Genomic DNA, 57,498 nt, shown 5'->3' on the forward strand with positions numbered 1-57,498 from the left:
CACGCCGCGGCGCTCCAGCGCCTGGAACCAGCGGGCTTTCTGGTCGCTGGCGGAGAGCCGCGGCAGGCTGAGCAGCAAGATGGCATCGTCCGGCGGCTGCTCGGCGAAGTGCAGCAGGGCCTCGGCGCCGGGCCTGTCGGGCTTGCCGGCCAGCCGCACATCGAGAATCCGCGGTTCGCCAAACAGGGCGTAGGCATCGCAGGCGGCGCGAAACTGTCCCCACTCGAAGCCGGCCTCGGCGGAAAACACCTCGCGCCCGAGGAACCCCCTGAGCCTGCCAGCCCGGCGCACGGCATCCGCCGCCTCCATCAGCTGCAGGGGCTCGTCGCCGCTGAGCACGTAGGCCGGCCCCAGTTCCCGCCTGAGCTGGCCGTCGAGCTGATCCGGGTAGACCTTCACGCGGGCTGGGGCGGCGCCTCACGCAGCCCGAAGACGACCTGCCGCAGCAGGGTCTGGGCGGCTTCCTTTTCCATTTCCTCACGCATCTGGCGTTCCTCCAGCCCCTGCCCCAGGGGCGAACCCTGGGTGTTGAAGTACTCGCGGCGGACCTCGATCTCCTTCTCGGGGATGAGGACATCGCCCTTGGCGTTCTGTACCTCGAAGATCACCAGGAGGCGCAGGTCGAACATGTTGGCCCGGCCCGCGGCACTGAGCGTGATGGGCCGGCGGATGTGCCGCACGCGGACCAGGTTGACGATGGCCCGCGCGTCGCCGGGCTTGGCCGCCATGGTGCCGCCCGCCGCGGCCAGGGATTGCGCGAAATTGGCATAGACGGGATTGGAACGGTTGATTCCGGTCAGGAAGAAGGTCTTTTCCTGGGGCGTCCCGGGCAGATCGCCGCGCAGATGGAAACCGCAGCCGGCCAGCAGCAGCGCGGCCGCCAGTGTCAGGACCCTGCCCCTGCCATGCAGCCGCATGTTCAAACCACGATATTGACCAGCTTGCGCGGCACCACGATCACCTTTTTTGCCAGCTGGCCATCCATGAAGCGCTGCACGTTCGCATCCGCCAGCGCGGTCTCCCGGATGGCGGCCTGGTCGGCGGCGACCGGCACGGTGATCTTGCCGCGCAGCTTGCCGTTGACCTGCACCACCATCTCGATGGCGTCCTGTACCCGCGCGGTCTCGTCGACAGAGGGCCAGGCGGCGGTGGCCACCAGCCCCTCGTGACCGAGCGCCCGCCACAGCCGCTCGCAGATGTGCGGCACGATCGGGGACAGCATCAGGGTCACCAGCTCGAAGGCCTCCTGCCGCACGGCCCGGCCCTGGGCGCTGGCATCGTCGAACTTCGCCAGGGCGTTGAGCAGTTCCATGTTGGCGGCGATGGCCGTGTTGAAGGTGAAGCGCCGGCCCATGTCGTCGGTCACCTTGCGCAGGGTCTCGTGAACCTGCCGACGAATCGACTTCTGCGCGTCATTCAGCGCCGCCGTATCGAGCGCGGGTGCGGGTCCGTCATTCACATGGTTCGCTACCTGCTTCCACAGCCGTTTGAGAAAGCGGAAGCCGCCCTCCACACCGGAATCCGACCATTCCAGGGACTGCTCGGGCGGCGCGGCGAACATGGTGAACAGGCGCACGGTATCGGCGCCGTAGCGGCTGACCAGGTGCTCCGGGTCGACGCCGTTATTCTTGGACTTGGACATCTTTTCAATGCCGCCGACCTTGACCGGCTGGTTGTCTGCCTTGAGTGTCGCGCCGGTGATGCGGCCCTTGCCGTCGGTGCTGACATCCACCTCCGTTGGGCCGACGTAGACCTTCTTGCCGTGCTCCTCGCGGTAGAAGGTAGGGGCGACGACCATGCCCTGGGTCAGCAGCTTCGCGAAGGGTTCGTCGCACCGGACCAGACCGACGTCGCGCAGCAGCTTGTGATAGAAGCGCGCATAGAGGAGATGCAGGATGGCGTGCTCGATGCCGCCGATGTACTGGTCGACCGGCAGCCAGTAGTGGGCGCGCTCGTCCAGCATCGCCTGGTCGTTGTCGGCGCCGGTGTAGCGAGCGAAGTACCAGGACGATTCCATGAAGGTATCGAAGGTATCGGTTTCGCGCCGCGCTGACTTGCCGCAGCACGGGCAATCCACGTGGACAAAGCTGTCGAGCCTGGCCAGCGGCGAGCCGATGCCGGTGATGTCGACGTCCTTGGGCAACATGACCGGTAGTTGCTCGTCCGGAACAGGGACCGTGCCGCAGTCATCACAATAGATGACCGGCACCGGGCAGCCCCAGTAGCGCTGGCGCGAGACGCCCCAGTCGCGCAGGCGGAAGTGGGTCTGCTTTTCGCCCAGTCCCTGGGCCGCCAGATCGGCGGCGATGGCGTCCACGGCTTCGGCGTGGCCAAGCCCGTCGTACTTGCCGGAATTGACACAGACAACAAGTTCCTTGTCTGCATACCAGTCCCGCCAAGAGTCGGAAGTAAATTGCTTGGCATTCAATTTTTGTAGGTTGATCTCCATCAATTCTTTGTCGATGGCAGTGACATCTAGATTGCTTGCTAGTGCTTGTTCGATAGCTACAACTTCGTCACGTTCAATAACTTGCTTAATCGGCAGGCCATATTGGTGGGCGAAGTGGAAATCCCGTTCGTCGTGCGCCGGCACCGCCATCACCGCGCCCTCGCCATAGCTCATCAGGACGTAGTTGCCCACCCACACGGGGATGGCCTTGCCGGTCAGCGGATGGGTCACCGTGATGCCGGTGTTCATGCCCTTCTTTTCCAGGGTGGCCAGATCGGCCTCGGCGGTGCCGCTCTGTTCGCATTCGCGGATGAAGGCCTGTAGCGCCGGGTTGTCGCGGGCGGCACGGGTGGCCAGCGGGTGTTCCGGGGCCACGGCACAGAAGGTGACACCCATGATGGTGTCGGCGCGCGTGGTGTAAACCCAGAGCCGGCCTTCCTGGCCGTCCAGCGTGTAGGGGAAGGCGAAGCGCACCCCATGGCTTTTGCCGATCCAGTTGGCTTGCATCGTGCGGACTTGCTCCGGCCAGCCCTCCAGGTGATCCAGCTCGGCCAGCAATTCGTCGGCATAGGCCGTGATCTTCATGAACCATTGCGCGATGTCCTTGCGCACCACTGGCGTGTCGCACCGCCAGCAGCAGCCCTCGATGACCTGCTCGTTGGCCAGCACCGTATTGTCATGCGGGCACCAATTGACCGGCGAGGTCTTCTTGTAGACCAGGCCTTTTTCCAGCAGGCGCAGGAAGAACCACTGTTCCCAGCGGTAGTACTCGGGCGAGCAGGTGGCGACCTCGCGCTGCCAGTCATAGCCGAAGCCCAGTTCCTTGAGCTGGCGCTTCATGTAGGCGATGTTGTCGTAGGTCCATTCCGCCGGGTGCACGCCCTTGCTCATGGCCGCGTTCTCCGCCGGCAGGCCGAAGGCGTCCCAACCCATGGGCTGCAGGACATTCTTGCCTTGCATGCGCTGGTAGCGCGACATGACGTCGCCGATGGTGTAGTTGCGCACATGGCCCATGTGCAGCCGGCCGCTCGGATAGGGGAACATCGACAGGCAGTAGAATTTTTCCCGGGCCGGATCCTCGACGGCCCGGAACACGCCCGCCGCCTCCCACTGGCGCTGGATGTCGGGCTCGATGGCGGCAGGCTGGTAGAGATCGTCCATACGCAGTGGCGGCATTGTGCAGTCAGACTAAACGGGCAAGGATACTCGAGGCGGCCCGGCACCGGCAATTTCCCGGCGGGCCGGCCACCGGACAGCATCACCCCGGGTACCGGGACCCCGCCAACCTGCGGTGGCCGATCGCGTATAATCCACAGATATTTTCCGCCAATTCAGCCGCCATGAGCACCGATTCGAAACCCTGGGCCGGCCGCTTCACCGAAGCGACCGATGCGTTCGTCGAAGCCTTCACCGCTTCGGTCTCGTTCGACAAACGCCTCGCCCGGCACGATATCGAGGGCTCCAAGGCGCATGCGCGGATGCTGGCCGCCATTGGCGTGCTGACGGACGACGAATGCAGCCTCATCAGCCAGGGTCTGGACGCCATTGCCGCCGAGATCGAACGCGGCGCCTTCGAGTGGTCGGTGCAGCTCGAGGACGTCCACATGAACATCGAGGCCCGCCTGACCCAGCGCATCGGCGAGGTGGGCAAGAAGCTGCATACCGGGCGCTCGCGCAACGACCAGGTCGCCACCGACATCCGCCTGTACCTGCGCGACGAAGTCGACACGATCGGACACCTGATCCGGCGCCTGCAGGATGCGCTGCTGGACCTGGCGGAAGCCGAGGCCGACACCATCATGCCCGGCTTCACCCATCTCCAGGTGGCGCAGCCGGTCAGCTTCGGCCATCACCTGCTGGCCTGGTTCGAGATGCTGGAGAGGGACCACGAGCGTCTCGGCGATTGCCGCAAGCGCATCAATGTCATGCCCCTGGGCGCGGCGGCGCTGGCCGGCACCACCTTCCCGCTGGATCGCGCGCTGACCGCGCGGCTGCTCGGCTTCGACCGTCCCGCCGCCAACTCCCTGGACGCCGTCAGCGACCGCGATTTCGCCATCGAATTCACAGCCTGCGCCAGCCTGATCATGATGCACCTGTCGCGTTTCGCGGAGGAGCTGATTCTCTGGACCTCGGCGCAGTTCGGTTTCGTCGACCTGCCCGACGCCTTCTGCACCGGTTCCTCGATCATGCCGCAGAAGAAGAATCCCGATGTGCCCGAACTGGTACGCGGCAAGTCGGGGCGCGTGTTCGGCCACCTGGTCGGCCTGCTGACGCTGATGAAGGGCCAGCCGCTGGCCTACAACAAGGACAACCAGGAGGACAAGGAACCGCTGTTCGACACCGTGGACACGGTGCGCGACTGCCTGCGCGCCTTCGCCGACATGGTGCCCCACCTGCAACCGCGGCGCGAGGCAATGCGCCGCGCCGCCTTGCAGGGCTATGCCACCGCCACGGATCTGGCCGACTACCTGGTGCGGAAGGGCATGCCCTTCCGCGATGCCCACGAGGTTGTCGGCAAGGCCGTGCGACTGGGCGTCGACACCGGGCGCGACCTGTCCGAGCTGGGCCTGGAGGAACTGCGCCGGCTGTCGCCGGACATCGGGGCGGATGTATTTGCCGTGCTGACCCTGGAGGGTTCGCTGCAGGCGCGCAACCACCTGGGCGGCACCGCGCCAGATCAGGTCCGGCGCGCCATCGCCGCGGCCCGCGCCCGCCGGCAACAGGCCTGAGTGCCGTGATCACCGACGACCGTGTCACCACCCTGGTCGACCTGCTGCGTCACGGCGAATCCGTCGGTGGCGCCCGCTACCGGGGCCAGACCGACGATCCCCTGAGCCACGCCGGCTGGCAGGAAATGCTCCGCGCGGTTGGCCGTGAGCGGCCCTGGAATGTCATCGTCAGCTCGCCGCTCAGCCGTTGCCTGGCCTTCGCCGAGGCCATGAGCGAGGAAGCCGGCATCCCGCTGGAAACCGACGACCGCCTCAAGGAGATCGGCTTCGGCGCCTGGCAGGGAAAAACCAGCGAGGAAATCACCCGCTATGATCCCGGCGTGGTGCAGCGCTTCTATCGCGATCCCACGACCTACCGGCCGGACGGGGCCGAGGGGCTGGCCGAATTCCGCAACCGGGTCGCCGGCGCCTGCCGCGACATCCTCAACCGGCACGCCGGCAAGCATTTGCTGATCGTCTGCCACGCCGGCATCATTCGCATGGTCATGGCCCAGGTGCTCGGCATTCCGCTGGCCAACCTGTTCCGCATCAAGGTCGGCACCGCCTGTGTCACGCGCGTGGAATACGCCGAGCAGGGCGAGGAGTTCCTCGGTCAACTGATCTTTCATGCCGGATCGCTGAAATCCTGAGCCCGCCATCGCACCGTCGCCGAGACTTGCGAGCCATCCCACCCCTGCGGCCAGCTAGGCCGGGGCGCCCAACCACCAACCTGCAGGCTTTCCCTTGAATACCGCGCCCACCCAGAACATGCCCCGGCCCGCGGGAGCCGGTCGCGTGCCCGATCGTTTCCTGTCCCTTGCCGCGTTGCTGTTCGGCGCCTGGATGACCTTTCATCATCTGGGCGATTTTCCGCTGCTGTCGCCGGACGAGGGCCGCAATGCCGAGGTGGCGCGGGAAATGCTGGAGAGCGGCAGCTGGCTGGTACCGACCTACGACGGCGCCACCTACCTCGACAAGCCGGCCTTCTTCTTCCGGACCGTCGCCCTGTCCCTCGGCGCCTTCGGCACCACGGAATTCGCCGCCCGCCTGCCGTCGGCGCTGTTTGCCTTCGGTCTGCTGGTGATGCTGTGGGGCTTCTGCCGGCAGGTCTACGACCGGCTGACGGCGGCCATCGCCGTGGTCGTCGTCGCCAGTACGCCGCTGTTCATGGCCTTCGCGCGCATCGTCATCTTCGACATGACGCTGGCCTTTTGCGTCTGCGCCGCCATCCTCTCGGCGTTCCTAGCGGAAACCCGGGAAGACCCCGCCGGCCGGCGGCGCTGGTACCTGACGGCAACGGCGATGGCCGGGCTGGGCACCCTGGTCAAGGGGCCGGTCGGATTCCTGGTGCCACTGCTGGTGATGACCGCCTACCACGGGACATCCGGCAACTGGCGCGCCATCCGCCGCTTCTTCGCGCCGGTCCATGTCGGCCTGTTCCTGGCGGTGGTGCTGCCCTGGTTTGCCGGTCTCTCCCTGGCATGCCCGGACTTCCCGTATTACGGGATCATGAAGGAGTCGATCGCCCGCTTCACCACCACGGAATTCCGGCGGACCCAGCCGTTCTACTACTATGGCCTGATCATCGCCGGCGGCTTCTTCGCCTGGAGCATGCTGCTGCCGGCATCCCTGCCCATGGCCTGGCGCGAACGGCGGCAGCTCGACGCCGCGGACCGCCTGTTCGTCATCTGGGCCCTGGTTGTCGTGGTGTTCTTCTCGCTGTCACAGTCCAAGCTGCCGGGTTACATCCTTACCGGTGTCATTGCCCTGGGTGTCCTGGTCGCCCGCGTGCTCGGCGAGGCCCTGACAGGCAACGAAGCGGCGCGGCGCCTGGTACGCAATGCCTGCGCCGGACTGGCGCTGGCTGCCCTGCTGCTGAGCGCGCCGGCGCTGCTGCTGGCATACGCCCCGACCTCATGGCCAGCGACGCTGACCCCCAAGCCGGAGTTCCTGCAACACTTCGGCGATCTGCTGCCTGGCCTTGCCATTTCGCTGATCACCGTCGCCCTGCTGGCAGGGGTCGCCTGGGCACGGGACCATGTCCGCCTGGCGATGCTGGCCTTCCTGGCCACCCCGCTCTGGCTGATCACCCTGCAATTCGACTGGATCCCGCGCCATGCCGGCATCAAGTCGGCCCGCGAAATTGCCGCCAACCTGCCACGACAGCTGCCGGCCGACACCGAATTTGCCTGCCTGGGCTGCATGCCGCACGGCCTGCCCTTCTATCTCGGCAAGCCGATCACCGTATTCACCGAGGATGGCCACGAGCTGACCAGCAATTACGTGCTGTTCTCGCTGGCCTCCGGCAAACCCTGGCCGGAGCGCCTGATACCCAGCCGGCAGCTGGCGGCATATCTCGCCTCGCGCGCCCATCCCGTCTATCTCCTGACGCGCGCGCACCGCCGCAACGAACTGGAAACCCTGGCCAGGCCACACGGGGCGCGGCTGGAGCATTACCGCAACGACTACATCGGCACCCTGCTGCCGGCAACGGAGCGCTGACATGTGCGGCATCTGCGGACAGGCAAGCCTGGCGGAAGCGGAACTCGGCGGGACGGCGGTCGGCACGATGCTGGACCGGCTGGTCCATCGCGGCCCGGACGGGCACTGGATCAAGCACGACACGAGCGCGACATTCGGCATGGCGCGGTTGACGATCCGCGGTCTGACCAGCGGCGAACAGCCCATGGTCGACCCCGCCACCGGCGTCATGGTGGTCTGCAACGGCGAGATCGACAACCACGGGGAACTGCGCGCCTGGCTGGCCGGGCGCGGCCGGCCGGTGCCGGAGGATACCGATGTCGCCGTCCTGCCGGGTCTCTACCTGGAACTCGGCGCGGCGTTCGTCGACCGCCTGGTCGGTGCCTTCGCCCTGGCCGTGTGGGATCCGCGCGAGCGCAGGCTCCTGCTGGCGCGCGACCGGGCGGGCGAGCGGCCCCTGTTCTATGCCGTGGATGGCGACACCGTGACCTTCGCCTCGCAGCTGGCGGCCATGGCGGCAAGACAGGCTGAGCCACCTGCCCTGGATGCCCCGGCCCTGCACCGCTACCTGCAACTTGGCTATTTCGCGGCCCCCGACAGCCCGCTGGCCGGTGTCATCAAGGTAGGCCCAGCCGAGTGCGTGACCCTGACCGCCCACGGCATTGAAACCCGCCGTTACTGGCGCTGGCCCAAGCCGAGTCCCCCTCGCCCGGATGCCTCGATCGAGGCCTTTGACGGCCTGTTCCGGCAGGCGGTACGGCGACAGAGCGAGGTGGACGTACCGGTCGGACTGTTCCTCAGCGGCGGCGTCGATTCCTCGCTGATCGCCGCCGTCACCCGCAGCCTGCATCCGGACAAGCCCCTCACCGCCTATGGGCTGCGCTTCGGGGAGGATTCCTTCGACGAGGGCCAATACGCCGAGCGCGTCGCCGGCGATCTCGGCATCGCCTACATCCCGGTCTGGGTGACGCCAGCTGAGCTGCCGCGGCTCCTGCGGGCGGTGATCCACACCAGCGGCGAGCCGCTGGCCGACCCGGCCTGGGTGCCCACCGCCCTGCTATCCGAGCGCGCCGCGCAGGACATCCGCCTGGCGCTCTCGGGCGAGGGCGCCGACGAGCTGTTCGGCGGCTACCCGACCTATTTCGGCGCCGGCCTGGCCGAGCGCTACGCTCGCCTGCCGGGTGCCCTGCGCGCCGCCCTGCGGACGCTGGTCGAGCGCTGGCCACCGAGCGACAGGAAGGTCACCCTGTCCTTCCTGCTCAAGCGCTTCGTCCAGGGTGACAACCTGGAGGGTATCGCCCGGCATGTGCTGTGGAACGCCAGCCTTGCGCCCGCCACCCTGGCGCGCCTCGGCATCGTGCCGGGACTCCGGGTCTGGGAACCGCCGGCGGATACAAGCCTGCTGGACCGCATCCAGCACTACGATCTGGAGCGCTCGCTGGCGGAGGGGCTGCTGACCAAGGCCGACCGGGCCAGCATGCACTCGGCGCTGGAACTGCGCGCACCGTTCCTCGACCCGGCGGTGATGGAATTCGCTGCCACCCTGCCGGCCCGCGAGCGCGTGCGCGGCATCCAGACCAAGGTCTTCCTGAAGCGCTACGCCACCCGCTACCTGCCGGAGGACATCGTCTACCGCAAGAAACGCGGCCTGTCGGTGCCCTTGAGCCGCTGGCTGCGCGAGGAACCCCTGCTGCCCTGGGTGGAGGCCGCCTTGTCGCGGCCGGCGCTGGATCGCCTGGGGCTGGACCGCCAGGCCATCGCCGCGCTGCTGCAGGAACACCTGCGGCGCCAGGCCGATCACGGCCGGGCCCTGTGGGCGCTGGTGGTGCTGAGCGAATGGCTGGATTGGCTGGACACGGCGGCACCCGCCCGCCGGCCCTGAAGCGTCAGGGGGCCCGGCTGGCCAGGTGGCGCTCGAAGGCCCGCAAGCGGTCGACGGTGCCGATGTCCATCCAGAAACCCGGGTAAAGCTGTCCCGACACCCGGCCCTCGCGCATGGCCGCGCGCAGCAGGGGCGCCAGCGGGAAACGCCCCGGCGCGCAGTCCCGGAACAGGGCCGGTCGATAGACGCCGATGCCGCCGAAGGTGTGGCAGCTCCCGGCCGTCTCCAGGGTACGCTCGCCATCCAGCCCGAAATCGCCCGCCGGATGGTGGGGCGGGTTCGGCACCAGCACCAGGTGCGCCAGCTCGATGGGGCGCGAGACCAGGGTCCCGAAGGGAAAATCGGTGGCAATGTCGCCGTTCACCACCAGAAAGGGTTCCTCGCCCAGCAGCGGCAGGGCCCTGTGAATGCCGCCACCGGTTTCCAGCGCTTGATGCTCGGGCGAGTAGACGATGGCGGCGCCCAGACGCGAACCGTCGCCCAGCGCGGCCTCGACCTGCTCGCCGAGGTGCGCGGTGTTCACCACCAGTTCGCGAATGCCGCCCGCGACCAGGCCCCGGATCAGGTGCTCGATCAGGGACAGGCCACCCGCCTGCAACAGCGGCTTGGGGGTGCGGTCGGTCAGCGGGCGCATGCGCTCGCCACGCCCGGCCGCCAGGATCATGGCCTTCATGGGCGCTTCCCTGCGCTCAGGCGCGGCCACACGCGCTGGTCGAGAAACCCGGCGAAGGCCGTCAGCTCGGGATAGGCACGCGCCACCTCGGCCACATAGCCCAAGGTTCGCGGAATGTCGGCGAGATAGCCGGGCTTGCCATCGCGCAGCTTGAGGCGGACGAAGATGCCGGCAGCCTTAAGATGCCGCTGCATGCCCATGAGATCGAACCAGCGGCCGAACCGGCCAGCCTCGCCCGCGTCGAGCAATCCCGCCGCCAGCAGACGATCGCGATAGCCGTCCACCCAGGCCTGCACCCGGGCGGGTGGCCAGACCACGTAACAGTCCCGCAGCAGCGAGACCAGGTCATAGGTCAGGGGGCCGATCACCGCGTCCTGGAAATCCAGTACGCCGGGGTTGCCGGTTCCGGTCACCATGAGATTGCGCGAGTGATAGTCGCGGTGCACGCACACCCGCGGCTGCTCCAGCGCCGATTGCACCAGCAGGTCCAGGGTGTCGGCTAGCAGGGCCTCCTCCGCCGGCGTCAGGGCGAGCGCCAGCCAGCGTTCCAGCAGCCATTCGCGGAACAGCCCCAGTTCGCGTCGCAGCAGGGCCTCGTCGTAGGCCGGCAAGCCGGCCGTGGCCACCGCCACGTTGCGCTGCAAGGCCAGCAGGGTCTCCAGCGCGTCGCCATACAGTGCTTCGGCACTTTCGTCATCCAGCGCCCGCAGGTAGTCGCGATCGCCGAAGTCGCCCAGCAACACGAAACCGCGCTCGGCATCGACCGCATGCACCGCAGGAGTCTGCACCCCGGCCTCGCGCAGCAGGCCGGCGATGGCCACGAACGGCCGGACATTCTCCTGCGGCGGCGGCGCATCCATGACGATGCGGGTTCCGTCTTCCAGCCGGATCCGGAAATAGCGGCGAAAACTGGCGTCGGCGGAGGCCGGCGCGATGTCCAGCGGCTGGCAGCCAAGGTCATGGCGCAGCCAGTCAAGCAGCTGACGGTAGCGGAAATCCGGATCTTGCATCGGGCGCGGGGGCATGACAGATAAAAAACTTACCGAAACCCAGCCATTGGGTAAAATGCGGCATTCAAACGGGTTATTTGACCATAAAGTCCACGTCACGACGACTCGTGCCTTGCGTACCCCGACGCCCACTTTTCCCGATACCCGACTTGCTGCGGAACTCGCCTCCCTTTGACTGTCCCGATGCGCCCCCGGCCGGAGAGACGATGCGCGCCCGGCGGTGCGGGCCGCTGCTCGGCCTCGTCGTGGCCAGCGCCAGCGCGTTGACGCCGCCGCTGGCGGCAGGCGCCAGCAGCGACTGGGACTGCCAGCGCAAGAGCGGCAACGGCGCCTGGAACTGCGGTTCGGCCACCCCCTTGCCGCACAGGCCGACGCCGGAGAACCAGGACAGCGGCATCGAACTGGGCGAGGAGCCCGCATCCCCCGCCGCCGACAACGGTGCCGCGCGCCCCGGCAGCGACCCCGAGGACAGGCCCGAGCTGCTGAATAGCCGCGCGCCCTTCGACACCCCCGAGGCCAGGGGCGAGCCGGCCAAGGCCAAGGTGGCAGGCTGGAGCTGTGTGCCCAGCCTGGATGAAGGCCCCGACCGCGGCTGGTCCTGCTCGCTGAGCGGTCGCGACCCGCGCGGCCTGGCCCATGTCGTCAGCGAGGCAGGCGAGGCGACCGAAAACTGGGCCCAGTCGAGCAGCATCACGCGCGAGGACGAGGACCGTTTCGAGAACATGATGAGCAAGCTGCCGGCCAACCCCTGGCAGCGCAGCTGCGCGCCCAAGGTGGGCAAGCGGCGGCCCCCGCCCATGGCCGAGTTCCTGCTGAGCCCCGAGGAAAAACTGGCGCGCGAGAAGGCGCCGGTCGACATCCACTCCGACTACTTCGAGCTGATCGACGGCGAGGTTTCGAATTTCAACGGCTCGGCGGAGATGGTCAAGGCCGACCAGCGCCTGTGGGCCGACTACATCACCCGCAACCTGAAGAACAACGCCGTCAACGTGCATGGCAACGTCACCTATCAGGAAAAGGGGATGATCCTTTCCAGCGACTCGGGCTTCATGGACGGCGAATCCGATCGCGGCGTGTTCCGCAACTCCCAGTTCATCCTGCCGGCGGTTCCCGGACGCGGCACCTCGCGGCTGACCCACATCGACAGCAACACCCTGTCGCGCTACGAGACCGCCAGCTACACGACCTGCCCGACCGGCAACCAGGACTGGGTCCTGCACGCCGACAAGCTCAAGATCAACAAGGAGACCGGCACCGGCACGGCGCAGAGCGCCTGGTTCGAATTCATGGACGTGCCGTTCCTGTACGCGCCCTACATGGATTTCCCGATCGACAACCGGCGCGTCTCCGGCCTGCTGAGCCCCAGCATCGGCGGCAACTCCGCCAGCGGCGCCATCGTCAGGGTGCCCTACTATCTGAACATCGCGCCGAATTTCGACGACACGATACAGCCCTCGTACTTCTCGAAGCGGGGCTTCATGTTGCGCAACGAGTTCCGCTACCTGACCGAGTACTCCCGCGGTCGCCTGGTGGGCGACATCCTGCCCTACGACCAGCTGGCGGAGAGCACCAAGGGCACCGGTCAGGAAATCCCGACCACGCGCGGCCAGGTCGGCTGGACCAACGACGCGAAGATTTCCGAGAACATTTCCAGCCGCATCCAGGCCAACTGGGTTTCCGACCCCTACTACCTGAACCAGCTGGGCTCGCCGCTGGCCATCGTCGACTACCGCAACATCCCCAGTTCCGCGACGCTGAACTACAACAGCCCGATCGGGCCGGTAAACGCCATCGCCAACTACTTCCAGACCATCGATCCGAGCATCCCCAAGGATCAGTATCCCTATTTCTACCTGCCCAAGGTCAGCCACTTTTTCGGCCACAACATCCTGGACTCGGGCCTGCAGTTCAGCAACGAGAGCCAGATGGCCTACATCCAGGCCGACAGCAACGAGATGACCATGGGTCAGCGCTTCCTGATCCGGCCCAAGCTGAGCTACCCGATCGAGACCAGCGCCGCCTTCTTCCGGCCCAGCGCCACCCTGGCGTTCAACCAGTACACGCTGCAGAGCCCACAATTCTGGTCGGGCCTGCAGCAGAGCCTGGGCGTCAACACGACCGCCGGGACCAGCGAAAACTTCACCGTGCCCATCCTGTCGATGGACAGCGGCACCTATTTCGACCGGGAATTTTCCCTGGGCGACCGGGCCATGCAGCAAACCATCGAGCCGCGGCTGTTCTATGTCTACATTCCCACGGTCAACCAGCAGAACATCCCGCTGTTCGATACCACCAGCTACGACTTCACCTACTACCAGCTCTTCCGCGAGAACCGCTTCGCCGGCTATGACCGCATCGGTGACGCCAACGAGCTGACGGCAGCGGTGACCTCGCGGCTGATCGACCAGACCACCGGCATCGAACGCTTGCGGGCGACCCTGGGCAACCAGTTCTACTTCCAGCGCCGCGAGGTCACGCCCGTGGGGCTTCCGCCGGATACTTATGCCCAGACCTTCTCGAACATCGTCGGCGACGTATACGGCGGCATCACGGAGAACTGGTCGGTCTACACCGCCGGACAGTACAACCCGTCGCTCAACTCCATCGAGCGCGGACAGGTCGGCCTGCAATACAACAACCGCCAGAACCAGCTGCTGAACGTCGCCTACCGCTACCGCCGCAACCAGTACACCGATACCTGCCTGCCGAACGACCTGGGCCAGAACTACTACACCAACAACTTCGGCTGCCTCAACCTCACCGATGTCTCCATGCGTCTGCCCATTCTCGCCGGCTGGTACGCCATCGGCCGCTGGCAGTATTCGATACTCGACGATGTGACGACCGAGAGCTTCTTCGGCTTCGAGCGGGAGACCTGCTGCTGGCGTTTCACCCTGCTGGGACGCCGCTACCTGAACACCATCGAATCCGACGGCACGGCGCAATCCAACAATGCCGTGTTCATGCAGCTGGAACTGAAGGGACTCACCACGCTGGGCGACGAGGTCGACAAGTTCCTCGAACGCAGCGTCAGCGGTTACCGATTCAGCGATTACTGATACCGACACCCATGGTCAAACCGTTCATGTCCCGCCTGTCCCGTTCCGCGCTGCTGCTCGCCGGCCTGACCGGGCTGGCGTCTCTGCCCGTGCCGCCCGCCGCCGCCGATGGCGTGGACCGCATCGTTGCCGTGGTCGAGGACGATGTGATCCTGGAGAGCGAACTGCAGAAGAAGATCGCCGCCATCCGCCAGGGACTGGCCCAGAGCGACACCCCCATGCCCTCCGGGATCACCCTGGCGCGCCAGGTGCTGGACCGGATGATCCTGGAGAAGATCCAGATCAGTCTGGCGGAAAAATCCGGCCTGCGGGTGGATGACGAAACCTTGCGCCAGGCGGTGCAGCAGATCGCCCAGAAAAACAACCTGACGCCCGAGGAACTGCGCGGCTCGCTGCGCGCCGAAGGCATCGAATACCCCGATTTCCTCGAACAGATCCGTGGCGAGCTGGCACAGCAGCGTCTGCGCAGCAATCAGGTCAACAGCCAGATCAAGATCAGCGACCGCGAGATCCAGAACTGGATGGAGGCCCGCGGCAAGTCCGGCGCCGACCCCAACGCCGAATTCCTGCTCGGCCACATCCTCATCGCCACCCCCCAGGCGGCACAGCCAGCCGCGGTGCAGGCTGCCCGCGAGAAGGCCGAGAAGCTGGTCGCCGATCTCAGGCAGGGCCTGGATTTCCGCCAGGCCTCGCTGAGTTCCTCCGATGCATCCGAAGCACTCAAGGGCGGCGAGCTCGGCTGGCGCAAGCTGAGCGAGATGCCGACCCTGTTTGCCGACCTCGTGCCGAAAATGAAGAAGGGCGACATCCAGGGCCCGATCCGCAGCCCGAGCGGCTTCCACCTCATCAAGCTGCTGGAAATGCGCGGCGGCGACGTGCAGCGTGTCACCAAGACGCATGTCCGCCATATCCTCATCAAGCCCAACGAACTCATCACCAACGAAGACGCCAGGAAAAAGCTGGAGACCATCAAGACCCGCATCGAGGCCGGCGACGATTTCGGCGATCTTGCGCGGGGCAACTCCGATGACAAGGGCTCTGCCGTCAAGGGCGGCGACCTTGGCTTCGTCGCGCCCGGCGCGCTGGTGCCGGAATTCGAGCAGGCGATGAATGCCCTCGGACCGAACCAGTTCAGCGATCCGGTGCAGAGCCAGTTCGGCTGGCACCTGATCCAGGTGCTGGAACGGCAGGAGTCCGACGATACGGAGGAACTGCTGAGAAAGCAGGCACAGGACGAGATCTTCAAGCGCAAGCTGGCGGAAGAGACGGAACTGTGGCTGCGCCGCATCCGGGACGAGGCCTATGTCGAGTACCGGATACCCGAACTGGCCCCGGACGGCACGCCGCCGCCACCGCCGGCGAAGCCGGAACCGTGAGGCCGCGCCTCGCCCTGACCCCAGGCGAACCGGCCGGCATCGGCCCGGATCTCTGCCTGGCGCTCGCCGAACGAAGCCTGCCTGCCGATCTGGTGGTGGTCGGCGATCCCGCGCTGCTGGCGCAGCGCGCCCGCCAGCTCGGCCAGCGGATCGAACTCGTCATCTGGCAGCCCGGCCACCCGTGCACCGCGACGCCGGGACGCCTGTGGGTCTGGCCGGTGGCCGACTGCCCCGATCCCGGGGCCGGCAGGCTGAACCGGGACAACGCGGATTATCTGCTGACGACGCTCAAGGCCGCCGTCCGCGCCTGTCTCGACGGCGTCTGCGACGCGCTGGTGACCGGTCCGGTCAACAAGGCCAGTCTCAACGAGGCCGGCTACCCCTTTACCGGCCATACCGAATTCATTGCCGCGCTGACCGGCGGCGATCCGGTGATGCTGCTGGCCGCTCCCGGGCTGAGGGTGGCGCTGGCCACCACGCACCTGCCGCTTGCGGAGGTCAGCCGCGCCATTACCGGCCCGGGACTGGAGCGCATCCTGCGCATCCTCGACCGCGACCTGCGCAACCGCTTCGGGCTTGCCGAACCGCATATCCTGGTCGCCGGCCTCAACCCGCATGCCGGCGAAGGCGGGCACCTGGGGCGAGAGGAAATCGACGTGATCGAACCGGTCGTTGCCTCGCTCCGGCGACAGGGTCTGCGACTGACCGGCCCCCTGCCCGCCGACACCCTGTTCCTGCCGCCGGTACTGGCCCAGGCCGATGCCGTGCTCGCCATGTACCATGACCAGGGCCTGCCGGTGCTCAAGCACCTGGGTTTCGGTCGCGCCGTCAACATCACCTTGGGATTGCCGATTCTCCGCACCTCGGTCGACCATGGCACGGCCCTGGCCCTGGCCGGAAGCGGCAAGGCCGATCCCGGCAGCCTGCTGGCCGCCATCGAGACCGCCGCCGACCTGGTCCGGACGGGCCGATCGCGCGGCGCCCCGTCCCCTTCCACGCAAACCGCATGAACCATATTCCCCGCAAGCGTTTCGGCCAGAATTTCCTGCGCGACGATACCGTGGTGCATCGCATCGTCATGGCGGTCAACCCGCGCCCCGGGGATCATCTGGTGGAAATCGGCCCGGGCGAGGGTGTGATGACGGCGGCCCTGCTCGGCCGCTCGGCGCGGCTGGACGCCATCGAGATCGACCGCGATCTGGTCGCCCGGCTGAGTCAGCGCTTCGCCGAACGGCCCGGATTCCGGCTGCACGCAGCGGATGCGCTGAAATTCGACATTGCCGGGCTGAGCGAAGGCGGGAAACTCCGCATCGTCGGCAACCTGCCCTACAACATCTCGACACCGCTGCTGTTCCACCTGCTGGCCGCCGCGGACCGGATCGAGGACATGCACTTCATGCTGCAACGGGAAGTCGTGGATCGGCTGTGCGCCGGGCCGGGCGAACCCGATTACGGCCGGCTGAGCCTGATGGCCCAATACCGCTGCCGGGCGGAAAAGCTGTTCGAGGTGCCGCCGGAGAGTTTCCAGCCGCCACCCCGGGTGATGTCGGCCGTGGTGCGCCTGACGCCCCACGCCGAACCGCCGCTTACGGCAGACGCCGTGACCTTGGGCCAAGTGGTCGCGGCCGCCTTCGCCCAGCGGCGCAAGACGCTGCGCAACGCCTTGCGGCATCTGCTCGACGAAGCCGACCTGCTGGCCGCCGGTATCGATCCCGGTGCCCGGGCCGAAACGCTCGACCTGGCCGCCTTCGCCGGACTGGCCCGCCGCCTGAGCCAGCGGCAGAACCCATAGCAAGGACCTGACGATAAACGGGCGGGACAGGACGGGCCTCCAGCCGCCGCGGTCCAGCAGCCTGCGGGCAGGCAACCGGCCATGACCGGATCGCGGCGCGCCTTTCCCGTCAGGTAATGACGGTGGGCACCGCCATGCCGGAGCGCTGCCGGACCTCGCCGAGCTGCTCGGCCAGCTCGATCAGGTCCTGGAGGGCATCCTGGGGATCGAGATCATGCCGGGAGGAATCGCGCTCGTAGCGTTCCAGATAGATGCGCAGGGTCGCTCCCTCGGTCCCGGTGCCGGAGAGGCGGAAGACGATGCGGGAACCATTGTCGAAGACGATGCGGATGCCCTGGTTCGGGCTGACGCTGCCATCCACCGGATCGGTGTAGCTGAAATCGTCGGCCAGGCATACCGTGTTGGCACCGAAGCTGCGGCCAATCAAGCCCGCCAGCTGCCCGCGCAAATGCGCCATGATGCCGTCGCCGATGGCGGCTGGCATGCCCTCGTAATCGTGCCGCGAGTAATAGTCCCGGCCGAATGCGCGCCAGTGCTCGCGCACGATGTCGGCCACCGACTGCTGGCGCACCGTCAGCAGATTCAGCCAGGCCAGCACGGCCCACAGGCCGTCCTTTTCACGGACATGATCGGAACCGGTGCCGAAGCTCTCCTCGCCACACAGGGTGATCCTGCCGGCGTCCAGAAGGTTGCCGAAGAATTTCCAGCCGGTCGGGGTCTCGTAGCAATCGATGCCCATTGCCTTGGCGACGCGGTCGACCGCCTGGCTGGTGGGCATCGAGCGGGCCACGCCCTTGAGGCCATCCCGGTACCCGGGCAACAGGTGCAGGTTGGCCGCCAGCACGGCCAGGCTGTCGCTGGGCGTGACGAAGAAACGATCGCCCATGATCATGTTGCGGTCGCCATCGCCATCCGAGGCCGCGCCCAGGGTCGGCGCGCCGGGGGCGTACATGCGTTCCGCCAGGGCATGCGCATGGACCAGGTTGGGATCGGGATGCCCGCCACCGAAATCCTCCAGCGGAGTGGCGTTCATGACCGAATCCGGCGCGGCGCCGAGCCGGTCGACCAGGATGCGCCGGGCATAGGGTCCGGTGATCGCATGCATGGCATCGAAACAGATCGAGATCGTGCCGGACTTCAGCGCTGAGGTCATGGCCGCGAAATCGAACAGGCTTTCCATCAATTCGGCATAGTCGGCAACCGGGTCGACGATGGTGACGACCATGTCGCCCACCCGCCGGTCGCCCGGGGTGTCAAGGTCGACATCGTCCGTGTCGGCGATCCGGTATTCGGTGATCGCCTTGGTGCGGGCATAGACCGCGTTGGTGAAGTTCTCCGGCGCGGGCCCCCCGTTGGCGGCGTTGAACTTGATACCGAAATCCTCGTCCGGTCCACCGGGATTGTGGCTGGCGGACAGGACAAAGCCGCCCTGCGCGCCCTGCTTGCGAATCAGGCAGGAGGCAGCCGGCGTCGACAGCAGGGCGCCCTGCCCGACCAGCAGCCGGCCGACGCCATTGGCCGCCGCCATCTTGATGATGGTCTGCGCGGCGCGGCGGTTGTGAAAGCGGCCGTCGCCCCCCAGCACCAGGGTCATGCCCCGGGCATCGCCGATCACGTCCAGAACCGACTGGACGAAGTTTTCCAGGTAATGCTCCTGCAGCACGACTCTGACTTTCTTGCGCAGCCCCGAGGTGCCGGGCTTCTGGTCCGGGTAGGGACGCGTCTCGATGGTTCTTATCTGCATGATGGGCTCATGGTCTTGAGAGGAAGATTCCGCGTGCATTGTACTGAATTCGGGCATTCGGACAGCAGTCGCGGCAGCCGGGTCGACAAGGGCCCCACCGGCGGAAGCGCACCCGCTCGCTTGATGAAGATTTGGCGTCAAAACGCCAAATCGCTGGTGACATCGCAACAGATTGTGTAAAAATAATACTGGAAAGTTTGGCGAAATCTCGGCAAACTAAATTCCGAGCGGCATCTGTGCTTCATCCTTGATAAAGTAGAGATGCTTTCTTAAACGACCGCATCATAAGAAGGAAACCCACAATGATGAATGCAACCAAGCTGTCCATCGTTCTTCTGTCTGCTGGCCTGACCGTTGGCTGCGCCAGCAAAAGCGACCTGTCTGCCCTGCAGACCCAGGTTGACGGCCTGAAGGCTGAGATCTCTTCTGTCAAGAGCACCGCTGACGAAGCGCTGTCCGCTGCCACCAGCGCCGACGCCGCTGCTCGCCGCGCGGCTGCCGCTGCCGAAGAAGTCAACGCCAAGCTGGACCGTGGCTTCCGCAAGGGCGCTATGAAATAAGCTTTTCGCCTCCGCGAGAAACTTGCGAAAAACCCGGCGGGGCAACCCACCGGGTTTTTTTGTGTCCGCGACTGCCGGAGCTGTCCCCGGGGGGCTTCAGGACACCACCTCCTTCACCCACTCGCCACGACGCTCCCGCGACAGCAACTCGACCCGGGCGCGCATCAGCACGACCGTGAAATAGTAGAACTGGAACGCCGCCGCCATCAGCAACAGCGGCACCAGCATGCTCAGGTGGATGGACGGCTTGTCGATCTTGGTCACCGTCGGTCCCTGGTGCAGGGTATTCCACCATTCGACCGAGTAATGGATGATTGGAATGTTGACCACGCCCACCAGGATCAGCACCCCGCCGGCCCGGGCCGCGGTGCGCGTGTCCTCGATCGCCGACACCAGGGCCATGTAGCCGAGATAGAGGAACAGCAGGATCAGCTCCGAGGTCAAGCGCGCATCCCAGACCCACCAGGCACCCCACATCGGCTTACCCCAGAGCGACCCCGTCACCAGCGCGAGGAGGGTGAACGACGCGCCGAGGGTCGCCGAACTCCGGACCATCACATCGGCCAGCTTGATGTTCCAGATCAGGTGGATGGCGCTGAGCACCGCCATGAAGGTATAGACGAACAACGACATCCAAGCGCTGGGAACATGCACGAAGATGATGCGGTAGCTCTGTCCCTGCTGATAGTCCGGCGGCGCCACGAACAGCCCTAGATACAGACCGGCCAGCAACAGAACCAGCGTCAATCCGCCCAGCCAGGGCAGCAACCGCCCGCTGATGCGATAGAAATGCTTGGGAGAGGCCAGTTTGTGAAAAAACAACCAGATCGCGTTCCACATGATGTCAACTCAGGCTGATGCGCAAGGCGGCGGCGGTGGCGAATGGCGCCAGCGTCACGGCAAGCGCCAGGAGTGCCGCCAGAAAATAGACCTGCCCGTCGTAGGGAAGACCGGCCACGGCAACGGTGACGGCGTTGGTGGCGAAAATGAGCACCGGGATGTATAGGGGCAGAACCAGCAAGGTCAATAACACCCCGCCCCGGCGCAGGCCGACGGTCAGCGCCACGCCGATCGACCCCAGGAGGCTCAGCAGCGGCGTCCCGACCAACAGGGTCAGCTCCAGCGCCAAGATGCCCGCCACCGGCAGGGACAGGAACAACGCCAGCAAGGGCGCCATCAGCAGCATCGGCAAGCCGCTGACCAGCCAGTGCGCCAGCACCTTGCCCAGCACCAGCAGTGCCAGCGGCTGCGGACTCATGGCCATCTGCTCCAGCGCGCCATCCTCGAAATCCGAACGGAACATGCTCTCCAGCGAGAACAGCGCCGCCAGGAGGGCAGCGATCCAGATCACGCCGGGCGCCAGGATTTTCAGCAGCGCCTCCGCGGGACTGACGCCCAGCGGGAACAAGGTCACCACAATCATGAAGAACAGCAGCGGATTCGCCAGTTCCCCGCGATGGCGGTAGGCCAGCAGGAGATCGCGCCTGACCAGCGCCAGCAGTGCTCCCAGCATTGGCTTCACGACAGCGCCAGCTTGCGCAGGCGCTGGCCCAGGGGGACCGCCTGATGCGAGGTCAGGATCACGACGCCGCCCTCTTCCAGGTGCTCCTCGACCAGGCTGCGCACCAGGTCGACCCCGGCAGCATCCAGCGCCGTGAACGGTTCGTCGAGTATCCACAGGACGGCGCCCAGCAGCAGCAGGCGTGCCAGCACCACGCGCTGCCGCTGGCCGGCCGACAGGGCCCGCACCGGCAAATCGGCCCGGTGATCGAGCCGGACCTTGTCCAGCACGCCCGGCAGACGCGAGACGGCGCCCCCCATGCCCTGGATGCCGGCCGCGGCACGCAGGTTCTCGACGACCGTGAGCTCGTGCTTCAAGCCCAGATGATGCCCCAGATAGGCCAGCTGGCCATGGAATTCGGATCGCCGCTCGCGAATGTCCCACCCCTGCCACAAGACCGTTCCCTCGTCCGCCGGCGTCAGCCCCGCCAGAATGCGCAGCAGGCTGGTCTTGCCGCTGCCGTTGGCGCCCTCGATTTGCAGGACCTCGCCGCGGTCCAGCGTGAACGCCAGTTCCTCGAACAACGTCACCTCGCCACGGCGGCAGGCAAGCCGCCGCGCCTCCAGCAGGGGAATCGGAACAGACATCAGGCGCCGGCGCGAATCATGGGTGAGGGCATGGCCACCGATTATCGCAGAATCGGCACCGCCCGGGGCCGGGCAGCGAGCGCCAGCGGCCACCGATCGGCTAAACTGCGGCATCACTCAACGCCCCGGCCGCTGCACCAATGGACATCTCGCCCGATCAACGCCGCCACGCCCAGGATCTGCTGGACTTCATCGATGCCAGCCCCAGTCCCTGGCATGCCGTCGACATGCTGGCCAGCCGCCTGCGCCGGCAGGGTTACCGCGAGCTGGCCGAGCACGAGGACTGGCCGCTGGAGGCGGGCGACCGCCGCTATGTCATCCGCGGCGGCGCCTCGCTGATCGCCTTTCGGGTCGGCTCGGCGCCGCCCTCGGCAGCCGGGTTCCGGCTGATCGGCGCGCACACCGACTCTCCAGGGCTGCGCCTGAAGCCGAAGGCCGCCCATGCTGCCGATAGCCTGCTGCGGCTGGGCGTGGAGGTTTACGGGGGCCCCATTCTGGCGACCTTCACCGACCGCGACCTCAACCTGGCCGGCCGCGTGCACCTGCGCGGCCCCGACGGCATCGCCAGCCGGCTGATCCGCTTCGAGCAGCCCGTCGCGCGCCTGCCCAACCTTGCCATCCACATGAACCGCAAGGTCAACGACGAGGGTCTCAAGCTGCACAAGCAGACGGAACTGCCCCTGATCCTGGGGCTGCTGCATGACGCGCTGGGAGCGGAAAGCCAGTTCCTGCGCCTGCTGGCCCGTCAGGCAGGGGTCGAGGCCGATGACGTCCTCAGTTTCGAACTCGCGGTTTTCGACGATCAGCCCGGCAGCTTCTGGGGAGCCGAGGGGGAATTCCTGGCGGACAGCCAGATCGACAACCTGTCATCCTGCCATGCCGGCCTGACGGCGCTGCTGAATGCCGGCGAGCGAGAAACCACCGCCGTCTGCGCCTTCTTCGATCACGAGGAGATCGGCAGCGAAAGCCACAGGGGCGCGGACGGCAGCTTCCTGGCCGACGTGCTGGAAAGACTGGCATCGAGTCGCGGCGACGACGGGACCGGTTACCGGCGAGGCCTGGCCCGCAGCTTCCTGGTCAGCGCCGATGCCGCGCACGCCTGGCACCCCAGCTTCCCCAACGCCTACGAGCCGCTGCACGGCATTCGCGTCAATGGCGGCCCGGCCGTCAAGGTCAACGCGAACCAGCGCTATGCCACCGACGGTTTCACCGAAGCCTGTTTCATCGAGCTGTGCCGGGAGGCCGGCGTGCCCGGCCAGACCTACGTGCACCGGACGGATCTCGGCTGCGGCTCGACCATCGGCCCCATGACCGCCGCCCGCCTGGGCGTTCCCACCATCGACTGCGGCGCTCCCATGTGGGCCATGCACAGCGCGCGCGAGAGCGCCGGCGTGCTGGATCAGTTCTGGCTGATGGCCCTGCTGCGCACCTTCCTGGAGAGCCCCGCCCCATTCCGGCGCTGAGAGGCGCAGGGCCTCTCAGCGCTGGTCGCGGTCCTCGTCGACCTCGACCTGGCCCGACAGGCGCCGCCAGAGGTGCGACCAGGCCATGCCAACGGCGAGGATGGCCGCCAGGACGACCAGTGACACATAGGTGACGATGCCGTTCTCGGCGGTGATCCAGCCCTGGTCGAAGAACAGCCAGGTCAGGGTACCGAAGAAGGCGGCGGCGAGCAGGACCCCGAGGAACCCCAGGGACTCCAGTGTCGCGTGCAGGAACAACACCCAGCCGATCAGCAGCACCACGCCGGTGAAGGCCAGTGGCGCGGTGATATCGGGCAGCGAACGCAGCAGCCAGTGCAGATAGGAATGCCCGCTGGGATTCCAGGTTGCGAACACCAGCACCAGCGCCATCAGGAAACGAAGCAATATCCCCATCATCCCACCTCCCCGGGGGAAGCTGCCGCTGGCGCGCTCAGGATTCCGTTTCCGCGAAGAGCGCCTCGATGAACTGGCCGGCATCGAAATCCTGCAGGTCGTCGATCCCCTCGCCGATGCCGATGTAGCGGATGGGCAGACCGAACTGCCTGGCCAGCGCGAAGATGACCCCACCCTTGGCCGTGCCGTCGAGCTTGGTCAGGGCGATCCCGCTGAGACCCACCGCCTCGTGAAACTGGCGGGCCTGGTTGATGGCATTCTGACCGGTGCCAGCATCGAGTACCAGCAATACCTCATGCGGGGCCGTCGGATCCAGCCTGGCCATGATGCGCCGAACCTTGCTGAGCTCCTCCATGAGGTTGGACTTGTTGTGCAGGCGGCCGGCGGTATCGGCGATCAGGATGTCGATGCCGCGCGACTGGGCCGCCTGCAGGGCATCGTAGATGACCGAGGCCGAGTCGGCCCCGGTATGCTGGGCCACGACGGGCACCTGGTTGCGCTCGCCCCAGGTCTGCAACTGCTCGACCGCCGCGGCACGGAAGGTATCGCCCGCCGCCAGCATCACGCTGTGCCCCTGGTTCTGCAAGCGCTTGGCAAGCTTGCCGATGGTGGTGGTCTTGCCGACACCGTTGACGCCCACCACCAGGATGACGAAGGGCCGGGTCTCCTCCGGGATCGCCAGCGGCACGCTCACCGGGAGGATGATCTCGTGCAGGTACGCCTTGAGCCTGGCCTTGAGCACGTCGATATCCGCCAGTTCCTGACGATCCAGGCTTTCGGTCAGGTGGCCGATGATGTCGCGCGTCGCCGCCACGCCAATGTCGGCCGTCAGCAACTGGGCCTCGAGGTCCTCCAGGAACTCGCGATCGATGGCCTTCCTGCCCAGCGCCAGATTGCCGATGAAACCGGTCAGCCCACCCCGGGTCTTGCCGAGCTGGCTCTTCAACCGGGTCAGCAGCCCTTCGGGGGTGACGTCGGGGCGGGCAACCGGCTCCCTTTCCGGCTGGCCGATGACCGGCGGCGGCAGGGTTGCCGACGGGAGAGTCTCCAGCTGCCGCGGCTGCTCCGCCGCGCCCTGCTCGGGGATGCGACGCTCCGGGGCCTGCGGTGCGAGGCCGACGAAATAGTGGATGTGCGCCACCGTCAGCAGCAGCAGGGCCGCCACGGCGTGGTGGGCCATGGCCAGTGCCACCGGCAACCGCAGCAACACCAGCGCGATGCCGAGGCCGATCTGCACCAGCAGCAGGAAGCTCAGCAACAGACCGACCTTGCTCAGCCGCGGCACCCTGGGATTGGAGGTCACCCCCATCGCCAGCAGGGTCAATACCAGGAATACGACGGCAGCGCCGAGGCGATGGATGACATGAAGGCCGGCGCGCGCCTCGGGCGACAGCAGCCGCGCATGAGGATCGGCCGGATTCAGGACTCCGGACAGCAGCGCGTCATAGTCGAGCGCCGGCAGCCAGCTGCCGAGACAGGTCGGGAAATCGGGACACGCCAGGGCCGCATAGTGGGAAGACACCCAGCCGCCCAGGACGATTTGCAGCAACAACAGCAGAAGCCCCAGGCGGCTGAGCCAGCACAGCCCCGTCACGGGCGCGAGCGGCGCCGTCTGCGGACCCGCCGCCAGACAGAGCCGGTACAACAGCCACAGGGTCAGGAAGCCGGTCAGGAGATGCGCCGTCACCACCTGCGGCATGACCAGAAACTTGACGGCCCACATGCCCAGCAAGGCCTGCAGGAGCAGCAGCGCGAGCACGGCGAGCGCCGTGCGGATCACCCGCCCGCGATTGCCCCGCTCCCGGAAGGCCATCACCAGCAACGCCAGCACGCCCAGCCCCAGCGCACCCGCCAGATAGCGGTGGCCCATTTCCTTCCACGCCTTGCCGGCGTCAAACGCGGGATCAGCACCGCCTTCAGGCAGGACGGGCGGCTCGACGATCAGCTTGCCATAGCAACCGGGCCAGTCGGGGCAGCCGAGCCCGGCATCCGAAATACGAACATAGGCGCCCATCAGGATGACGGTGAGGGCCAGCAGCAGAACGAGGAGAGCCAGTTTGCGGAACATAAGCGATGTGTTGTCGTGACAGGGCAGTGAGCGTGGGCCTATGCGATGGCGATGCCGCGCGCCAGGCCCGCCGCGCCGGAGGTGGCGGGCCTGGCGCCGACCGGCCGGGGGGACAGCCCGGGGCGGCCAGGCCGGACGCGCAGCTCAGCCAATCTGGGAGGCCTTCAGCAAGTGTTTCAGATCCTTGACCATCTGGTAGGGGTCGAAACCAAGGTCATACCAGAGCACCAGATTGCCCAGGGGATCGATGAGGATGACCACGCCCTCGTCCGGCGTCTTGCCGATGGCGCTGGCGAGCGCCGTCAACACCGATGGCGCGAGCCCCGCCGTCAGCAGGGCGTCATCCTGCCGTACCGGCGGCGATGTCCGCGCCTGTTCGGCATCCGCGACCAGCAGCAAGCGACGTACCCGCGGCATTTCCTTGTTCAGCATCAACCAGCCCTGATGCGTCTTGTGCAGGGTCTCGGCGCAGACCGCCGCGCAGGATTGCGTCGAGACCTGCAACAGCAGCCACCGCCCCCGGAGCTCCGCCATCGCAGCGGGGGCGTCCGCCGGTGGCAGCAGCTCGGCCAGCGGCAATTGCCGCACCGGCAGGATCAGGCTGCCGTAGTTGCTGGTCCTGTCGATCAGGTCGGGGTGTTTCGCGTAGTACCAGGCCAGGCCGAACGGCACGAAGGCGGTCAGGGCGATGGCGATGATCATGGCGCGGCCGCGCCAGAGGGGAGCGTGGGGGCGATTCATGGCTGGGAAGCTCGGGCCGGGCGGGACGTGAAACCGTGGCGTAGAAACAGGAAGGCGGCCACTGCCGCGAACAGGAACCATTGCAGGGCGTATCCTCGGTTCTTGCCGGGATCGAGCCTGGCGGCATGCCATTGGCGGACGTACCCCGCCTCGGCGTCGGGGTCCAATAATACCTGATACGCCTGTACGGGATAGCCGAGCCGCCGCGACAGCGCATCGGCCTCGGGCAACTGCACCACGGCCGGCCAGCCCTCGGCGGGAATCTCCGCCCCCTTGAGGCGAAGGCCGACCCGGTGGAAGGCGTCCAGCGTTCCCTGAACGCGCAGCCGGCCGGCGGGCAGCGGCCCGGTCTCCGGTAGCTGCTGGCGGTCCCGGCCCTGTGGCACCCAGCCGCGATTGACCAGCACGGCCGGGCCGCCGTCGATCCTGAACGGGGTCAGTACGTGATAGCCGACGGCCTGGCCCTGCACCTGATTGTCGACCAGGAACGAGTGCTCGGCATCATATTCACCCACCATCCAGACCCGGCGATAACGGAAATCCCCCCCGTCCCCCCGCATTTCCGCGGACAGCCGGATGGGCGCCTCCCCAACGCGCGTCGCCCTGGTGGCGTTGATGAGCTCCTTCTCTCCGGCGCGTTCCAGCTGCCAGAAACCCAGCGCCAGGAACAGAGGGCAACAGACGCCGAACAGGAGCCAGGCCTTCGCGGAAGCATTGAAGCTATAATCAGGCACCGTCGGCACACCCGACCGCCCGCCGCCCCGCCGTCTCGCCATTCAGCAGAGTTCCGCCCTTGAAGATCCTCATCGTATTGGTGCTATTCATCATCGTCGGCAGCCTCGGTTCGGCGCTGGTCTACCTGCTCAAGGATCGCGAGCGCTCGCCGCGTACGGCCCGTGCCCTCACCCTCCGCATCGGGCTCTCGATCGGCCTGTTCGTCCTGCTGCTGCTGAGCTTCGGCTTCGGCCTGATCAAGCCGCACGGGCTGCGACCGCCGGCGGCCAATCCCCAGCAAACCGTCTCACCGACGACACCCTGACCCCATAAAAAAGCCCGGTCGCGGACACGCGAGCCGGGCTTTGCGAACCGTCGTCGGCGCTCAGGCCTTGTGGTAGGAGGCCAGCCGCTCGACTTCATTCCGGGAACCGAGGATCACCGGTACGCGCTGATGGATACCGGTCGGCTGGATGTCGAGGATGCGCTCGCGTCCGGTGGAGGCGACACCGCCCGCCTGCTCGATGATGAAGCCCATCGGATTGGCTTCGTACAGCAGCCGCAGGCGACCACCCTTGCTCTTGATCTTGTCGTCGATCGGGTAGGTGAACAGGCCACCGCGCATCAGCACACGGTAGACCTCGGCGACCATCGACGCCAGCCAGCGCATGTTGAAATCCTTCTCGCGGCCACCGGCCTTGCCCTGGACGCACTCATCGACATAGCGGCGCACCGGCTCTTCCCAGAAGCGATGGTTGGACATGTTGATGGCAAACTCGGCGGTGTCCTCCGGCACCCGGACGTTCGGATGGGTGAGCACGAATTCGCCGATGTTGCGATCCAGGGTGAAGCCGTTGACGCCCTGCCCGGTGGTCAGGATCAGGATGGTGGTCGGGCCGTAGATGCAGAAACCGGCCGCCACCTGCTGGGTGCCCTTCTGCATGAAGTCCTCGGCGGTGATGTCCACCTTGCCTTCCGGCGCGCGCAGGATCGAGAAGATGGTGCCGATGGACAGGTTGACCTCGATGTTGCCGGAGCCGTCCAGCGGATCGAAGGCGACCAGGTACTTGCCCCTGGGATATTCGGCGGGAATCTGGATGATCTCGTCGTTTTCCTCGGAAGCCATGGCCGCCAGGTGGCCGGTCCATTCCAGCGAGCGGATGAAGATTTCGTTGGACAGCACGTCCAGTTTTTTCTGCACCTCGCCCTGGACGTTCTCCGAGCCGATGACGTCGAGGTTGCCGGCCAGGGCGCCACGGTTGACTTCATGGCCGATACCTTTGCAGGCGGAGGCGATATCGTTCAGGAGCAGCGTGAGCTCGCCGGTGGCGCCGGGGATCTTGCGCTGCTCGTTGATCAGGAATTGGGTCAGTTGTTGGCCGATCATGATGTTCTCCTAACCTGTCGTTATGGTTGTTGGCATGCCGGGCAGTGCGCTTTCCAGTCGTCCGGAGCGGCCGCCAGTATCTCGGATATGGTAGCGATCTTCATGGCGTTGGTACCGCCGCGGGTGCCCATCAGGTCACCCTTGGTCAGGATGATGGTGTCCTCGGCATCGACCAGGCCGCGCCGCATGAACTCCTCGACGATGGCGCGGTTCAGCACCGCATGGTCGAGAATGCCGATTGGGTTGAAGCTGATCGGATAGACGCCGCGGAACAGCGTCACCCGGCGGCAGGTCTTTTCGTGAGCCGTCAGGGCGTAAATCGGGATACCCGAGCTGATGCGCGACATCCACAGTGGCGTGGAGCCGGTCTCGGTGAGGGCGCCGATAGCCCGCACTTCGAGGTGGTTGGCCGCATACATGGCCGAAAGGGCGACCGTTTCGTCGATGCGCTCGAACCGCTCGTGCAGGCGGTGCTTGGATTTCTCGCGCGGGTATTTCTCCGCCTCCAGGCAGACCTGGGCCATGGCCTTGACCGCCAGGTCGGGGTAGTCGCCGGACGCGGTCTCGGCGGAGAGCATGACGGCGTCGGTGCCGTCGAACACGGCGTTGGCAACATCCGAGACCTCGGCGCGGGTCGGCACCGGATTGCTGATCATCGACTCCATCATCTGCGTGGCGGTGATGACGGCCTTGTTGAAGGTGCGGGCCAGCTGGATGAGGCGCTTCTGGACATGCGGCAGGCGCGCATCACCGATTTCCACGCCCAGGTCGCCGCGAGCGACCATGATCGCGTCGGAAGCCTCGATGATGCCCTCGATGGTGCCTTCGAGGATGGCCTCGGCGCGCTCCACCTTGGCCACCAGCCCCATGTCGCTGCCGAGCTCTGTAAGCATGCGCCGCGCCTCGTCCATGTCCTCGCGGGAGCGCGGAAAGGAGATGGCCAGATAATCGGCGCCGATGTCGACAGCCGTCCGCAGATCCTGCTTGTCCTTGTCGGTCAGGGCCGGCGCCGACAGGCCGCCACCCTGCTTGTTGATACCCTTGTGGTTGGACAGCACGCCGCCCACCGTTACCGTGCACTTGACGCGGGTGCCGACCACCTCGTCGACCGCCATGACGATCAGCCCGTCGTTCAGCAGCAGGACATCGCCTTTCCTGACGTCCCGGGGCAACGCCTCGTAGCTGCATCCAACCTGGGTTTCGTCGCCCTGATCCGACGGGAACGCCGTATCCAGATCGAATTTCTGCCCGACCTCCAGCATGACCTTGCGGTTGTCCTTGAAGCGGGCCACGCGGATTTTCGGACCCTGCAGGTCGGCCAGGATGGCCACATGGCGGTTCAGCTTCCGGGCAAGGACACGCACACGCTCGGCGCGGGCCCGATGCTCGTCGGCCGTGCCGTGGGAGAAGTTCAGACGGACGACATCGGCACCGGCTCTCAGCACTTTTTCCAGCACCTCGGGCGATTCCGAGGCCGGCCCCAAGGTGGCGATGATCTTGGTGCGACGAAAAACTTTTGACATAAAAACCAACTACTCAGGTGCGCGTAGGGCCACAACGGGGTGGCCCTACTGGTGAACGGAGTCAGGAACGGCGGGACTTACTTGGCATGCATCAGCGCCACAGTGGTGTCCAGCATGCGGTTGGAGAAGCCCCACTCGTTGTCGTACCAGGACAGCACCTTGACCAGATTGCCGATGACCTGGGTCTGGGTGGCATCGAAATTGGACGAGGTCGTGCTGTGGTTGAAGTCGCTGGAGACCAGTGGTTCGACGTTGTAGCCCAGGATGCCCTTGAGGGCGCCTTCGGAAGCTTCCTTGAGGATGCCGTTGACCTCTTCCTTGCTGGTTTCGCGGCTGGCGATGAAGGTGAGATCGACGACGGAAACGTTGGCGGTCGGCACCCGGATGGCGAAACCGGAGAGCTTGCCGTTCAGCTCCGGCAGCACCAGACCCACGGCCTGGGCAGCGCCGGTCTTGGTCGGAATCATGTTCAGCGCGGCGGCACGGGCGCGGTACAGGTCGCTGTGATAGACGTCGGTCAGCACCTGGTCATTGGTGTAGGAATGGATGGTGGTCATCAGGCCGGAGACCAGACCCAGCTTCTCATGCAGCGGCTTGACCAGCGGCGCCAGACAGTTGGTGGTGCAGGAGGCGTTGGAGATGACCTGATCGCTGGCCTTGAGGATGCCATGGTTGACGCCGTAGACGATGGTGGCATCGGCCTCGTTCTTGTCGGCCGGGGCGGAGATGATGACCTTCTTGGCACCCGCCTCGATGTGCGCCATGCACTTGGCCTTGTTGCGGAAGATGCCGGTGCACTCCAGCACCACGTCCACGCCCATCGCGCCCCAGGGCAGCTTGGCGGGATCGCGCTCGGAGAAGGCCTTGATGGTCTTGCCGTTGACGATGATGGCGCCGTCGCCGACTTCCACGGTGCCGTTGAAGGGGCCGTGGACGGTATCGCGCTTGGTCAGATGGGCGTTGATCTTGGCATCGCCAAGATCGTTGATCGCCACGATCTCGACATCCTGGCGACCGGACTCGAAGGCAGCCCGCAGAACATTGCGCCCGATGCGTCCGTAGCCGTTGATAGCAACTTTAATCGTCATGCCTGTATCTCCAATGCTTGGGTGAAGTGAGGGTCGACACCGGCCGCTGGCAAACGGGCCGGGGGCAGGCAGCCCCGCGAGGCGGCCCGGCGGTCGTTAAGGGCGGATCGGTGGTATCTTGGGAAGCTGCTCCCGACGCGCGGGATGCGGGACCGATGAATCGGCCTGTCCCGGCGAAATTGGCGGCAATATAGCAATCCGGACCCTGACAGTCCAGTAAAAGCCATGTCCTGGCCCGGCCGGAACAGCCGTCGTTTCGACTACAATCCGGTCGACGCGCGCCACTCCGCATCCACCAGGCCGCCCCACCGCACGAGGTAAGGTCCGTGAACACGACAACCGAGACAACACTGGCGTTGACGCCCCCCGAAGCGCTCACAGCCCCCGCGCCCGTCAATGCCATCGAACCCGAGAAGGCCGAGGGACTGGTCAGGCTGGAACCCGGGCAGCGGGAGGCGCTGGACCAGAAGGTCGCCGAATTCGTCGACATCGTCCTGGCCGAAAAGGTGCACAGCGAAGCCTTCAAGGCCAGGGTTTCCAGCGTCCACACCCTGGCCAACGAGGAAATCCGTGCCGCCGCCAGCATCTCCAACCGGCTGCTGCAGCAACCGGTGCGGGCCATGAATACCGGCCTGTTCGACGAGGGATCGAGCATCTCCCGGTCGCTGGTCGACCTCAGGCGCAAGATCGAGGAACTGGATCCGACCCGCAAGGGCAACCTGCTGCAACCGAAAAAACTGCTGGGCTTCATCCCCTGGGGGGGCTCCGTCCAGGACTATTTCCGTCAGTACGAATCGGCCCAGGTGCATCTCGACGCCATCATCACGTCGCTCTACAACGGTCAGGACGAGCTCCGCAAGGACAATGCCGCCGTCGAGGAGGAAAAGGCCCACGCCTGGCGCATCATGGAGCGTCTGGAACAGTACATCTACGTCGGCAGGAAAGTGGACGCGGCCATCAGCGCCAGGCTGGGCGAGATCGAGGCATCCGACCCGGAAAAGGCACGGGTCGTGCGCGAGGAACTCCTGTTCTACGTGCGGCAGAAAATCCAGGATCTGCTGACCCAGCTGGCCGTCACGGTGCAGGGCTACCTGGCCATGGACATGATCCGCAAGAACAATCTGGAACTGATCAAGGGCGTGGACCGCGCCACCACCACCACGGTGTCGGCCTTGCGGACGGCGGTGATCGTCGCCCAGGCCCTTGCCAACCAGAAGCTGGTGCTGAACCAGATCGGTGCCCTGAACAGCACCACCAGCAACCTGATCGAGTCCACCTCAAGCCTGATGCGGCAGCAGGCCGGGACCATCCACGAACAGGCCACCCACGCCGCCGTCAGCCTGGACAAGCTCAAGCTCGCCTTCCAGAACATCTACGCCACCATGGACATGGTGGCGAACTACAAGACCCAGGCGCTGGACACCATGCAGAAGACCGTGGACGCGCTCAGCCATGAGGTCGACAAGTCGCGGAGCTATCTGGACCGCGTGCGCGAGGAGCAGGTCAAGGACGTGGCAACCAGCCTGTCGCTGGCGACCAGCCAGGACATCCAGCTCTGAGCCAGCCTAGCCCGGAGCCCGGGCCGTCAGCCGGAGATACTTCCGCTGCAGTGCCTCCCGGTCCTCGGGATGGTCCGGGTCGTGGATGATGCACTCGACCGGACAGACCTTGAGGCATTGCGGTTCCCCGTAATGGCCGACGCACTCGGTGCAGTAGCCAGGATCGATCCGGTAGATCAGTTCGCCTTCCGAGATGGCGCCGTTCGGGCACTCCGGTTCGCAGACGTCGCAGTTGATGCATTCGTTGGTGATCAGCAGGGCCATGGTCCAACCTCAATCAGCCGGTGCCAGCCTGGCCCTCAGGGCGGCCTGCACACCGCCCGGCACGAAGGCCGACACGTCACCGCCAAAACGGGCAATCTCGCGAATCAGGGACGAGGAAATGAAGGCATAACGCTCGCTGGGCGTCAGGAACACGGTTTCGAGTTCCGGCCCGAGGTGACGGTTCATGCCCGCCAGCTGAAACTCGAACTCGAAATCCGACACCGCCCTGAGGCCGCGCAGGATGACCTGACTGTCCGTCGCCCGAGCACACTCGACCAGCAGGGTATCGAAGCCCAGCACCTCGACCGCCGGAAACCCGCCCAGCGCCTCGCGCGCCATCGTCACCCGCTCGGCCAGGCTGAACAGGGGAGCCTTGTTGCGGTTTTCCGCCACCGCCACCACCACGCGGCCGAACATGCGGACGGCCCGGCCGACCAGATCGACATGCCCGTTGGTGATGGGATCGAAGGTACCGGGATAGATCGCGGTGATGGTCATGCGGCCGGCCGTCGTTGATAAAGGGCGTAACCCACTTCGCCCGCCGTGCCGTGGCGCCACCCCGACCAGGTCGGGGGCAGCAGACCGTCCAGCCGCAGTTCGCGCTCGAATTCCAGATAGATGAGCGCCTCCGGCGCCAGCCAGCCGCGGCGCTCCAGGGATTCGCACAAGGGCGCCAGCCAGCCGCGACGGAAAGGCGGGTCAAGGAAGACCACATCGAAAGGCTCGGCAACGCCCAGCAGGAATTGCCGAGACTGGGCCTCCACCACCTGTACGCCGTCGGCCACCAGCCGGGCGCAATGCTGGCGCAGGGACGAACAGACCCGCGCGGAAGCGTCGACCTGCACGACCCGCGCCGCGCCGCGCGAGGCAGCCTCGAAGCCCAGGGCGCCGCTGCCGGCGAACAGGTCCAGGCAGCGGGCTCCCTCTATCGCGTCCCGCAACCAGTTGAACAGGGTTTCCCGCACGCGGTCCGGTGTCGGGCGCAGGCCCTCGACCGCCGGAAACCGCAACCTGCGGCTGCGCCAAGTGCCGGCGATGATGCGGATTTCGTGGCGCGCCACGCCGGCCGGCCGGGTCAAACCGCTGCCCCCGCCCACAAGACGCCCGCCACCCGCTGCCGGCGGCCGGCAATCACCTGGCGCCGCCCCCCACCAGGATCGTCTGCAACCGGTCGAGGTCGACTCGCGCCCGGAAGGCACGCCTGACATCCTCGCGGGTCACCGCCTGCACCCTGGCCGGGAAGGTATTGAGGTAATCCAGCGGCCGATTGAAGAAGCCGATCGACGCAACTTCGGCGGTCAGCTTCTGGTTGCTGTCCAGCCGCAGCACGAAACCGCCGACGATGTTCTGCTTGGCCGCCTGCAGCTCCTTGTCGCTGGGCCCGCCGTCGATGAAATCCCTGACCGTCTTGATGGCGACCTTCAGGGCCTCCTGGGTCTGGTCGTTGCGGGTCTGCAGGCCGATCTCGAAAGGCCCGGTCACCCGCATCGGAATGAAATAGCTGTAGGCGTTGTAGGCAAAACCGCGCTTTTCCCGCACCTCCTCCATGATCCGCGACACCAGGCCGCTGCCACCGAGGACATGGTTGCCGACATACAGCGGGAAGTAGTCCGGATCGTTGATCCGCATGCCGGTCACGCCGGCATAGATGTGGGTCTGCTCGGAGGGATAGGCCGTCCTGAGGGTTTCCGGAGCGGACCTGGCGACAGGCTCGGGCAGGGGCGGCAAGGCCTCGCCCTCCGGCAGGTCGGCCAGCAGCTGCTCGGCCATGCGCTCGGCATCGGCGCGCGGCAGATCGCCGACGATGGCGACGATGCTGTTGCGGACCGTGTAGGTCCGGCGATGGAAATCGACGAGGTCATCGCGGGTCAGCCGCTCGACCGCCTCCTTCAGCCCCTCGGGGGGATGGGCGTAGGGATGATCGCCATACAGGGCGTTCATGAAGGCGATCTCGGCGACCTCGCCGGGGTCCTCGCCCTGCTGCCGGATCGCCAGCAGGGTACGGTTCCTCTCACGCTCGAAGTCCCTGGCCTCGAAGCGTGGATGCGCCAGCACCTCCCGGGCGACTTCCAGCGCGGTGGCGAGCTTGTCCGGGTGCGTCAGGCTGCGCAGGGTGACGTAGGCGGAATCGCGCCCGGCGCCGGTGCCCAGCAGTGCACCGACGTTTTCCAGCCGCTGGGCGATGGCGTCGGCATCCCAGGGGCCGGCACCCGCGTCGAGCATGCCGGAGGTCAGATTGGCGAGGCCGAATTTCTCACCGTCCCGGGCACTGCCGGCATCGAACACCAGCCGGATGTCGACCAGCGGCAGCCCCGCCGTGGGCACGAAGTAGACACGTCCGCCGCGTGCCGTGGTCCAGTGCTGGATGTCCGGCACGGCCAAGGCGGTGCCACCGAAAGCGAGCAGACCCAGTGCCAGCCAGGCCGGCCGCAGGATACCGATAAACAGCTTAACGAACATGGCCACCTCCCATGGCAGCGTCTTCCGGCGCCGGCGCCCCCTCGGGCAGCGGCAGGGGATTCAGATGCGCGATCGTCAGGCGCTCGTCGACCAGGTACTTGCGGACGACCGCCTGAACCTGCTCGGCCGTCACCGCGTTCACCCGGTCGACGTATTCCCGCACTTTGCGCCAGCTGAGGCCTACGGTCTCGGCGGTGCCCAGCTGCATGGCCTGGTAGAACATGGAGTCGAGCTGGTAGACATGGCTGGCCAGCACCTGCGCCTTGACGCGCTGGAGCTCGTCGGCAGCGATCGGTTCGTCGCGCAGCTTGCGCACCTCCTCCAGCAATGCGGCCTCGAGCTCAGCCAGCGACTTGCCCTGCACCGGCGTGCCCTCCAGCGTGAACAGGTTGACGAGACGCGCGTAAAGGTCGTAGCCCGCGCCGGCCGCCGCCGCGATCTGCTGGCCACGCACCAGGCGGCTGGAGAAGCGGGCGCTGTTGCCGCCATCGAGGATGCCTGCCGCCACTTCCAGGGCATAGGCGTCGGCCTCGTCGGCGGCGGTCCTCAGCGAGGGCGTCTTGTAGCCCAGCACCAGGTGCGGTAGTTTCGCCGGCACGCTGACAGCCAGCCGCCGCAGCCCCAGCTGCTCGACCTCGGTCTGCGGCTTGACCGGCGGCAGCTCGCTGCGCTTGAGCGGGCCGAAGAATTTCCTGGCCTGCTTGAGCACTTCCTCCGGCTTGACGTCGCCGACGACCACCAGCGTGGCATTGTTGGGGGCGTACCAGCGGGCATACCAATGCTTGAGGTCATCCAGCGTGAGTCCCGCGACATCGTCCGGCCAGCCAACGACCGGGTTGCGGTAGGGGCTGTTGCTGTAGGCGACCGACTCGAAGTGTTCCTGCATCTTGGCGCGCGGCTGGTCGTCGGTGCGCAGGCGGCGCTCCTCCAGCACGACCTGGTGCTCCTTGGCGAATTCGGCCTCGACCAGTTTGAGATTGCGCATGCGGTCCGCCTCCAGCTCGAAGCTGATGGGCAAGCGGGACGCCTCCAGCGTCTGGAAATAGGCGGTGTAGTCCTGGCCGGTGAAAGCATTCTCGCGCCCTCCGTTTGCTGCGATAATGCGCGAGAATTCGCCCGGCGGATGCTTCTGGGTGCCCTTGAACATCATGTGTTCGAGCATGTGCGAGATGCCCGTGATGCCGCCATATTCGTTGCTGGCGCCGACCTTGTACCAGACCTGCGAGACCACGGCGGGCGCTCGATGATCCTCCTGCACCAGGATTTTCAGGCCATTGTCCAGCGTGAACTCGTGAACCGGGGGCTCGGCCGCGAGTCCCGGCAAGGGCACGGCGAGCAGGAGCATGCGGAGTCCGCGTAATGACATTCTTGACGTTCTCCCTGGCATGATGGACGCGAAAGGAGGGCGGTCAGCCGCCTCCTGGAACGGGGCATTGTAAACGAAAGATTCTGTGGACCATGATCTCGACAGTCAGCCAACCCCCTAGCCTGCCCCTCTGGAAAGCCTATCTGGGACTCTGCAAGTTGCGGGTGGTTGGCGCCATCGTGTTCACCGCCATCATCGGCATGTTCCTGGCCGTGCCGGACCTGCCGCCCCTGCAGGAAACCTTCTGGGGCGCCCTCGGCATTGGCCTCGCGGCCGCCTCGGCGGCGGCGCTGAATCACGTCTACGACCGCGAGATCGACGGCAAGATGGGCCGGACCGAGGACCGCCCGCTGCCGCAGGCGCAGCTGACCCCGCGCGAGGCCAATGTCTTCGCGCTGATCCTGGCGGCCATCTCGATGCTGGTGCTGACGCTGCTGGTCAACCCGCTGACCGCCGTGCTGACCTTCGTCTCGCTGATCGGCTATGCCGTGATCTATACCCGCTACCTGAAGCGCATCACCATCCAGAACATCGTCATCGGCGGCGCGGCCGGCGCGGCCCCGCCGGTACTGGGCTGGTGCGCCGTCACCGGCGGCATCCATCCGCATGCGCTGCTGCTGTTCCTGTTGATCTTCATCTGGACTCCGCCGCACTTCTGGCCCCTGGCGCTGGCCAAGAAGGACGAGTACCGCCTCGCCGACATGCCCATGCTGCCGGTCATCTACGGCGACGAGGTGACCAAGCTGCACATCCTCGGCTACACCATCCTGCTGGTGATCTTCAGCCTGCTGCCCTATCTGACCGGCATGAGCGGGCTGATCTACCTGATTGCCGCCCTGCTGCTCGGCGGCGGCTTCCTCTACCATGCGATCCGCCTCAAGCGCGCGCGCGACAACAAGCTGGCCATGCGCACCTTCGGCTATTCCCTGCTCTATCTCGCCGGCATCTTCAGCGCCCTGCTGGTCGACCACTACCTGTCCTTCTGACGCAACGGCCGCTTTCGGGCGGCACGCGCCGAACTCCCGAATCCCGATCACCATGCCGTATTACCCGGTCCGCAAGAAGATCGTCCGGCGACCGGCCAACGATCAGGCCCCGCCACTGGGACAGCTGCCCGAGCTGCTGCAACGGCTGTACGCCAGCCGCGAGATCCGCGATACCGGCGAGCTGGACCGTTCGCTGGGCTGCCTGCCGGCGCCGCAGCGGCTGTCGGGCATGGCCGCCATGGTCGAGCGACTGAGCGATGCCATCCACCACGATCGTCGGGTGCTGATCATCGGCGACTATGACGCCGACGGCGCCACCGCCACCGCCGTCGCCATGCGCGGACTGCGGGCGCTGGGACTGCGGCAGGTCGGCTACCTGGTGCCGAACCGCTTCGAATATGGCTACGGCCTGACCCCCGAAATCGTGACCCTGGCCGCCACGCGCCAGCCCGATCTACTGCTGACCGTGGACAACGGCATCTCCAGCCATGAGGGCATCGCTGCGGCGGCGGTAATGGGCATGGAGGTCCTGATCACCGACCATCATCTGCCCGGCAGCACCGTCCCGGCCGCCGCGGCCATCGTCAACCCGAACCTGCCGGGCGAAGACTTTCCCAGCCACGCGCTGGCTGGCGTCGGTGTCATGTTCTACGTGCTCATGGCCCTGCGACAGGCGCTGCGGGCGGCGGGACACTTCGCGCGGACGAGCGTCGCGGAACCCAAGCTCGGCACCCTGCTGGACCTGGTCGCCCTGGGCACGGTGGCCGACGTCGTTCCGCTGGACCATGTCAACCGGATCCTGGTGCATCAGGGACTGCAACGCATCCGCGCCGGCCAGGCGCATCCGGGCCTGCTGGCCTTGCTGACAGTGGCGGGGCGCGAGCCGCAACGGACCAGCGCCGCCGACCTCGGCTTTGCCGCCGGCCCACGGCTCAACGCTGCCGGCCGGCTGGACGACATGAGCCTCGGCATCGAATGCCTGCTGGCCGACGATCCCGTGCAGGCCGGCGCACTGGCGCAACAGCTCGATCTGCTCAACCGCGACCGCCGCCTCATCGAGGAGCAGATGAAGCAGGAGGCCCTGGCGGCGCTCTCGCAGCTGGATAGCGAGGAGGGGAGCGACCGTCCCGCGCTGTGCCTGTTCTGTCAGGACTGGCACGAGGGCCTGGTGGGACTGGTCGCCTCGCGGGTGAAGGACCGCATCCATCGGCCCGTCATCGCCTTCGCCCCCGCCGACCGCAACCCGGACGAACTCAAGGGTTCCGCCCGCTCGATTCCCGGGATCCACATCCGCGACGTGCTGGCCGACCTCGCGACCCGTCAGCCGCAGTTGATCCGCCGCTATGGCGGGCATGCCATGGCGGCCGGACTCACGATTCCCCGGGCAGGGCTGGAGCCCTTCATGGCCGGCTTCGAGGACGAGGTCCGACGGCGCGCCGAGGGCGCAGACCTCGAACATACGATCCACACCGACGGACCGCTGGACGCAGAGCAACTGACGCTCGCCACCGCCGAGTTGCTGCAGACCGCCGGCCCCTGGGGTCAGCACTTTCCCGAGCCGGTGTTCGACGGGGACTTCGAGGTTGCCGGCAGCCGCATTGTCGGCGAGCGCCACCTGAAGCTGGTCCTGAAGCCCCGCAATGGCGCCCCGCACATCGATGCGATTGCCTTCGGGCTGGACAATCCCGGCGAGTGGCTGCGCTGCCACAGCATTCGCGCCGCCTACCGGCTGGATGTCAACGAATATCGCAACAACCGCAGCCTTCAGCTGCGGATCGACTACATGGAAAGCCTAGCCTGAGCGTCCGCCTGGCGGACCTTTATGGCCTGGATGATCTTGAAACCCTGGGTTTCCTCGGCACTGCCGATCTCCCCGCCCATGCTCCGGATTTCCGCTTCATAGGGCAGCTGGCGGTTGGCCACCAGCAGCAGACGTCCACCGGGCTTCAACAGCCGCAGCGCCTCGCGCACGAAGGCCCGGCCCAGCGCCGGCAACGGCGCGCGCCCGGCATGAAAGGGCGGATTCATGAGGACGAAGTCCAGCCGCGCCAGCGGCAGGCCGGCGGTGACATCCGCCCAGTGATAGTGCAGGCGCCGCGTGCCGGCGACATCGGCCAGGTTGAGCTGCGCCGCCGCCAGTGCCTTGCCCTCCGCCTCGACCAGATGCAGTTCGCGGATACCCGGCGCGCACTGCAATGCCTCCCGCGCCAGATAGCCGTAGCCGGCCCCCAGGTCGGCACCGCATCCGGACAGATCCGCCGGCAGCCGCGCCGCCAGCAGGCGCGACCCCAGATCCAGCGACTTCCAGCTGAACAGGCCCGGACAACTGTAGCAACCGGTAGCCGGCAGCCGGCGCAGCTCGCCACCGCGCTTCCAGTCCGCGAGCAGTGCCGGATTCAGCTGCGCGTCCGCCTTGAACGCACGTACCACGCGGCACTTGTGCTTGCTGAAGGTCTCGGTCCGCCCCGTCAGCTCGCCCAAGCGCCGCTCCAGGGATGGCGCACCCAGGGTGTTGGCCGCAACCAGGATCAGGCTGCCACCCTCCTCCAGCGCCTCCGCCGCCAGCGCCAGGTGGTGGAGTATCTCTTCCTTGTGCTTGGTGGCGAAGACGATCGCCAGTCGGCAGGTCTCTCGGGGCGCATCGAGCACCTGCCAGCCGCTCTGCTGCAGGGCCTCGGCGGTAGGCTTGTGACTCTGGACGCACGGTCCCGGCCGCCATTCGGCCACAGCATCCAGGCCAGCCGGCGGCCGGAACAAGAGGGCTGGCCGCTGGGCAGCCAACGGCACGGCAGAATGCCGCGCGAAATAGGCGGCCAGTGCCGCCACCTGCGCTTCCGACTCATTCATGGTTTCGGGTATTCGAAAAGTGGCCGCTCATTCCTGGAGCTGTGGCGGAACAGGCCTCGCTCCTGCGTCATTATCGCGCCATACGGCGAGGAAAGCTCCCGGCCGCAGACGGTACCGCGCCGGCCGCCCTGCATCACCGCGCGCCAGTTTTCCCCAGTCGGCGTGGACAGGACGTTAACTATCCTGTGGATATCGCGGCAAACGATTGAGTTTGAATGGATTTCGCCCCCTGACCAAAAAATGGACAGCGATAACCGGGGGGGGGGGGGGGGGGGGGGGGGAATCGGCCAGGCGGCCGACCGTTAGGCAGGATGCCGGGGACACCCCGGCCCTGCCGACGCGAAAAATGCCCGCAGTGGGGATGAAGACGGTCTACTTGGTCGCCACCCGGTCGGAACAGACCAACGCCATGATTTTCTCCTCGGCGGAACCGTCGGCTACGGGGAGATAGTTCGAGGGGATGTCGTGGTATTGAATCTTGTCGATGGGCTTCATGGCCTCCCGGTCGCCATAGGCAAAACCGAGCAGAACCAGTGACGTGCGCCCATCGCAGTCGTAGGACTGATTCGACTTGATGACATGGATGTAGCGTCCGCCGGTGTGCCTGGCGGGCCTGTTGTAGGTGAACTTTTCCATGACCTTGACATGATCGCCGGACCGCTGCACGGAGTCGAGATCCACGGCGATCGAGAACAGGCCATTTCCGCCCTCGCCTACCGCGGTCCAGTGGCTCGCCCAGCCGGGTGACGCCGAAATCAGGGTAGCAGCCAGCAGGCAGAGACGAAGGTGGATCATGACGATCTCCGGCGAGATGATGTGCCGTCGATACTAGATCACTTCGGCCCCATTGGGCAACAATTATTTTTGTGACAACAAACAATCGGGCCGTTTGCCACTGCACCCGAACCTGTGAAGCCGGTTTGCCCCACAGGGATCGCCAACCCGAACAACATCGCCAGCCTCCGGCTTACGGCCCCGGCAGCCAGCTAGCGCTTCGCCCGTTGTCCCGTGCGGATTTCACCCTCTTCCAGCACGTCGAAGAGGTAAACCCGGCCATCCCCGGGACGACCTGTATGGGCATATTTCATCAGGGTGGCGATGATGACATCGACCAGTTCCTCCTCCGCGAGGATTTCCAGCCGTTTCTTGGCAACGAAGGGGTTGAAATCCTGACCCGAATCGCCCCGCTGGTGACCGAAACCCTCGCAGTCCCACACACTCATGCCAGGAAAGCCCGGAATCTCCATCAAGGCCTGAACGACCCGGCCCAGCACGAATGGTTGAATATAGGCGCGGATTTCTTTCATGGCTTCAAGGTCCGGCCTTCGGCATACCGGTAGAGCAAGGGCAGCAGGGTAAGGGTCAGCAGGGTTGCCGTCACCAGGCCGCCAATGATGACCACCGCAAAAGGCTTGGCAGTTTCCGAGCCAACACTGGTCGAAAGTGCCGCCGGGAATAGCCCCAGCATGGCCATGAGTGCCGTCATGATGACAGGCCGCAGGCGATCGGTGGCACCCCTCATGATGGCCTCGTGCAAGTCATGTCCCTCGCGCAGGAGGGCATTCAGGTGCGAAACCAATATCACCCCATTCTGCACGGCGATGCCGAATAGCGCGATAAACCCGACCGCCGCGGATACACTGAGATTGATGCCGGTCAGCCAGAGTGCCACCAAGCCGCCGATCAAGGCAAAAGGAACATTCATGACAATCAAGGCGGCATACTTGATCGATTGGAAGGCCCAAAAGAGCAGGACGAAGATGAGGGTTAGGCTGATGGGCACAATAATCGAAAGCCGCTTCATGGCGCGCTGCTGGTTTTCGAATTGCCCACTCCAGACCATCCTGTATCCCGCCGGCAAGCTGACCTGTTCGGCCACTCTTGGCATAACTTCCTGAACGAACCCGCCCTGATCGCGCCCGATCAGGTTGCACTTGATGGCGATGCGGCGACTGTTTTCTTCCCGGCCGATGCGGGAGGCGCCGATATCAACCTTGATCTGCGCCAGTTCTGCCAAGGGAATGCGGCTGCCGTCCGGCGCCTTCACGACCAGATTCTCCAGCGCCGCAACCGACGAGCGGGCATCCTGCTGGAGGCGGACGGAGATCGCAAAACGACGATTGCCATCCAGCATTTCCGAAGCCGTCTTGCCGCCTACGGCCATCTCGATCACCTCCTCCACATCGGCGACATTGATCCCATACCGGGCAATCCGCGCCCGATCGATCGCAATGGCGACCTGTGCAAGCCCGGCCTGCTGCTCGGCAGCGACATCCGTTGCACCCCGCGTGGACTGGAGGATGTGTACCACTTGGTCCGCCTTGGCCTGAAGAACCTTCAAATCATCGCCAAAAATCTTGACGGCGATTTCGCCCTTGACTCCCGAAATGGCCTCCTCGACGTTGTCCTGGATCACCTGGGAGAAATTGAGCTGAATGCCGGGAAAGACGGCGAGCTTGGCATTCATCGCCGCCACCAGTTCGTCCTTGTGCCGAAACCGCCAGGTTGCCTTCGGCTGGAGCGATACCAGAATTTCGAGATTATTGAAGCCCTTGGGGTCCGTGCCATCCTCGGGACGCCCCAGCTGAGTCAGAACGGATCGTGCTTCGGGAAACGCCTCGATCCGGCTGCGGATAACCTGTTCGATTTCCTTCGCCTTGTGGAGGGATATAGGGGTAGGCAGGGTGACGGTGAGCCAGATATTGCCCTCATCCAGCTTGGGCATGAACTCGGTACCGATGACGCGCAGCAAGCCCAAAGAGAGGATGAGGAGCAACGACGCCAGCATGAGCATCAGCCTAGGCCAGCGCAGCACCCACGCCAAGACGACGCGGTAGGCGCCCTCCATCGCTTCCACCACTGGATTGTGCCGCTCGGCCAAACGCGGTCCAAGCAAAAAGCTCAGAAGCACGGGAATCAGGGTCAAGGTCACGATCAACGAGCCCACCAAGGCAAAGGACAGCGTATAGGCCATGGGCGAAAAGATTTTCGCTTCCACCCGCTGGAACGTGAAGATGGGCAGGAATGCCGTGATGATGATGGCTTTGGAGAAAAGGATCGGACGTCCCATCTCGGCGGCGGTCATCAGCATGGTCTGGCGCATGTGATTCAGGTTTTCCTGTCGCTGCATGTCCAGGGTGACCTTGACCATGATGGCCTCGACCAGTACCACCGCGCTATCAACGATGATCCCGAAATCGATGGCGCCCAGTGAAATGAGATTGGCCGATACCCCGTTGGCGTCGATGAGGATGAAGGCAAACAGAAGCGACAGGGGAATAACCAGCGTCACGATGGCCGCAACCAAGGCGCTGCGCAGAAATACCACCAGGATCAGCAGGATCAGGACGGCACCCTCCAGCATATTGTGCTCGACGGTATGGACGGTGTGCTGGACCAGTTCCATCCGGTCGTAGATGGGCTCGATTCTGACGCCGGGCGGCAGGCGGTGGGCATTCAGGTCGTCGATCTTCTCTTTCAGTTCCGCAAGCACACGAGCGGCATCGCGGCCTTTGGTCAGCAATACCACCCCCTCGACGACATCGTCCTGCCGGTTGTAGCCCACGATTCCGGTCCGGGGTTGCGCCCCCACGTCCACGAGGGCGACATCCTTGACCCTGATGGGGGAACCGTCGCGCGTGGCAACAACAACGTTGCCGATGTCCTGGAGGCTCGACAGCAAACCGACCCCCCGCACCACCAAGGCCTCGTCGCCGTGCTCGATATAGCCTCCGCCGACATTCTGGTTGTTCCTGGCAATCGCATCGTAGACGTCGCCAATCAACAGCTGATAGCTCTTCAACCGATCCAGATTGACGCTGACCTGGTATTGCTTGACACCACCGCCGAAGGAGACGAGATCGGCCACGCCCCGAACCGACCGGATGCTGGGCTCGACCAGCCATTCTTGGATCGCCCGCTGCTCGACCAGCGGCAGGCCGGGAGCGCGAATCAAAAACCGGTAGATCTCGCCGACACCGGTACTGAGCGGCCCCAGCATGGGGTTGACGTCGGCCGGAAGGACGACATTTCGCAGACGTTCCAGAACCTGCTGGCGAGAAAAGTAATCCTCTGCCTCGTCGTCGAAGATGAGCGTCACGACCGAGAGGCCGAAAATCGACACGGACCGCATGTTGATCAAATGCGGCAAGCCGTTCATTTCCCTTTCTATGGGCAGGGTGATGATTTTCTCGATTTCCTCGGGTGCCTGGCCAGGATGTTGCGTCACGACCTGGACAAAGACATTCTGAACATCGGGAAAGGCCTGGATAGGCAGGCGCTCGAAAGAGACTGCCCCAAGCATGACCATGACCAAGGTCAGGCCGATCACCATAACCCGCTGCTGCAGGCAGAAAAGAAGGATGCGAAAGATCATTTAGAGGCGGTTTCCGGCTCCTCGGCAAGCTGCTCGTTCGCCTCCTCGGTCCGCAACAACAACGCCCCTTCCGTCACGATGGTCTCCCCGGGCGCCAGCCCCTCCGCGAGGACGGCCAGGTTCTCGAGCCGTAGGCGCACCTTCACGCATCGTTGTTTGTAGTGACCGTCACCGATCCTGACGAAAACCTGGTCGCCCTCACCTTCGGTAAACAAGGCGGTCAAGGGAACGACGACGGTCTTGTCCTGACCCGTGCTCGTGATCCGGGCCGTGGCATACATGGCCGGCAGAAGCTGGCCCTCGGGATTGGCGAGCCTGCACCGAACCTTGATGGTCCGGGTAGATTCGTCGACCAGCTTGTCGATGTATTCCACTGTCGCGGCGAATTGACGATCCGGATAAGCGGCCACCGATACGCTCAAGGGTGTGCCGACATGAATCAAGCCGATGTCCTTCTCGAATACGTTCATCCACAGCGAGAGGAATCCCAGGTCGGAGACAACGAACAAGGGCTCCGGGAGATCCGGACGCACTTCCATGCCGGGATTGACATGTCTCTCGGTGATCACCCCGGCAATCGGGGTACGCACCCGGTAGCGATTATTGATCTGGTCGTCCGGGGCCCCCAGGTTGTGGATGTGCATACGACTGCGGCTGACATCATCACGCGCATGTGCCAGCGCATTCTCGGCCTGCTGGAGTTCCTTGCGCGGTAATACCCCATCGTCGAACAGGGCCTTGGCACGTTTCCAGGCGCCTTCGGCCAGGCGCTCGTCTGCCAGAGCATTCGCATAGGCCTCCTGCGCCTGACCCAGCTGGGGACTGTCGAGCTCGAGCAGGGCGTCGTGAGCCTTGACTAGGCTGCCGAGCGCGGGGATGTCGGAGACAACGCGCCCTGCAACCGGTGCCGAAATCCGTGCGGTACGCGTCTCGTCGTAAGCCAGCTTGCCGGCGATCGGTTCGGCAACCGGGGCAACCACCGCCTCCACGCGCTGCTCCACCAGCATCGCCCGCTTGCTGGAACCGGGCGGCAACAAAACTTCATCCTTGGGCAGCGCCGATGCCGCGCCACCGGCAGGCTCAGGGGGGTTGTCCCGCTCGCAACCGCCGAAACCCAGCGAGATGGACAGCAGCAGCCCAAGCGTCGGGCACAGCCTTCTGGAAATGTCACGGTTCATCGTTCTTGAGTGAGGTTACCGATGCCCCTGAGGCGATCAGGCCAGGCGAGAAGGCTGTCATTCGGGGCATTGCAGCAATCCAGCAGCGGGGCGGTCACTCCTCCGAATGGTTACATCAGCCAGAATGCTGCATCACATCGAGGTCGAGGATGGGACAGGAAGTTGAAATCAAACGGTGTCGAAGGGTAAGACCTCAATCTAACCAAGCAATAAACGCGCCCTTGGCACCTGACGGTCATCAGAACCGGCGCCATCCTTGAGCGAGTATGCTGAGCCTCGCCTGGTATCGTGTCAACGTCATTGCTGCCGATGGTTCCCTACAACCGATTGCCACTGCAGATGGACCATCATGCCCGGGCATCACCGGGGCAGAACAGCCTCATGAGGCACTGGTATCCGCCGGCTCACGGACGACCGGCGCCGGAACGGCTTGCCGCCATCGTCTACCACAGCCTATAGAATCGCCATCCCTGCCCACGCCAATGTCAGCCATCCCATGACCCGACTCAGTATCACCGATCACCGCCGCGACAGCGCCGGTCTGACCTATGTCTACCCGGTATGGTCGCGCCGTTCGGGCGGCCTCTCGATCGGCATCAACCTGAATCCGAACAACGCCTGCAACTGGCGCTGCATCTACTGCCAGGTGCCCGATCTCATCCGGGGTGCGGCGCCGGAAACCGAGCTCATGCGGCTCGAGGATGAACTACGGGAGCTGCTGGCATCCGCCCTCTGCGGCGATTTCTTCGAACGCTTCGCCATACCGGCCGATCAGCGTGTGATCCGCGACATTGCCATCTCGGGCAATGGCGAACCTACCAGCAGCGGGCAATTCGATGCCGCGATCGGTATCGTCGGCCAGGCCTGCGCGGACGTCGGGCTGTTCGGCCAGATTCGTCTGGTGCTGATCAGCAACGGCAGCCTGATGCACCGACCGGAGGTGCAACGCGGCGTCGCCCACTGGTCGGAACTGGGGGGGAAGGTCTGGTTCAAGCTGGATAGCGCAACGGAAGCGGGGCGCGAGCGCATCAACCAGGTCCACCTGTCCAACGCCACGGTCCGACACAACCTCGAGACCTGCGCGAGACTCTGTCCGACCTGGCTGCAAACCTGCCTGTTCGCCCTCGATGGCCAGCCGCTATCGGAAACCGAACAAAGCGCCTACCTGGATTTTCTGACCGGACTGGAGGCGGACGGCATCGCCATCGAAGGTGTCCTGCTTTACGGTCTGGCGCGGCCATCGCTGCAACCCGAAGCCGCCCGGCTGTCGGCCCTGCCGGAAGACTGGATGTCGGCATTCGGTGCGCGCATCGAGTCCCTGGGCATCAGGGCCAGGGTTCATCGCTAACGCCCCGGTCCCACCGCCCGGCCATGCCAGAAAAACCCGATAAAAAACCCCGCCGGGCCCAGCGCCAGGCCCGGCGGGGTCGTCGCGGCATTCAGCCGTCTACTGACAAGCCTCACACGTCGGATCGTCGAGGCGGCACACCTTGGGTTCGGGTTCTGCGCTCACGGCATTGAGCTTGCCATCGAAGGCGGTGCTCTTCTCGACGTGGGTGGCACCCAGCGTGCGCAGGTAGTAGGTGGTCTTGAGGCCGCGCACCCAGGCGAGCTTGTAGAGGTTGTCCAGCTTCTTGCCGGAGGGTTCGGCCAGATAGAGGTTGAGCGACTGCGCCTGGTCGATCCATTTCTGGCGGCGTGAGGCGGCTTCGATCAACCAGCGGGCGTCCAGCTCGAAGGCCGTGGCATACCGTTGCTTGATGGCCTCGGGGACGCGCTCGATCTTTTGCAGGCTGCCGTCGTAGTACTTGAGGTCGTTGATCATCACGGCGTCCCACAGGCCGTTCTGCTTGAGTTCGGCCACCAGATAGGGGTTGACGATGGTGAACTCGCCCGACAGGTTGGACTTGACGAACAGGTTCTGGTAGGTAGGCTCGATGGACTGCGACACCCCGCAGATGTTGGAGATGGTGGCGGTGGGGGCGATGGCGAGACAGTTGCTGTTGCGCATACCGACCTTCCTGACCCGCTCGCGCAAAATGTCCCAGTCGAGGGTCGTCGAGCGGTCCTGTTGCAGGTAGCCGCCGCGTTCGACTTCGACCCGGGCGACCGAGTCGATGGGCAGGATGCCCTGACTCCACAGGGAGCCGGCGTAGCTGGCGTAGACGCCGCGCTCTTCGGCCAGATCGGTGGACGCCCGGATGGCGTGGTAACTGATCAGTTCCATGCTGCGGTCGGCAAACTCGATGGCCTGTTCGGAGGCGTAGGGGATGCCGAGCTTATACAGGGCGTCCTGGAACCCCATGAGGCCGAGCCCGACCGGGCGATGGCGCAGGTTGGAGCGACGGGCCTGGGGGACGCTGTAGTAGTTGATGTCGATGACGTTGTCCAGCATGCGCATGGCGGTGGCGATGGTGCGCTGCAACTTGTCGGCATCCAGCGTGCCCTGCGGGGTGATGTGGGCGGCGAGATTGACCGAGCCGAGGTTGCAGACGGCGACCTCGCTGTCGTTGGTGTGCAGGGTAATCTCGGTACACTGCCCCGTTAAAATACCGTTGAACACTCCCATGTGACGTTTCGGCTCAGTGAAACAGTAGGTATCGTCAACTCGACCTTCATCACGCACCTCCATGACCTGCACAAACTTAGCGGCAGATCGGTTGGGCGTCCTCTTGGACAGGCTTACACGATGTACCGTGAGGCCAAGCTCCAACAGTTTTTGAGTCTCAACTGAGCCAATCAGCAAGCGGTAGAGGGGCTGACACTCATACGCAGGCTGATCATCTGCAAACCTCGTTACAGTAGCCTCACGCATCAAGCTAACTTTCGATGTCACTCCAAGAGTCTGGAGCATCAACCTAACTTCATTCAAAAATCCCTTTTCAACAGAGGCTATTTGAATTGACTCATTGTCTCCATTACGTGAAACAGTTCCATCTGCATCAATCAGACCGGCGAGCCAGTCCAGCCTAGACCTTATAGAGTAGCTGTGAGGCACAGTAAACTTCTGCGGAACCCCATCCACCAAAGTAAACGACAGCCTCCCATTGGATTGTTCTTGGTAGGACCCTGACCTAATAGCCAAGTGATTAACAAGGTCCCTCTTGTCCCCATACAGATGCAGGATGGGCTTTCCCTTGCCATACGTACCGTCACCACAGAAGAAGCCAGCGGTGTAGGCATAGGGAAACTTACCGCAACCTTCAAGTACAGGGAGGCTGAACTTTATCAGTTTATCCCCGGCCTTCAGTTCATGAGCACGCTTCTCAACAATGTTGTTGTGCCAGTAACCTTCTTGCACGTAGAACTTATGGTACGGGGTGCAGTCGATTTCAGCCCCATCTGATAGAACCACTTTGATGAGCTTCTGATTTTCCCCGGTCTTGAATACCTCCACCTCGGAGAACTCTTCTCCATTCCAAACCTTGACCTTGCTACCAGCGAGATGGGAGATAGGAATATGTCCATGCTCCGTCAGAACTGAAGTCTCAGGGGCAACACAGAGGTTGGAGCTGTGGACGACGCCGACGTGCTGGTTGGTGTAGCGGAGGTTGCAGGGATCCTTGAAGGTGATCCACGGGTGGCCGGTCTCGAACAGCATCGACAGCATCTTGCGCCACAACTGGCTGGCCGGCAGGCGTTTGAACAGGGTGATCTCGCCCCGGTCGGCCTTGGCTTCGTACTCCTGGTAGCGCCTCTCGAAGGCGAGTCCGGTCAGGTCGTGCAGGTCGGGGGTGTCGCTGGGGCTGAACAGGGTCCAGTCCTGATCGTCGACGACGCGCTTGAGGAACAGGTCGGGTACCCAGTTGGCGGTGTTCATGTCGTGGGTGCGGCGGCGGTCGTCACCGGTGTTCTTGCGCAGTTCCAGGAACTCTTCGATGTCGATGTGCCACGTTTCGAGGTAGGCGCAGACGGCACCCAGCCGCTTGCCGCCCTGGTTGACGGCGACGGCGGTGTCGTTGGCGACCTTGAGGAAGGGTACGACGCCCTGGGATTTGCCGTTGGTGCCTTTGATGTGGGCACCCAGACCGCGCACGCGGCTCCAGTCGTTGCCGAGTCCGCCGGCATACTTGGACAGCAGGGCGTTGTCCTTGATGGCGCTGTAGATGCCGTCGAGTGCGTCGGGTACGGTGGTGAGGTAGCAGGAGGACAGCTGCGGGCGCAGGGTGCCGGCGTTGAAGAGGGTAGGCGTCGAACTCATGAAGTCGAACGACGAGAGCAGGTGGTAGAACTCGATGGCGCGGGCTTCGCGGTCGATTTCGTTGCTGGCCAGTCCCATGGCGACACGCATGAAGAAGGCCTGCGGCAGCTCGAAGCGGACGCCGTGACTGTGGATGAAGTAGCGGTCGTAGAGGGTCTGTAGACCCAGATAGTTGAACTTAAGATCACGCTCGGGCTGGAGGGCCTGAGCCAGCTGGTCGAGGTCGTAGCGGGTCAGTTCGCTGGACAGCAGCTCCAATTCAGCGCCACGGTGGATGAAGGCGACGAAGGACTCGCGGTAGTCGGCTGAGGGGTCCAGCCCGAGGAAGCCGTGGGCCTCGCGGCGCATGGCACTGAGCAACAGCCGGGCGGCGACATAGGCGTAGTTGGGTTCTTGTTCGATGCGGGTACGCGCCGCCATGAGCAGGGCTGACTCGACATCCTTTTCCGGTACGCCGTCGAAGAGGTTGCGGCGGGCTTCGTCGAGAATCCAGGCACCGTCGACATCTTCGAGACCCGAGCAGGCGTCGTCGACGAGGGCTTGCAGGCGGGGGACATCGAGCGGCTGGCGGGTGCCGTCCGGGAGGGTGACGTGCAGTTCCGGTGCAACCGGGGTTTTCTGGGCCTGCTGTTCGGCCCGCAGGCGGGCACGTTCTTCCCGGTAGAGGACGTAGGCGCGGGCCACTTTCTGGTAACCCCCGCGCATCAGGGCCAGTTCGACTTGGTCCTGTATGTCTTCGATGTGGATGGTGCCGCCAGAGGGTAGCCGCCGGGACAATGCCGTGACCACCTGCTCGGCCAGCGACGCCACCACCTCGTGGATGCGGCGACTGGCGGCGGCACTGCCGCCCTCGACCGCCAGAAAGGCCTTGGTGATGGCGACGCTGATCTTGCTGGCGTCGAAGTCATGGACTTGTCCGTTACGGCGAATGACTCGCATCTCGCCAGGCTGATAGGAACGCAACTCGACACCCGCCGACACAATGTCGGCAGGCATCAGGGAGGAATTCCGGGACGCGAGCAGGGATTCGGTTTCCATGGACAGAGACCTCGGCGTGTCAGGTTGGATCGGAAAGGGCCGGCACTATAAGATGTGCCAAAAGGGCCAGTCAAGCACAATATCCTGTGGAATCATCGAAAAGCGATGACGACAGGCGCGCGCGGCCGGCCGCCGGTCAGCGCAACCGGCGGGCGGATCGGCAGCGGGCTTGATGTACTATTGCGCCCACTGCGGAGCCCCGCCTCCTCCCAACAAGAACAACGACAAAGGGACAACCGAGCCCATGCAAAACATTCTGGACTGGATCAGCGACTGGACGCGACGCATCCTGCCCAACCCTCAAGCCGTCTCGTTCGCCATCTTCCTGATCGTCATCTCGCTGCTGGTCATCAGCCTGGGAAAAATGCTGATGCCGGTGCTGGCGGCTGGCGTCATCGCCTATCTGCTCGAAGGCATCGTCATGCAGGGCGTCAGACGCCGGGTACCGCGCTTCGCTGCGGTACTGGTCGTCTATGTGCTGTTTCTGGCCTTCGTCGCCTTCCTGCTGGTCGCCCTCCTGCCCTCGCTGTACCAGCAGACCATGCAACTGCTGCAACAGCTGCCGGGCTGGGTCACGCGCGGGCAGGTACTGGTCATGGAACTGCCGGCCAAATACCCCGACTTCATCACCGAGGAACAGCTCTACGAGGTCATGGCAACCCTGCGCCGGGAGCTGCTGGGCTGGGGACAATCGATGCTGACCTACTCCTATGCCTCGCTGGTCAGCATCATCACCCTCATCGTCTACCTGATCCTGCTGCCCTTGCTGGTGTTCTTCTTCCTCAAGGACAAGGATCGCATCCTCGGCTGGCTGGAGCAGTATCTGCCCTCCGATCGTTACCTTTCGCACAAGGTCTGGCGGGAGGTCGACATGCAGATCGGCAACTATGTACGAGGGAAATTCTTCGAGGTGGTGGTGCTGTTCCTGGTCAGCTTCGTAGTATTCGAGCTGATGCGGCTCAACTACGCGCTGCTGCTGTCGGTGCTGATCGGCCTGTCGGTGATCATCCCCTACGTAGGCGCGACCCTGGTGACCTTCCCTGTCGTGCTGGTGGCATTCTTCCAGTGGGGACTTACCGACGAGTTCGGTTACCTGATCCTGGCCTACTCCATCATCCAGGCCATGGACGCCGTCTTCCTGGTACCTCTGCTGTTCTCGGAGGTGGTCAACCTGCACCCGGTCGCCATCATCGTCGCCATTCTCTTTTTTGGCGGACTGTGGGGGTTCTGGGGCGTGTTCTTCGCCATTCCGCTGGCCACCCTGGTGAATGCCGTGCTGAATGCCTGGCCGCGAGAGGGCAAGACGCTGATCCAGGGTCTGGATGCCGCAGCGCTGACGCAGGATCCCAAGGCCATCGAGTCGTAGCCCGGCGAGAGCGCCGGGCCCGTCCTAAATCCTGTCCTTGGCCACCAGATAGACTTCCGGGCTGCGGTCGCGGGAAGCCTTGGGCTTGCGCACCGAAACCCTGTGAAACAGCGCCCGCGCCGCCTTGACATAGGCGTCGACATCGGGCCCTTGAAACAGCTTGGTCACAAAGTCGCCGCCCGGCCGCAGGATCTCCCGAGCCGTGTCCAACGCCAGTTCCGCCAGATACATGCCGCGGGCCTGATCGACGATCCGGTTGCCGCTCATGTTGGGCGCCATGTCGGAGAGCACCAGATCGACGGGCCGCTCCGCCAGCGCCTCACGCAGCCGGGCCAGTACCGATGCCTCGCGAAAGTCGCCCTGGATGAAGCTGACATTGGGCAAGTCTTCCACCGGCAGAAGGTCCAGCGCTATAATCACCCCCTTTTTTCCGAGCTTCTGCGCCGCAAACTGCGACCAGCCTCCCGGCGCCGCGCCCAAATCCACCACGACCAGACCAGGCTTCAAGAGTCGTTCGCGCTCGTCCAGTTCCTTGAGCTTGAATACCGCCCGGGAGCGATAGCCCTGGGCCTGGGCCTGCTTGACGTATTCATCGGAAAAATGCTCGGACAACCAGCGCCCGCTGCTGCGACTACGCGCCATGGTTCGCGCCGATAGACATGACAACCCCAGACCGAGAGAGCGAGTGAAACCCGAATTGAAGAAATTTCTGCGCGCCAAGGCGCATACCCTGAAGCCGGTCGTGATCACCGGCCAACACGGGGTCACGCCAGCCGTGCTGAACGAGATCAACCTGGCGCTGGATCACCACGAACTGATCAAGGTCCGTGTCAATGCCGCGGATCGCGAGGAGCGCCAGGCCATGGTCAGGACCATCTGTACGGAGTCCGCAGCCGAGCTGATCCAGGCCATCGGCCACGTCGTCACACTCTACCGCCGCAACCCGAACCAGCGCTAGCGCCGCACCCGGCTCTGTCCCCCGCCCGCTCAGAGATAGCGGACGCCGCAGATATCGAACTCGCGGACGCCGCCCGGAGCCTGAACAACGGCGACATCCCCTTCCCGCTTGCCGATCAGGGCGCGGGCAATCGGGGAAGTCACGGAAATGCGCCCCTCCTTGATGTCGGCCTCGTCCTCGCCGACGATCTGATAGGTCACTTCCTCGCCGGTTTCCGCATCGGCCAGGTCGACGGTGGCGCCGAAGACCACCTTGCCGTGGGCATTGACCTGGGTCACGTCGATGATCTGGCAATTGGACAGCTTGGCCTCGATTTCCTTGATGCGGCCCTCGGTAAAGCTCTGCTGTTCCCGGGCGGCGTGATATTCGGCATTCTCCTTGAGATCCCCATGCGCCCGCGCCTCGGCGATGGCGGCCGTGATGCTGGGACGCATCACCGTCTTGAGATGGTTGAGTTCCTCGCGCAGTTTCTCCGCGCCGCGAGCCGTTAAAGGTACCTTGTGCATATTTTCCTGATCCGGGGTATCGACAAGCGCTGATTCAGGCCTTGAGCATCCTGTGCAAATCCTGCAGGCAATTGACGTCCGCCGCGCCCATTTCGTCGAGGGCCGAGCAGGTCGCGCGGGCGCCGGACAGGGTGGTCGTATAGGTGACCTGATCCTGCAGGGCCTGGCGGCGGATGGTGAAGGAATCCGAGATCGCCTTTTTGCCTTCGGTGGTGTTGATGATGAACTGCAACTCGCCGTTCTTGATCATGTCGACCACGTGAGGGCGCCCTTCATACACCTTGTTGACCACCGTGCAGGGAATCCCGGCCTCTTGCAGCGCCTTGGCCGTACCGCGGGTGGCCACCAGCCGGAAGCCCTTGGCCAGCAGATCGCGGGCGACGGGGATGACCTTGGGCCGGTCGCTCTGCCGGATGCTGATGAAGACATTGCCGCTCTGTGCCAGCTTCACGCTGGCGGCCCGCTGCGCCTTGCCATAGGCCTCGCCGAAGGTCGCACCGACCCCCATGACCTCACCGGTGGATTTCATCTCCGGCCCCAGCAGGGGATCGACGCCCGGGAACTTGATGAACGGGAACACGGCTTCCTTGACCGAATAGTACGTCGGCACCCGCTCCCGGGTCACGCCCTGTTCGGCCAGCGACTTGCCCACCATGCAGCGGGCAGCGATTTTCGCCAGCGGATAGCCGGTGGCCTTGGATACGAACGGTGCCGTACGCGACGCCCGGGGGTTCACTTCGAGGATGTAGATGTCCTCACCCTGGATGGCAAACTGGGTATTCATGAGACCGACCACGCCCAGGGATTCGGCCAGCAGGCGCACCTGTTCGCGGATCCGGTCCTGGAGGACCGGGCTGAGGTCATAGGGTGGAATGGAGCAGGCCGAATCGCCGGAATGGACACCCGCCTGCTCGATATGCTGCATCAGGCCGCCGATCAGCACGGCCTGCCCGTCGCTGATGGCGTCGACGTCCATTTCGATCGCATCGTCAAGGAAACGGTCGAGCAGGACCGGCGACTCGTTGGAAACACTCACGGCTTCGCGCATGTAGCGCTTCAGTTCGTCGTCGTTGAAGACGATTTCCATGGCGCGGCCACCGAGCACATAGGAAGGCCGCACGACCAGGGGATAGCCGATCTCGTTGGCACCCTGGATGGCCTCCTCCAGCGAGCGCGCCGTACGGTTGGGCGGCTGCCTGAGGCCCAGCTTGTCGATCAGTTTCTGGAAGCGCTCGCGATCCTCGGCGAGGTCGATGGAATCCGGCGTGGTGCCGATGATCGGGGCATTGGCCGCCTCCAGGGCGCGCGCCAGCTTGAGCGGGGTTTGCCCGCCGTACTGGACGATGACGCCGTAGGGCTTTTCCAGATGGATGATCTCCAGCACGTCCTCCAGCGTCAGCGGCTCGAAATAGAGCCGGTCGGAGGTATCGAAGTCGGTGGACACCGTCTCCGGGTTGCAGTTGATCATGATGGTTTCGAAACCATCCTCGCGCAGGGCCATTGCCGCATGCACGCAGCAATAGTCGAACTCGATGCCCTGACCGATGCGGTTGGGCCCGCCGCCGAGCACGATCACCTTCTGCCGCCCGGTCGGCTCGGCCTCGCACGCCTCCTCGTAGGTGGAGTAGAGATAGGCCGTGGCAGTCGCGAATTCTGCCGCACAGGAATCGATGCGCTTGTAGACCGGCCGCACGCCCAGTTTGTGGCGGGCGGCGCGGACCTGAAACTCCTGGCTGCCGAGCAGGCGTGCCAGCCGGGCATCGGAAAAGCCCTTGCGCTTGAGGGCAAACAAGTCGTCGGCCGTCAGGCTACCGAGCACCCGCCCGGAAAGCGAGCGTTCCTCGGCCACCAGTTCCTCGATCTGGGCCAGGAACCAGGGATCGATCCGGCTATGCGCATGGACCTCATCGAGCGTCCAGCCCAGACGGAAGGCATCGGCCACGTAGAAGATGCGGTCGGCACCGGGGTGCCGCAGTTCGCGCGCCAGCCGGTCGGCGGCATCCTCGGCCCCTGGGTCCAGCCTTTCCGACAGACCGTCGACACCGATTTCGAGACTCCGCAGCGCCTTCTGCAGCGATTCCTGGAAGGTCCGACCGATGGCCATGGCCTCGCCCACCGACTTCATCTGTGTCGTGAGCCGATCGTCGGCCTGCGGGAATTTCTCGAAGGTGAAACGCGGCACCTTGGTGACAACGTAGTCGATGGTCGGCTCAAACGAGGCGGGCGTGGCGCCGCCGGTGATCTCGTTGCGCAGTTCGTCCAGGGTGTAGCCCACCGCCAGCTTGGCCGCCACCTTCGCGATCGGGAAGCCGGTGGCCTTGGAGGCCAGCGCCGAGGACCGGCTGACGCGCGGATTCATCTCGATGACGATCATGCGGCCATCCTGCGGGTTGATCGCGAACTGCACGTTCGATCCCCCGGTATCGACGCCGATCTCGCGCAGCACCGCGATACTCGCATCGCGCATGATCTGGTATTCCTTGTCGGTGAGCGTCTGCGCCGGCGCCACGGTGATGGAATCGCCGGTGTGTACGCCCATCGGATCGAAGTTCTCGATGGAACAGATGATGATGCAGTTGTCCCGATGATCGCGGACCACCTCCATCTCGTATTCCTTCCAGCCGAGCACGGACTCCTCGATCAGCAGCTCATGGGTCGGCGAGAGTTCCAGGCCGCGCTCGCAGATCTCGATGAATTCCTGACGGTTGTAGGCAATGCCGCCGCCCGAGCCACCCAGCGTGAAGGAGGGCCGGATAATGGCCGGATAGCCGGTCTGCTCCAGGCAGGCCAGCGCCTCCTCCAGCGAGTGGGCGACGTCGGAACGGGCCGAACTCAGGCCGATCCGCTCCATCGCCCGCTTGAATTTCTCCCGATCCTCGGCCTTGTCGATAGCCTCCTTGGAGGCGCCGATCATCTGCACGCCAAACTTTTCCAGCACGCCGTGCTGATCCAGAGCCAGCGCGCAGTTCAGGGCCGTCTGCCCGCCCATGGTCGGCAGCAGCGCGTCCGGCCGCTCCTTCTCGATGATGCGGGCCACGGTCTGCCAGTCAATCGGCTCGATATAGGTGGCATCGGCCATCTCCGGATCGGTCATGATGGTGGCCGGATTGGAGT

Annotated in this window: 47 protein-coding genes (2 of these 47 only partly in view); 17 read left to right on the top strand and 30 right to left on the bottom strand. The window is 65.1% G+C overall.

All coding sequences use genetic code 11. From position 1 onward, the window contains the following. The 3 genes in view from holA to leuS are tightly spaced (at most 2 nt apart) and all read right to left on the bottom strand, a layout consistent with a single transcriptional unit that may run on beyond the window. Positions 1 to 399, bottom strand: the 5' portion of a protein-coding gene (gene holA, locus ACH5N8_RS12090) for a DNA polymerase III subunit delta (RefSeq protein ID WP_483281489.1). 645 nt of this gene lie to the left of the window's left edge; the window shows 399 of its 1,044 coding nt (coding positions 1-399); it begins with the start codon at positions 397 to 399; its stop codon lies beyond the left edge, outside the window. Beyond that, on the bottom strand, positions 396 to 917 hold the full coding sequence (locus ACH5N8_RS12095) for an LPS-assembly lipoprotein LptE (RefSeq protein WP_460026983.1): 522 nt from the start codon (positions 915 to 917) through the stop codon (positions 396 to 398). The genes holA and ACH5N8_RS12095 overlap by 4 nt, the downstream gene beginning before the upstream one ends. A 2-nt stretch (positions 918 to 919) precedes the next feature. Continuing rightward, a complete protein-coding gene (leuS, locus tag ACH5N8_RS12100; protein WP_483283191.1) occupies positions 920 to 3,610 on the bottom strand; it encodes a leucine--tRNA ligase in 2,691 nt (896 codons plus the stop codon). A 179-nt stretch (positions 3,611 to 3,789) separates the two neighbouring features. On the opposite strand from leuS, the gene argH reads away from it, so the two are divergent. The 4 genes from argH (at position 3,790) to asnB (ending at position 9,520) form a co-directional block, all read left to right on the top strand. After that, a complete protein-coding gene (gene argH / locus ACH5N8_RS12105) occupies positions 3,790 to 5,178 on the top strand; it encodes an argininosuccinate lyase (RefSeq protein WP_483281490.1) in 1,389 nt (462 codons plus the stop codon). A 5-nt stretch (positions 5,179 to 5,183) separates the two neighbouring features. Beyond that, positions 5,184 to 5,807 carry a histidine phosphatase family protein gene (locus ACH5N8_RS12110; protein WP_483281491.1) on the top strand — a complete coding sequence of 208 codons (624 nt, stop codon included), beginning with the start codon at positions 5,184 to 5,186 and terminating at the stop codon, positions 5,805 to 5,807. A gap of 145 nt (positions 5,808 to 5,952) precedes the next feature. Next, positions 5,953 to 7,659, top strand: coding sequence for an ArnT family glycosyltransferase (locus ACH5N8_RS12115; RefSeq protein WP_483281492.1), 1,707 nt, complete (start codon positions 5,953 to 5,955; stop codon positions 7,657 to 7,659). A gap of 1 nt (position 7,660) precedes the next feature. Next, a complete protein-coding gene (gene asnB / locus ACH5N8_RS12120) occupies positions 7,661 to 9,520 on the top strand; it encodes an asparagine synthase (glutamine-hydrolyzing) (RefSeq protein ID WP_483281493.1) in 1,860 nt (619 codons plus the stop codon). Between the two features lie 4 nt (positions 9,521 to 9,524). Here the strand turns inward: asnB and murU are convergent, their stop codons facing one another. Together murU and ACH5N8_RS12130 are read right to left on the bottom strand one after the other, a co-directional pair. After that, complete coding sequence (murU, locus tag ACH5N8_RS12125) at positions 9,525 to 10,193, bottom strand: N-acetylmuramate alpha-1-phosphate uridylyltransferase MurU (RefSeq protein WP_483281494.1); 669 nt, start codon at positions 10,191 to 10,193, stop codon at positions 9,525 to 9,527. After that, positions 10,190 to 11,218, bottom strand: coding sequence for an aminoglycoside phosphotransferase family protein (locus tag ACH5N8_RS12130; protein ID WP_483281495.1), 1,029 nt, complete (start codon positions 11,216 to 11,218; stop codon positions 10,190 to 10,192). Before ACH5N8_RS12130 ends, murU begins: the two co-directional genes overlap by 4 nt. Before the next feature lie 191 nt (positions 11,219 to 11,409). Between ACH5N8_RS12130 and ACH5N8_RS12135 the strand changes: the two genes are divergently transcribed. The 4 genes from ACH5N8_RS12135 to rsmA are packed head-to-tail and all read left to right on the top strand — an operon-like array spanning position 11,410 to position 17,430. Beyond that, entirely contained in the window at positions 11,410 to 14,262 is a 2,853-nt protein-coding gene (locus ACH5N8_RS12135; RefSeq protein ID WP_483281496.1) for an LPS-assembly protein LptD, read from the top strand. 11 nt (positions 14,263 to 14,273) lie between these two features. Beyond that, positions 14,274 to 15,638, top strand: coding sequence for a peptidylprolyl isomerase (locus ACH5N8_RS12140; RefSeq protein ID WP_483281497.1), 1,365 nt, complete (start codon positions 14,274 to 14,276; stop codon positions 15,636 to 15,638). Further along, positions 15,635 to 16,648: a 4-hydroxythreonine-4-phosphate dehydrogenase PdxA gene (gene pdxA / locus ACH5N8_RS12145; RefSeq protein WP_483281498.1), complete on the top strand. Its 1,014-nt coding sequence runs from the start codon at positions 15,635 to 15,637 to the stop codon at positions 16,646 to 16,648. The genes ACH5N8_RS12140 and pdxA overlap by 4 nt, the downstream gene beginning before the upstream one ends. Further along, a complete protein-coding gene (gene rsmA / locus ACH5N8_RS12150; protein ID WP_483281499.1) occupies positions 16,645 to 17,430 on the top strand; it encodes a 16S rRNA (adenine(1518)-N(6)/adenine(1519)-N(6))-dimethyltransferase RsmA in 786 nt (261 codons plus the stop codon). The genes pdxA and rsmA overlap by 4 nt, the downstream gene beginning before the upstream one ends. Positions 17,431 to 17,539: 109 nt before the next feature. On the opposite strand, the gene ACH5N8_RS12155 is transcribed toward rsmA, so the two are convergent. Continuing rightward, positions 17,540 to 19,174: an alpha-D-glucose phosphate-specific phosphoglucomutase gene (locus ACH5N8_RS12155; RefSeq protein WP_483281500.1), complete on the bottom strand. Its 1,635-nt coding sequence runs from the start codon at positions 19,172 to 19,174 to the stop codon at positions 17,540 to 17,542. A gap of 302 nt (positions 19,175 to 19,476) precedes the next feature. On the opposite strand from ACH5N8_RS12155, the gene ACH5N8_RS12160 reads away from it, so the two are divergent. Continuing rightward, positions 19,477 to 19,734: an Lpp/OprI family alanine-zipper lipoprotein gene (locus ACH5N8_RS12160; protein WP_460026995.1), complete on the top strand. Its 258-nt coding sequence runs from the start codon at positions 19,477 to 19,479 to the stop codon at positions 19,732 to 19,734. 96 nt (positions 19,735 to 19,830) lie between these two features. Here the strand turns inward: ACH5N8_RS12160 and ACH5N8_RS12165 are convergent, their stop codons facing one another. Genes ACH5N8_RS12165 through ccmA form a run of 3 tightly spaced genes read right to left on the bottom strand, consistent with a single transcriptional unit; the run spans position 19,831 to position 21,882 of the window. Continuing rightward, positions 19,831 to 20,574, bottom strand: coding sequence for a heme ABC transporter permease (locus tag ACH5N8_RS12165; RefSeq protein ID WP_460026996.1), 744 nt, complete (start codon positions 20,572 to 20,574; stop codon positions 19,831 to 19,833). A 4-nt stretch (positions 20,575 to 20,578) separates the two neighbouring features. Then, a complete protein-coding gene (gene ccmB / locus ACH5N8_RS12170; RefSeq protein ID WP_460027021.1) occupies positions 20,579 to 21,247 on the bottom strand; it encodes a heme exporter protein CcmB in 669 nt (222 codons plus the stop codon). A 5-nt stretch (positions 21,248 to 21,252) separates the two neighbouring features. Next, positions 21,253 to 21,882, bottom strand: a complete 630-nt coding sequence (gene ccmA, locus ACH5N8_RS12175) for a cytochrome c biogenesis heme-transporting ATPase CcmA (protein WP_483281501.1) — start codon at positions 21,880 to 21,882, stop codon at positions 21,253 to 21,255. 140 nt (positions 21,883 to 22,022) lie between these two features. Between ccmA and ACH5N8_RS12180 the strand changes: the two genes are divergently transcribed. Continuing rightward, positions 22,023 to 23,345: a M18 family aminopeptidase gene (locus ACH5N8_RS12180; protein ID WP_483281502.1), complete on the top strand. Its 1,323-nt coding sequence runs from the start codon at positions 22,023 to 22,025 to the stop codon at positions 23,343 to 23,345. Between the two features lie 15 nt (positions 23,346 to 23,360). Here ACH5N8_RS12180 and ACH5N8_RS12185 read toward each other — a convergent pair whose 3' ends face one another. From ACH5N8_RS12185 to ACH5N8_RS12200, 4 genes are all read right to left on the bottom strand, one after another. Beyond that, the gene (locus ACH5N8_RS12185; RefSeq protein ID WP_460026999.1) at positions 23,361 to 23,762 is read right to left on the bottom strand and encodes a DUF6524 family protein; all 402 of its coding nucleotides are present in this window, start codon (positions 23,760 to 23,762) and stop codon (positions 23,361 to 23,363) included. A gap of 34 nt (positions 23,763 to 23,796) precedes the next feature. Continuing rightward, entirely contained in the window at positions 23,797 to 25,827 is a 2,031-nt protein-coding gene (gene ftsY, locus ACH5N8_RS12190; protein WP_483281503.1) for a signal recognition particle-docking protein FtsY, read from the bottom strand. A 144-nt stretch (positions 25,828 to 25,971) separates the two neighbouring features. Beyond that, entirely contained in the window at positions 25,972 to 26,568 is a 597-nt protein-coding gene (locus tag ACH5N8_RS12195; RefSeq protein ID WP_483281504.1) for an SCO family protein, read from the bottom strand. Beyond that, complete coding sequence (locus tag ACH5N8_RS12200) at positions 26,565 to 27,302, bottom strand: SURF1 family protein (RefSeq protein WP_483281505.1); 738 nt, start codon at positions 27,300 to 27,302, stop codon at positions 26,565 to 26,567. Before ACH5N8_RS12200 ends, ACH5N8_RS12195 begins: the two co-directional genes overlap by 4 nt. A 59-nt stretch (positions 27,303 to 27,361) precedes the next feature. Between ACH5N8_RS12200 and ACH5N8_RS12205 the strand changes: the two genes are divergently transcribed. Beyond that, positions 27,362 to 27,607 (top strand): twin transmembrane helix small protein, encoded by a 246-nt coding sequence (locus ACH5N8_RS12205; RefSeq protein ID WP_460027003.1) that lies wholly within the window; start codon positions 27,362 to 27,364, stop codon positions 27,605 to 27,607. Positions 27,608 to 27,667: 60 nt separating this feature from the next. Here ACH5N8_RS12205 and ACH5N8_RS12210 read toward each other — a convergent pair whose 3' ends face one another. The 3 genes from ACH5N8_RS12210 to gap form a co-directional block, all read right to left on the bottom strand. Further along, complete coding sequence (locus ACH5N8_RS12210) at positions 27,668 to 28,669, bottom strand: class 1 fructose-bisphosphatase (RefSeq protein ID WP_460027004.1); 1,002 nt, start codon at positions 28,667 to 28,669, stop codon at positions 27,668 to 27,670. Between the two features lie 20 nt (positions 28,670 to 28,689). Continuing rightward, positions 28,690 to 30,192, bottom strand: coding sequence for a pyruvate kinase (gene pyk, locus ACH5N8_RS12215; protein ID WP_460027005.1), 1,503 nt, complete (start codon positions 30,190 to 30,192; stop codon positions 28,690 to 28,692). 77 nt (positions 30,193 to 30,269) lie between these two features. Beyond that, positions 30,270 to 31,280, bottom strand: a complete 1,011-nt coding sequence (gene gap, locus ACH5N8_RS12220) for a type I glyceraldehyde-3-phosphate dehydrogenase (protein ID WP_460027006.1) — start codon at positions 31,278 to 31,280, stop codon at positions 30,270 to 30,272. A gap of 326 nt (positions 31,281 to 31,606) precedes the next feature. On the opposite strand from gap, the gene ACH5N8_RS12225 reads away from it, so the two are divergent. After that, a complete protein-coding gene (locus tag ACH5N8_RS12225; RefSeq protein ID WP_483281506.1) occupies positions 31,607 to 32,839 on the top strand; it encodes a toxic anion resistance protein in 1,233 nt (410 codons plus the stop codon). Positions 32,840 to 32,845: 6 nt separating this feature from the next. Here the strand turns inward: ACH5N8_RS12225 and ACH5N8_RS12230 are convergent, their stop codons facing one another. The 5 genes from ACH5N8_RS12230 to ACH5N8_RS12250 form a co-directional block, all read right to left on the bottom strand. Beyond that, positions 32,846 to 33,103 (bottom strand): YfhL family 4Fe-4S dicluster ferredoxin, encoded by a 258-nt coding sequence (locus ACH5N8_RS12230; RefSeq protein ID WP_460027008.1) that lies wholly within the window; start codon positions 33,101 to 33,103, stop codon positions 32,846 to 32,848. 9 nt (positions 33,104 to 33,112) lie between these two features. Beyond that, positions 33,113 to 33,601 (bottom strand): pantetheine-phosphate adenylyltransferase, encoded by a 489-nt coding sequence (gene coaD, locus ACH5N8_RS12235; RefSeq protein ID WP_460027009.1) that lies wholly within the window; start codon positions 33,599 to 33,601, stop codon positions 33,113 to 33,115. Beyond that, positions 33,598 to 34,164, bottom strand: a complete 567-nt coding sequence (rsmD, locus tag ACH5N8_RS12240) for a 16S rRNA (guanine(966)-N(2))-methyltransferase RsmD (RefSeq protein ID WP_483281507.1) — start codon at positions 34,162 to 34,164, stop codon at positions 33,598 to 33,600. The genes coaD and rsmD overlap by 4 nt, the downstream gene beginning before the upstream one ends. Positions 34,165 to 34,234: 70 nt before the next feature. Further along, positions 34,235 to 35,563, bottom strand: a complete 1,329-nt coding sequence (locus ACH5N8_RS12245) for a M16 family metallopeptidase (RefSeq protein WP_483281508.1) — start codon at positions 35,561 to 35,563, stop codon at positions 34,235 to 34,237. Further along, the gene (locus tag ACH5N8_RS12250) at positions 35,553 to 36,929 is read right to left on the bottom strand and encodes a M16 family metallopeptidase (protein ID WP_483281509.1); all 1,377 of its coding nucleotides are present in this window, start codon (positions 36,927 to 36,929) and stop codon (positions 35,553 to 35,555) included. Before ACH5N8_RS12250 ends, ACH5N8_RS12245 begins: the two co-directional genes overlap by 11 nt. Before the next feature lie 92 nt (positions 36,930 to 37,021). Between ACH5N8_RS12250 and cyoE the strand changes: the two genes are divergently transcribed. Beyond that, on the top strand, positions 37,022 to 37,915 hold the full coding sequence (cyoE, locus tag ACH5N8_RS12255; protein ID WP_483281510.1) for a heme o synthase: 894 nt from the start codon (positions 37,022 to 37,024) through the stop codon (positions 37,913 to 37,915). Positions 37,916 to 37,967: 52 nt separating this feature from the next. Further along, a complete protein-coding gene (gene recJ, locus ACH5N8_RS12260) occupies positions 37,968 to 39,716 on the top strand; it encodes a single-stranded-DNA-specific exonuclease RecJ (RefSeq protein ID WP_483281511.1) in 1,749 nt (582 codons plus the stop codon). Here recJ and ACH5N8_RS12265 read toward each other — a convergent pair. The 5 genes from ACH5N8_RS12265 to ACH5N8_RS12285 all read right to left on the bottom strand — a co-directional run bounded on the left by ACH5N8_RS12265 (position 39,695) and on the right by ACH5N8_RS12285 (position 46,315). Then, complete coding sequence (locus tag ACH5N8_RS12265; protein ID WP_483281512.1) at positions 39,695 to 40,762, bottom strand: class I SAM-dependent methyltransferase; 1,068 nt, start codon at positions 40,760 to 40,762, stop codon at positions 39,695 to 39,697. The genes recJ and ACH5N8_RS12265 overlap by 22 nt on opposite strands. A gap of 372 nt (positions 40,763 to 41,134) precedes the next feature. Beyond that, the gene (locus ACH5N8_RS12270) at positions 41,135 to 41,557 is read right to left on the bottom strand and encodes a surface-adhesin E family protein (protein ID WP_460027016.1); all 423 of its coding nucleotides are present in this window, start codon (positions 41,555 to 41,557) and stop codon (positions 41,135 to 41,137) included. A 191-nt stretch (positions 41,558 to 41,748) separates the two neighbouring features. Beyond that, positions 41,749 to 42,069, bottom strand: coding sequence for a P-II family nitrogen regulator (locus ACH5N8_RS12275; protein WP_460027017.1), 321 nt, complete (start codon positions 42,067 to 42,069; stop codon positions 41,749 to 41,751). After that, on the bottom strand, positions 42,066 to 45,137 hold the full coding sequence (locus tag ACH5N8_RS12280) for an efflux RND transporter permease subunit (protein ID WP_483281513.1): 3,072 nt from the start codon (positions 45,135 to 45,137) through the stop codon (positions 42,066 to 42,068). Before ACH5N8_RS12280 ends, ACH5N8_RS12275 begins: the two co-directional genes overlap by 4 nt. After that, complete coding sequence (locus tag ACH5N8_RS12285) at positions 45,134 to 46,315, bottom strand: efflux RND transporter periplasmic adaptor subunit (protein WP_483281514.1); 1,182 nt, start codon at positions 46,313 to 46,315, stop codon at positions 45,134 to 45,136. The genes ACH5N8_RS12280 and ACH5N8_RS12285 overlap by 4 nt, the downstream gene beginning before the upstream one ends. 496 nt (positions 46,316 to 46,811) lie before the next feature. On the opposite strand from ACH5N8_RS12285, the gene ACH5N8_RS12290 reads away from it, so the two are divergent. Beyond that, complete coding sequence (locus tag ACH5N8_RS12290; protein WP_483281515.1) at positions 46,812 to 47,663, top strand: radical SAM protein; 852 nt, start codon at positions 46,812 to 46,814, stop codon at positions 47,661 to 47,663. A 99-nt stretch (positions 47,664 to 47,762) separates the two neighbouring features. Here ACH5N8_RS12290 and ACH5N8_RS12295 read toward each other — a convergent pair whose 3' ends face one another. Further along, positions 47,763 to 51,554 (bottom strand): ribonucleoside-diphosphate reductase subunit alpha, encoded by a 3,792-nt coding sequence (locus ACH5N8_RS12295; protein ID WP_483281516.1) that lies wholly within the window; start codon positions 51,552 to 51,554, stop codon positions 47,763 to 47,765. Positions 51,555 to 51,798: 244 nt separating this feature from the next. Between ACH5N8_RS12295 and ACH5N8_RS12300 the strand changes: the two genes are divergently transcribed. After that, positions 51,799 to 52,920, top strand: coding sequence for an AI-2E family transporter (locus ACH5N8_RS12300; RefSeq protein ID WP_483281517.1), 1,122 nt, complete (start codon positions 51,799 to 51,801; stop codon positions 52,918 to 52,920). 24 nt (positions 52,921 to 52,944) lie between these two features. Here ACH5N8_RS12300 and rlmE read toward each other — a convergent pair whose 3' ends face one another. After that, positions 52,945 to 53,562 carry a 23S rRNA (uridine(2552)-2'-O)-methyltransferase RlmE gene (rlmE, locus tag ACH5N8_RS12305; protein ID WP_483281518.1) on the bottom strand — a complete coding sequence of 206 codons (618 nt, stop codon included), beginning with the start codon at positions 53,560 to 53,562 and terminating at the stop codon, positions 52,945 to 52,947. A 43-nt stretch (positions 53,563 to 53,605) separates the two neighbouring features. Between rlmE and yhbY the strand changes: the two genes are divergently transcribed. Next, complete coding sequence (gene yhbY, locus ACH5N8_RS12310; RefSeq protein WP_483281519.1) at positions 53,606 to 53,878, top strand: ribosome assembly RNA-binding protein YhbY; 273 nt, start codon at positions 53,606 to 53,608, stop codon at positions 53,876 to 53,878. 29 nt (positions 53,879 to 53,907) lie between these two features. Here yhbY and greA read toward each other — a convergent pair whose 3' ends face one another. Both greA and carB read right to left on the bottom strand, forming a co-directional pair. Beyond that, positions 53,908 to 54,384, bottom strand: coding sequence for a transcription elongation factor GreA (greA, locus tag ACH5N8_RS12315; protein WP_460028531.1), 477 nt, complete (start codon positions 54,382 to 54,384; stop codon positions 53,908 to 53,910). A 34-nt stretch (positions 54,385 to 54,418) separates the two neighbouring features. Next, positions 54,419 to 57,498: the 3' portion of a carbamoyl-phosphate synthase large subunit gene (gene carB, locus ACH5N8_RS12320; RefSeq protein WP_483281520.1), read on the bottom strand. Its footprint extends 142 nt past the window's final position; only the last 3,080 of its 3,222 coding nucleotides appear in the window; the start codon falls outside the window, past its right edge; the stop codon is at positions 54,419 to 54,421.

The sequence above is a fragment of the Methyloparacoccus sp. NF-16 genome, from assembly GCF_056880625.1.

What these genes read in the sequence shown, in the direction of transcription:
- ACH5N8_RS12275 (WP_460027017.1), bottom strand. Translation starts at nt 42,069, where the DNA reads ATGAAAGAAATCCGCGCCTATATTCAACCATTCGTGCTGGGCCGGGTC.
- recJ (WP_483281511.1), top strand. Translation starts at nt 37,968, where the DNA reads ATGCCGTATTACCCGGTCCGCAAGAAGATCGTCCGGCGACCGGCCAAC.
- ACH5N8_RS12195 (WP_483281504.1), bottom strand. Translation starts at nt 26,568, where the DNA reads ATGAATCGCCCCCACGCTCCCCTCTGGCGCGGCCGCGCCATGATCATC.
- ACH5N8_RS12230 (WP_460027008.1), bottom strand. Translation starts at nt 33,103, where the DNA reads ATGGCCCTGCTGATCACCAACGAATGCATCAACTGCGACGTCTGCGAA.
- ACH5N8_RS12270 (WP_460027016.1), bottom strand. Translation starts at nt 41,557, where the DNA reads ATGATCCACCTTCGTCTCTGCCTGCTGGCTGCTACCCTGATTTCGGCG.
- pyk (WP_460027005.1), bottom strand. Translation starts at nt 30,192, where the DNA reads ATGTCAAAAGTTTTTCGTCGCACCAAGATCATCGCCACCTTGGGGCCG.
- ACH5N8_RS12295 (WP_483281516.1), bottom strand. Translation starts at nt 51,554, where the DNA reads ATGGAAACCGAATCCCTGCTCGCGTCCCGGAATTCCTCCCTGATGCCT.
- ACH5N8_RS12290 (WP_483281515.1), top strand. Translation starts at nt 46,812, where the DNA reads ATGACCCGACTCAGTATCACCGATCACCGCCGCGACAGCGCCGGTCTG.
- cyoE (WP_483281510.1), top strand. Translation starts at nt 37,022, where the DNA reads ATGATCTCGACAGTCAGCCAACCCCCTAGCCTGCCCCTCTGGAAAGCC.
- asnB (WP_483281493.1), top strand. Translation starts at nt 7,661, where the DNA reads ATGTGCGGCATCTGCGGACAGGCAAGCCTGGCGGAAGCGGAACTCGGC.
- greA (WP_460028531.1), bottom strand. Translation starts at nt 54,384, where the DNA reads ATGCACAAGGTACCTTTAACGGCTCGCGGCGCGGAGAAACTGCGCGAG.
- ccmB (WP_460027021.1), bottom strand. Translation starts at nt 21,247, where the DNA reads ATGCTGGGAGCACTGCTGGCGCTGGTCAGGCGCGATCTCCTGCTGGCC.
- ACH5N8_RS12095 (WP_460026983.1), bottom strand. Translation starts at nt 917, where the DNA reads ATGCGGCTGCATGGCAGGGGCAGGGTCCTGACACTGGCGGCCGCGCTG.
- coaD (WP_460027009.1), bottom strand. Translation starts at nt 33,601, where the DNA reads ATGACCATCACCGCGATCTATCCCGGTACCTTCGATCCCATCACCAAC.
- ACH5N8_RS12250 (WP_483281509.1), bottom strand. Translation starts at nt 36,929, where the DNA reads ATGTCATTACGCGGACTCCGCATGCTCCTGCTCGCCGTGCCCTTGCCG.
- ftsY (WP_483281503.1), bottom strand. Translation starts at nt 25,827, where the DNA reads ATGTTCCGCAAACTGGCTCTCCTCGTTCTGCTGCTGGCCCTCACCGTC.
- rsmA (WP_483281499.1), top strand. Translation starts at nt 16,645, where the DNA reads ATGAACCATATTCCCCGCAAGCGTTTCGGCCAGAATTTCCTGCGCGAC.
- ACH5N8_RS12180 (WP_483281502.1), top strand. Translation starts at nt 22,023, where the DNA reads ATGGACATCTCGCCCGATCAACGCCGCCACGCCCAGGATCTGCTGGAC.
- ACH5N8_RS12300 (WP_483281517.1), top strand. Translation starts at nt 51,799, where the DNA reads ATGCAAAACATTCTGGACTGGATCAGCGACTGGACGCGACGCATCCTG.
- ACH5N8_RS12140 (WP_483281497.1), top strand. Translation starts at nt 14,274, where the DNA reads ATGGTCAAACCGTTCATGTCCCGCCTGTCCCGTTCCGCGCTGCTGCTC.
- ACH5N8_RS12285 (WP_483281514.1), bottom strand. Translation starts at nt 46,315, where the DNA reads ATGAACCGTGACATTTCCAGAAGGCTGTGCCCGACGCTTGGGCTGCTG.
- ccmA (WP_483281501.1), bottom strand. Translation starts at nt 21,882, where the DNA reads ATGTCTGTTCCGATTCCCCTGCTGGAGGCGCGGCGGCTTGCCTGCCGC.
- ACH5N8_RS12155 (WP_483281500.1), bottom strand. Translation starts at nt 19,174, where the DNA reads ATGCAGATAAGAACCATCGAGACGCGTCCCTACCCGGACCAGAAGCCC.
- ACH5N8_RS12210 (WP_460027004.1), bottom strand. Translation starts at nt 28,669, where the DNA reads ATGATCGGCCAACAACTGACCCAATTCCTGATCAACGAGCAGCGCAAG.
- gap (WP_460027006.1), bottom strand. Translation starts at nt 31,280, where the DNA reads ATGACGATTAAAGTTGCTATCAACGGCTACGGACGCATCGGGCGCAAT.
- ACH5N8_RS12280 (WP_483281513.1), bottom strand. Translation starts at nt 45,137, where the DNA reads ATGATCTTTCGCATCCTTCTTTTCTGCCTGCAGCAGCGGGTTATGGTG.
- ACH5N8_RS12135 (WP_483281496.1), top strand. Translation starts at nt 11,410, where the DNA reads ATGCGCGCCCGGCGGTGCGGGCCGCTGCTCGGCCTCGTCGTGGCCAGC.
- murU (WP_483281494.1), bottom strand. Translation starts at nt 10,193, where the DNA reads ATGAAGGCCATGATCCTGGCGGCCGGGCGTGGCGAGCGCATGCGCCCG.
- rlmE (WP_483281518.1), bottom strand. Translation starts at nt 53,562, where the DNA reads ATGGCGCGTAGTCGCAGCAGCGGGCGCTGGTTGTCCGAGCATTTTTCC.
- argH (WP_483281490.1), top strand. Translation starts at nt 3,790, where the DNA reads ATGAGCACCGATTCGAAACCCTGGGCCGGCCGCTTCACCGAAGCGACC.
- leuS (WP_483283191.1), bottom strand. Translation starts at nt 3,610, where the DNA reads ATGGACGATCTCTACCAGCCTGCCGCCATCGAGCCCGACATCCAGCGC.
- ACH5N8_RS12130 (WP_483281495.1), bottom strand. Translation starts at nt 11,218, where the DNA reads ATGCCCCCGCGCCCGATGCAAGATCCGGATTTCCGCTACCGTCAGCTG.
- ACH5N8_RS12265 (WP_483281512.1), bottom strand. Translation starts at nt 40,762, where the DNA reads ATGAATGAGTCGGAAGCGCAGGTGGCGGCACTGGCCGCCTATTTCGCG.
- ACH5N8_RS12185 (WP_460026999.1), bottom strand. Translation starts at nt 23,762, where the DNA reads ATGATGGGGATATTGCTTCGTTTCCTGATGGCGCTGGTGCTGGTGTTC.
- ACH5N8_RS12245 (WP_483281508.1), bottom strand. Translation starts at nt 35,563, where the DNA reads ATGTTCGTTAAGCTGTTTATCGGTATCCTGCGGCCGGCCTGGCTGGCA.
- ACH5N8_RS12165 (WP_460026996.1), bottom strand. Translation starts at nt 20,574, where the DNA reads ATGTGGAACGCGATCTGGTTGTTTTTTCACAAACTGGCCTCTCCCAAG.
- ACH5N8_RS12160 (WP_460026995.1), top strand. Translation starts at nt 19,477, where the DNA reads ATGATGAATGCAACCAAGCTGTCCATCGTTCTTCTGTCTGCTGGCCTG.